The following is a 54,735-nucleotide window of genomic DNA, read 5'->3' as shown; positions in this document are numbered from 1 at the left end:
GCTAAGAGGCTCGCTGACCGCGCTCGTCACACCGTTCGAAAAGAGCGGCCGTTTCGACGAGAAAGCCTTTCGCGCGTTCATCGCCTGGCAGATCGCCGAAGGCACGACGGGCGTGGTCCCGGTCGGCACCACCGGCGAGTCGCCGACGCTGTCGCATGACGAGCACCGCCAAGTCGTCAAGGTTTGCATCGAGGTCGCCAAGGGCCGGGTTCCGGTCGTCGCCGGCGCCGGCTCCAACAACACCGACGAGGCGGTCGGCCTGGTCCAGTATGCCGAGAAGGCGGGCGCCGACGCGGCCCTTGTCGTCACGCCTTATTACAACAGACCGACGCAGCGCGGCCTCTATGCGCATTTCGCCGCCGTCGCCAAGGCGACCAGCCTGCCGATCATCATCTACAACATTCCACCGCGCTCGGTGGTCGACATGAGCCCGGAGACGATGGGGCAATTGGTGCACGACTTCAAGAACATCGTCGGCGTCAAGGATGCCACCGGCAAGGTCGAGCGGGTTTCGGAGCAGCGCGCCACCTGCGGCAAGGATTTCATCCAGCTCTCCGGCGAAGACGCCTCGGCGCTCGGCTTCAACGCGCATGGCGGCGTCGGCTGTATTTCGGTGACGGCAAATGTCGCACCCAGGCTTTGCGCTGAATTCCAGGAGGCAACGCTTTCCGGCGACTGCGCCAAGGCGCTCGACCTGCAGGACCGTCTGTTGCCGCTGCACAAGGCGATTTTCATGGAGCCCGGCGTTTCCGGCGCGAAATATGCGCTGTCGAAGCTGGGCAAGGTCGAGAACGTGCTGCGCTCGCCGCTAATGACGGTCGAGCCGTCGACCGCCGAGAAGATCGACGCGGCGATGAAGCACGCCGGCTTGATAAACTAGGGATGAGGCGCCACCTCTCCGCATCATGAATCAAGTCAGAAAAGCCGATCCCAACAACAAGACCGTTGCGGAAAACCGCAAGGCGCGGTTTTCCTATGAGGTGCTCGACACGATCGAGGCCGGCCTGGTGCTGACCGGTACGGAAGTGAAATCGCTGCGCCAGGGCCAGGCCAACATCCAGGACAGCTACGCCTCGGTCGAGGGCGGCGAGATCTGGCTGATCAACTCCTATTTGCCGGAGTATCTGCAGGCCAACCGCTTCAACCATGAGCCGCGCCGCCGCCGCAAACTGCTGCTCAACAAGCGCGAGATGGCCAAGCTGGCGCAAAGCGTCGACCGCGAAGGCATGACGCTGGTGCCGCTGAAGATCTACTTCAACGACCAAGGCCGTGCCAAGCTGCTGCTCGCCGTTGGCCGAGGCAAGAAGCTGCACGACAAGCGCGAGACCGAAAAGCAGCGCGACTGGTCGCGCGAGAAGGGCCGGCTGCTGAAGGAGCGAGGGTGAGGAGCGGTCCGCGAAGCGGAGGAAAAGCCAGCGATTTGGCTTTTCGAGCGACGAACGCCCGGAGCCATAGCGGCGGGCAGGGCGGACCAAAAGGGACAGGTCTCGTTTGAAAAACCGGATCGTCTTATGGGGCGCGGCCGGTCTGCTCGTGGCGGGCCTCGTTCTGGCCGGCGGCTATACCTACTTCCAGACGTTTTCTCCGGACCGCGGCAAATATCCGGTCAGGGGCATCGACGTCTCCCATCATCAGCGGCAGATCGACTGGCGGCGTGTTGCCGCCGACGATGTCGCCTTCGCCGTGATCAAGGCGACGGAAGGCGGCGATCATGTCGACGATGCCTTCGCCGCCAATTTGCGCGCGGCCCGCGCCGCCGGTCTTGCCGTCGGTGCCTATCATTTCTTCACCTTCTGCAGACCGGGTGTGGATCAGGCACGCAACTTCATCTCGGTGGTGCCGCAAGATCAGCCTCTGCTGCCGCCGGTGGTAGACATCGAGTTCGGCGGCAATTGCCCGCAGCGGCCAACTCCCGAACAGCTGAGCGCCGAACTCTCCGCCTTCCTCGGCCCGGTCGAGGCGGCGTTCCGCAAGACGGCGATCCTCTATGTGACCGACGAGGCGGCGCAAGCCTATGCCGGGCAGCTAGCCGGCCGCCCGCGCTGGCTGCGTTCGCTGGCGCTGCGGCCGGGCCATGACAACTGGATCTATTGGCAGTATCACAACCGGGGCCGCATCGACGGCATCAGCGGCGACGTCGACCTGAATGTTCTCCAGGGCGGACCTGCGACGCTGGCCGCATTGTTTGCCGCAGCGCCTGAAGCGACAGCGTCGGATTGATGCTATTCCTGTCCACCAAAACACCCTCGATGGCACGAAGACAGAGCGACGAAGCGTTTCCCAATGTGGCTATTCATATCGCAGGCGGCGCCGTGCTAGGTACATTTGATGCCGGAGCGCCCTTCATCAACCAATGACAGCAACGCCCCGCCTGCTGCGACGGACCGCGGCGACCCCCGCCTGGCATTTGTCTATGCGGAGGCGGTGCGTGGCCTCCAGCACCAGCAGGGCGTGGTTGAAAGTCTCAATACGCGCGCCGGCAATCTGATCTTCGCAACCGCGTTCGCGAGTTCTCTCCTCGGAGGCAGGGCGCTCCTGGATGGCGTGGGGCCTTGGGACTGGCTGGCGCTGACATTGCTTTTTCTTATCGGGCTGCTGGTCGCGATTATGGTGTGGCCATATTATAACTATACGTTCCGTTTCGATCCAGAGAAGCTGCTCCAGGACTTCGTCGATCAGCACCCTCCCGCAACCCTGGACGGGATGCACCGAGCGCTTGCGCTGCGCATCAAATCCGACATGGCCAGCAATTGGCGGATCATCCAACGCCTGCGCGTCGCGCTGCAGCTTGCACTGTTTCTGTGGTTGCTGGATCTCCTGGCCTGGTTGTTCGCGATCGCCCGAATCTAGGGCTCGTGCCCTGGCGGGCGTCGTCCGACTCTATGTCTTCAGAAAAGCTTCTATCTGACTGAAGACGTTGACGAACATCGCTTCCGTCAACACGCCGGTATTGGTGTTGTAGCGCGAGCAATGATAGCTGGAAAACAGCGTGATGCCATTGGCCTGCTGCTGCCCACCATGCCGGAACGGATAGGCGGCAACGCGTTGGCCGAGCGCCCGCACGGTCGACTGGTGCGCGATCGAGCCGAGCGCCAGCACCGCGCGCAGATTTGAAAACCGTGCGATCGTCGGCACCAGGAACGTCCGGCAAGTCGCTATCTCGGCGCCAACCGGCTTGTTCTCCGGCGGCACGCAGCGCACCGCATTGGTGATCGCCGTACCGACAAGCTCCAGCCCGTCATCTGGTCGCGCTTTGAATTCGCCGCGCGCAAAGCCGTGCGCGATCAGCGTGTTGTAGAGCAGGTCGCCGGCAAAATCGCCGGTGAAGGGACGCCCCGTCCGGTTTGCCCCGCGCAGGCCCGGCGCCAGCCCGACGATCAGCAGACGCACTGCATCCTCGCCTGCCGGCGGCAAAAAGGTCGGCACCGGCGCGTTGAACCAGGACGGCTCGCGCCGCCGCCACTCGGCGATGAAGTCGTGCAACCGCGGGCAGAGCGGGCAATCGCGATCGGGTTCGGGGGAGACGACCAGGGGCGCGGTCAAGGCAACGACCGTCAATAGTCTTCCTCGTCGACTTCGGCCGGTTCGGGCCGGCGCACCGGCCGCTCCGACGGATCGCGGCCGACTTCATTCTTGAGCGTCATCAAGTCGATGAAATGGTCGGCCTGGCGGCGCAGATCGTCGGAGATCATCGGCGGCTGCGAAGCCATGGTCGAGACGATCGACACCTTGCGCCCGCGCCGCTGCAGCGCCTCGACCAGCGTGCGGAAATCGCCGTCGCCCGAAAAGATGACATAATGGTCGACGACATCGGCAAGCTCGAGCGCATCGACGGTCAGCTCGATATCCATATTGCCCTTAATCTTGCGCCGGCCGGTCGAGTCGGTGAATTCCTTGGCCGGTTTGGTCACCACCTTGAAGCCGTTATAGTCGAGCCAGTCGATCAGCGGCCGTATCGAGGAGTATTCCTGATCCTCGACCAGCGCGGTGTAGTAATAAGCGCGCAGCAGATAGCCGCGTTTCTGGAAGCTCGCCAGAAGTTTGCGGTAATCGATGTCAAAGCCCAGCGCGCGCGAGGTGGCGTAGAGATTGGCACCGTCGATAAAGAGAGCGATTTTTTCACGAGGATCGAACATGGAAAATGTCCTTTTTCGAAATAAGCGGTCGTCTAAATGCGTGGCGACTATCGGCCGGTCTGATAATAGACCTGTTGGCCTTCATCGTTCGAGATAACGCCAGTTTTACGGCAATCCAAGGCACCATGCCGCACCGCAAGCAATTGTGATCGGCGCTGTGTCGTCGCAGGCGGCCCGCGTCAGAGCTGCGCACCGCCATAAAAGCTTGTATTTTGGCGGCGTTCGGGTTATGGACCGCGCCTGTTTTCCATCAAATCCAGGCATGAAAGGGGCAACTCATGGCCCGCGTAACCGTTGAAGATTGCATCGACAAGGTCGACAACCGCTTCGAGCTGGTGCTCTTGGCCGGCCACCGTGCCCGTCAGATCAGCCAGGGCGCGCAGATCACCGTACCGCGCGACAACGACAAGAACCCGGTCGTTGCGCTCCGCGAAATCGCCGAAGAGACGCTGTCGCCGGACGACCTCAAGGAAGATCTCATCCATTCGCTGCAGAAGCATGTCGAGGTCGATGAGCCGGAAGCCGATGGCGAAGCGATTGCCGACCAGACCGGCAGCGCCGTTGCAGCCACCGATGCCGACGACGCCGAGGACAACGTCACCTTCGATCGCATGACCGAAGAAGACCTGTTGGCCGGCATCGAAGGCCTGGTGCCGCCGGAAAAAAGCGACGATTATTGATCTTAGCGACAACTGCCGACACTTTCGCGTCGGCAGTTTCGTGGCTATCTATGACATGCGCCGTACGCCAGTGCGGCGCATGATTCATTTCAGCATTGCGAGATCCCGCCCATGATGCGTCAGTATGAGCTTGTCGAGCGCGTGCAGCGCTACAAGCCTGACGTCAACGAGGCGCTGCTCAACAAGGCCTATGTCTACGCCATGCAGAAGCATGGCCACCAGAAACGCGCCTCCGGCGACCCGTATTTCTCGCATCCGCTCGAAGTCGCCGCCATCCTCACCGAAATGCACATGGACGAGGCGACGATCGCCGTTGCCTTGCTGCACGACACGATCGAGGACACCACGGCGACCAGGGCCGAGATCGACGAATTGTTCGGCCCGGAAATGGGCAAGCTGGTCGAGGGCCTGACCAAGCTGAAGAAGCTCGACCTCGTCTCGAAGAAGGCCGAGCAGGCGGAGAACCTGCGCAAGCTGTTGCTGGCGATCTCGGAAGACGTGCGCGTGCTTCTGGTCAAGCTCGCCGACCGCCTGCACAATATGCGCACGCTCGACCATGTGCCGGAAGCCAAGCGCCTGCGCATCGCCGAAGAGACGATGGACATCTACGCGCCGCTGGCCGGCCGCATGGGTATGCAAGGCATGCGCGAGGAGCTGGAAGAGATTGCCTTCCGCTTCATCAATCCGGAAGCCTACCGCGCCGTCACCGCACGGCTCGCCGAAATCTTCGAGCGCAACAAGGGCGTGCTGTCGGAGATCGAGAAGGCGCTCTCTACGCTGTTCGACAAATATTCGATCAAGGCCGAGGTCAAGAGCCGGCAGAAGAAGCCGTGGTCGGTATTCCGCAAGATGGAGGCCAAGGCGCTGTCGTTCGAGCAGCTGTCCGACATTTTCGGCTTCCGCGTCGTTGTCGAGACGGTCGAGGACTGTTACCGCGCGCTCGGCGCCATCCACACCACCTGGTCGATGGTGCCCGGCCGCTTCAAGGATTACATCTCGACGCCGAAGCAGAACGACTACCGCTCGATCCACACCACCATCGTCGGCCCGTCGCGCCAGCGCGTCGAATTGCAGATCCGCACCTATCAAATGAACAAGATCGCCGAATACGGCGTCGCGGCTCATTCGATCTATAAGGATACCGGTGGCAAGATGAATGGTGCCGCCCATGCGATCTCGAAGGAAACCAATGCCTATGCCTGGCTGCGGCGCACCATCGAGCAGCTTGCCGAAGGCGACAATCCCGAGGACTTCCTCGAAAACACCAAGCTGGAACTGTTTCAGGACCAGGTATTCTGCTTCACGCCGAAGGGCATGCTGATCGCGCTGCCGCGCGGCGCCACGCCGATCGACTTTGCCTATGCCGTCCACACCGACGTCGGCGACACTTGCGTCGGCGCCAAGGTCAATGGCCGCATCATGCCGCTGATGACGGAGCTGAAGAACGGCGACGAGGTCGAGATCATCCGCTCGAAGGCGCAGGTCCCGCCGGCGGCGTGGGAATCGGTGGTCGTTACCGGCAAGGCACGCTCGGCCATCCGCCGCGCCACCAAGAACGCCATTCGCAAGCAATATTCGGGTCTCGGTATCCGCATTCTGGAGCGCGCCTTCGAACGCTCTGGCAAGACCTTCACCAAGGAAAGCCTGAAGCCGGTGCTGCACCGGCTGGCGCGCAAGGACATCGAGGATGTACTGGCCGCGGTCGGCCGAGGCGAACTTGCCTCCACCGATGTCATGAAGGCGGTGTTTCCCGACTACAAGGACGAGCGTGTCACGCTGGTCGCGCCCAAGCAGCGCGAGGAGGGCTGGTCGAAGATCCGCAACGCCGCCGGCATGCTGTTCCAGATTCCGGGCCGCGCCGCACGCAAGGACAAGAACCAGCCGCGCGACGACGCGGTGCCGATCCGCGGTGTGCGCGGCGATCTGCCGGTGCGCTTCGCGCCGGAGGGGGCAGTGCCAGGCGATCGCATCGTCGGCATCGTGCAGCCGGGAACCGGTATCACCATCTATCCGATCCAGTCGCCGGCGCTGCAGGCCTTTGACGACCAGCCCGAGCGCTGGATCGACGTGCGCTGGGATATTGACGAGCGCACCAAGGAGCGGTTCCCGGCGCGCGTCTCGGTCACCGCCATCAACGCGCCGGGTTCGCTGGCCGATATTGCACAGGTCGTTGCATCCAACGACGCCAACATCCACACTTTGTCGATGGTGCGCACCGCGCCCGATTTCACCGAAATGCTGATCGATCTCGAAGTGTGGGATCTCAAGCACTTGAACCGGCTGCTGTCGCAGCTAAAGGACAATTCGAGCGTCAGTGATGCAAGGCGCGTGAATGGGTGAATAGTGAATAGTGAATAGTGAATAGTGAATAGTGAATAGTGAATAGTGAAGAGGGTGCTCTCACTACCATTCACCATTCACCATTCACCATTCACCATGGACATGGAGTGAACGATGAACACCGATGAAGTGCTGGGCATTTTCCGCGAGGCCGGCGCCGTTCTCGAAGGGCATTTCATCCTGACGTCGGGCCTGCGCAGCCCGGTCTTCCTGCAGAAGGCGCGCGTTTTCATGCATGCCGACAAGACCGAGCGCTTGTGCAAGGCGCTCGCCGAAAAGATCCGCACTGGCGTGCCCGGCAGGATCGACTACGTCGTCGGCCCGGCGATCGGCGGGCTGATCCCGGCCTATGAGACCTCGCGCCATCTTGGTGCGCCGGCGATCTGGGTCGAGCGGGAAGGGGGTGAATTCAGGCTGCGCCGCTTCGAGATCGCCAAGGGATCGCGCGTCGTCATTGTCGAGGACATCGTCACCACCGGCCTGTCGATCCGCGAGACCATCGACTGCCTGCGCGGCCTTGGCGCCGAAGTCGTTGCCGCCGCATGCATCATCGACCGCTCGGCCGGCAAGACCGATGTCGGCGTGCCGCTGATCGCGCTCGCCGAATACGAGGTTCCGGCCTATCCAGCCGACATGCTGCCGCCCGAGCTCGCCGCCATACCGGCGATCAAGCCGGGCAGCCGCAATATCTAATGCATGTCGCCCAAAAGTGTGCGGCGGTTTTGGGACAACGACATGCATAAAAACAAGTCAAGAGACGCTGCCATGATTGCCGGCATCGATCATTTCGTGCTGACAGTTCGTTCGGTGGACGATACCTGCGCCTTTTATCAGCGGGTGCTTGGCTTCAAGCGCCTCGACGAGCCGGACCGACCAACGGCGCTGCTGTTTGGAACGCAGAAGATCAATGTGCATGAGGTCGGGCACACCTTCGAGCCGAAGGCCAAGGCGCCGACGCCGGGCTCCGGAGATTTCTGCTTGATTGCTGCCCGGCCGCTCGCCGAGATATGTGCCAACCTCGCCGCCAATGGTGTGGTGATAGAGGTCGGCCCGGTCGAGCGTGTCGGCGCCCGGGGCGCGATGATGTCGGTCTATTTCCGCGATCCGGACGGCAACCTCGTCGAGGTCAGCGAATATCGATCCTAAGTGACGCTCCTTAAATTCGCCGCGATCATGCCCTGTTCAGAACGGCGATACCCAAGGCTGGCGCGACCGGCCACCGAGCGGATGCCCTCGGCCTCGTTGTTCTTCGGCCAGCGCATCGCTATATCAAAGTCGTAGTTGCTTTTCGGCGACCGCAGAGCGCAGCATAGGCTGTCGCGCCTGGCTGGAAAGGCCGGCGTGAAGCCATCGATGGAACTAGGAACAGGAACAGAGTGCTTTTTCGACGGCGCAAGCCTGATGGTTTTTTCGAGCGGGTGCGTACTTATTTGTGGCCGCGCCGCTCGTTCTCGCGCTCGCTGCGGTATTTCTCCAAACGCATCCTGCGGCTTAGGGCCACGCCGCATGCCGTGGCCGCCGGTGTTGCGGCGGGCGTATTCGCGTCGTTTTTCCCGCTTGGCTTTCACTTCATCATTGCTGCCATCCTGTGCTGGCTGATCGCCGGCAATCTGGTCGCGGCAGCACTCGGCACGGTCTTCGGCAACCCCCTGACCTTTCCGCTGCTATGGGCCGCCTCCTGGGAGGTCGGCAAGCTGATCCTGCATGAACACCTGCCGGCGCATGGCCCGCCCGCGCATCTCGGCGACATGCTGCATAATCTTTCCTTTGCGCAATTGTGGGGACCGGTGCTGAAGCCGATGACGATCGGCGCAATACCGCTCGGCCTGGTTTTCGGCCTGCTGTTTTACGGCATCACCCGCTGGGGCATGGTCACCTTCCACGAGCAGCGCCGCAAGCGGCTGGCCGAGAGAGCGGCAAAGGCTGGAAAAACCGGGCCGGAAGTTCCTGCCGAATGATTATCGGTATCGGCAGCGACCTCATCGACATCAGACGCATCGAGAAGTCGCTGGAACGCCATGGCCAGCGCTTCATCCAGCGCATCTACACCGAGATCGAACAGGCGCGCTCCGAAAACCGCGCGGCGCGTGCGGCCTCCTACGCCAAGCGTTTCGCTGCCAAGGAAGCCTGCGCCAAGGCACTGGGTACCGGTCTGGCGCAGGGTGTGTTCTGGCGCGATATGGGGGTCGTCAACCTGGCCAGCGGCAAGCCGACCATGGCGCTGACCAATGGGGCGGCAGCGCGGCTGGACGAAATTCTGCCTGAACGGCACCGCGCGGTGATCCACCTCACCATCACCGATGATTTTCCGCTCGCTCAAGCCTTTGTGATCATTGAAGCGTTGCCGGTCGAAGAAGCGCCACATTGATTGCATCTGACCACCGGCATGACGTTGCCCAGCGCGCGCCGAGACTCTATACCATCCAACGCACAATCGAGGACGACATGAGCGTGGCTGAAAAAACCCAGAAGAAATCCGGCGGACTTGGCGAAACCGTCAGCGTCATAGTCCAGGCCCTGCTGCTTGCGCTGGTCATCCGAACGCTCCTGTTCCAGCCGTTCTCGATCCCGTCCGGGTCGATGCGGCCGACTTTGCTCGAAGGTGATTATCTCTTCGTCACCAAGTGGTCCTACGGCTTCTCCCGCTATTCGCTGCCGTTCGGGCCGAACATCTTTTCGGGTCGCATCTGGGGCTCCGAGCCGAAGCGCGGCGACGTAGTGGTGTTCAAGTTTCCGCCGGATCCTTCTGTCGATTATATCAAGCGCGTCGTCGGCCTGCCAGGCGACAAGATCCAGGTCAAGGATGGCCAGCTCTTCATCAACGACGTGGGCGTGCCGCGCGTCAAGGTCGGGCAGATCGACAACCGCGACATCACCGAGGAGAACGGGCCGGTCGATGTCTATCGCGAGACGCTGCCGAACGGCGTCAGCTACGACACGCTCGACCTGACGCAGGCTTCGATCGGGGACAATACCAAAGAGTTCAAGGTGCCGCCCGGTCACTATTTCATGATGGGCGACAATCGCGACAACTCGTCGGACAGCCGCTTCACCGTCGGCTTCGTGCCGGACGAGAATTTGGTCGGCCGCGCCAACCTCATTTTCTTCTCGATCGGCGGCAGCGCCAGCCCGCTCGAAATCTGGAAATGGCCGTCGCTGATGCGCGCCTCGCGCCTGTTCCATTTCGTCAATTAGGGCCATGGCGGCGACGAAACGGCTGACCGCCGATGCGCTCGCCGAGGCGCTCAGGGAGCGCACCGGCCACAGTTTTGGCGACCATCAGCGCCTGCAGCGGGCGCTGACCCATGCCAGCGCTCGCGGCAGTCACGCCGGCATCGACTACGAACGTTTCGAATTCCTGGGCGACCGCGTTCTCGGCCTTGTCGTTGCCGATATGCTGCTGGCGGCTTTTCCCGACGCCGCCGAGGGTGAGCTGTCGCTGAGATTGAACGCTCTGGTCAACGCTGAAGCCCTGGCGGAAATTGCCGAGGAGATCGGCCTGCCGGAACTTATTCGCGCCGGTTCGGACGTACGCGGCCTCGACGGGCGCAAGCGCGTGAATCTGCGCGCCGATGCATTGGAATCGCTGATCGCCGTGCTCTATCTCGACGGAGGGTTGGAAGCGGCCCGTGCCTTCATCCACAAATACTGGCAGCCGCGCTCGCAAGCCATTGACGCCGCCCGTCGCGATGCGAAAACCGAACTCCAGGAATGGGCGCATCAGGCGGCAGGCGCAGTGCCGGTTTACATAATCGACAGCCGCGAGGGACCGGACCACGATCCGCTGTTCACCGTCAGTGTCAAGGTCGGCGCCTATCCGCCGGCGACCGGCAGCGGGCGCTCCAAGCGCGAGGCGGAGCAGGCTGCAGCCGCGGCACTTCTGCAGCGGGAAGGCGTCTGGCTCGATCAAGGGAGTGCCGCATGACCGCCACCGAAGCTCCGGCAACAGAAGCTCCCGCTACCCGCTCCGGCTTCGTCGCGCTGATCGGCGCGCCCAATGCGGGGAAATCGACGCTGGTCAACCAATTGGTCGGCGCCAAGGTGTCGATCGTGACGCACAAGGTGCAGACCACGCGCGCTATCGTGCGCGGCATTGCCACCCACAACAACGCGCAGATCGTCTTCGTCGACACGCCGGGCATATTCAAGCCGAAGCGCCGGCTGGACACCGCGATGGTGACCACAGCGTGGGGCGGTGCCAAGGACGCCGATATCGTGCTGCTCTTGATCGATGCCGAGCGCGGCATCCGGGGCGATGCCGACGCCATCCTCGAGCGGCTGAAGGATGTCCGGCAGCCGATGGTGTTGATCCTCAACAAGGTCGATCGGGTCAAGCACGAGACGTTGCTGGCATTGTCGGCGGCAGCCAACGAAAGGGTGCCGTTCAAGCGCACCTTCATGGTTTCGGCGCTGACCGGGTCCGGCTGCAAGGACCTGCTCGACTATCTCGCCGAGACCTTGCCGGCCGGCCCCTGGTACTATCCGGAGGACCAGATCTCCGACCTGCCGATGCGCCAGCTCGCGGCCGAGATCACCCGCGAAAAGCTTTATCTCAGGCTGCATCAGGAACTGCCTTATTCCTCCCACATCGAGACCGAGAAATGGGAAGAGAAGAAGGACGGCTCGGTGCGCATCGACCAGACAATCTATGTCGAGCGTGACAGCCAGAAGAAGATCGTGCTCGGCCATAAGGGCGAGACGATCCGCGCCATCGGCCAGGCCGCGCGCATGGAAATCGCAGGCATACTCGAGCAGAAGGTGCACCTCTTCCTGTTCGTCAAGGTGCGCGAGAACTGGGGCGACGATCCCGAGCGCTACCGCGAAATGGGGCTCGAATTTCCGCACTGAGCCTGTTTGGGCGATCCGCCGAGCGGCCTGTTGGTCGCATCAGGATTCTGAGCGGTCGCCGGGGTGCCCGATCGGTCGACTTGCATCTTGAACAGCCGCCGAATCATTCCGGGAGGCTATGCGTCGACCACGTCGGTCGACCCGTTCCTTATTGGTACCGGCGCGACGGGAAATCCTGAGCGGGTTCAAAGAAATTTCCGATATTTCATGCAAAATCGGCCAGTAGATCGAATGGAACTCCTGCCGATACTGCGACCGTGCGTGGTTCCCGTTTGTCGTCTCTCCGTCATACACCCTGCCTATAGGCTGTGCGAAAGACCCGCTTCCGAGCAAACCGGAACCGGCAGGCAGACAGCCAGATCAGGACATGACCGGGACTTGGAATCGCATCGACCCCATCCGTCAGATCGAGTTTGCAAGCGCCGTCGCTGTTGAGATCGAGCGCGTGTTGGCGCGGCAAGGCAAGGTGACGAACAGCGATGCGGTCGTTGCAGCGGGCAGGGTCGCCGGGGCCGTTGCCGCCGCCGTCGCTTTGCTTGCGCCGACCGACATCAGTGCGATCGACACCATGCAGGAAAGATTACCCGGCATGGCGTCGCGTTTCGTGCGGATATTGGCAGCCGAAGCTGCGGAACGCCGTGCCCGGACGCATCTGTCGACGGCGCACGAAGGCCAAGGGGCAGACATCCAACGCCTGGCCGGAACGGGCGACCTCGACTCGATACGGGTCGAGGACTGGGCCGGTCGGGTCGCCGGGTCGACGTTCCTGCAGCAAAATCTCGGCATATCGCGCTCGACCCTGCATCGCTGGCAGCGGAGCGGCACGGTCGTTGCGTTGCGCACCGGTGGCCGCAAACATGTATTTCCCCTGGCCCAGTTCATCGACGGCAGGCCGGCGCCGGGTATCAAGGAAGTGTTATCCGCGATGCCCGATCCACGGCATGCCTGGTCGTGGCTGATCGGCCCCGCGCCCGGCCTCGCCGGACGTATTCCCATTGAAATGCTCAAACGGGATCTGGTGGCGGAAGTCTTTCTTGCCGCACAGAACGCAGCGATGGCGAAGTCGGCTTGATCTCGCTGCCAACGTTAGAAGTCTATTCCAAAAAAAGAACACGTAGAAAGGAATGTATGTCGGGTGCCGATCGGTTTGCCGGCTAATGGCATAAGTATATTTTTGTACAATTGTGACAGTGTCTCGTTTGTGCCGATGGCAAATGTGAAGCAAATATGAAGTGATATTTGTGCAACATGGATTTATTCTGTTATGCAAACATTGATTATTTTTGGAATCGTCATTGAGACTGGAATGCGGATGAGTATGTTCGCCGCCTGAAGAGGGGGTGCGGTGCGCGCCTTTTTCGACGTGGGTGAGGCGTTCAGCCGTTCAACCCATGAATCCAAAGCCATTTTTAACTTTGACTGGAGAGGTCAGAAAATGAATATCAAGAGCCTTCTTCTCGGCTCAGCCGCGGCATTCGTCGCGGTCTCCGGTGCGCGCGCCGCCGACGCTGTTGTGGTCGCCGAGCCGGAACCCGCCGAATACGTCAAGATTTGCGACGTCTACGGCGCCGGCTACTTCTACATTCCCGGCACCGAGACCTGCCTGCGCATCGGCGGCTATGTCCGCTATGACGCCAGCTTCGGCGACGCCGGCCGCGTTTTCGATGGCGCGACGACACACGACCTTTTGGACGGTGACGAGCAGCAGACCTGGAACAAGAATGCCCGCTTCAATTTGAAGACGTGGACCGGCCAGGAAACCGAGCTCGGCACGTTGAAGACCTATACCGAGACCCGTTTCAACTTCGGCAATACCAAACGCACCGTGAGCGGTGTTGATTTCAGCGTGCAGGACAACAAGGCGGTTACTCTGAACTTCGCCTGGATCCAGCTTGGAGGTTTCCGCGTCGGTAAGGATGAAACTGTCTATGATTCGTTCATCGGCTACGCCGGCAACGTCGTCCAGGACACTATCATTCCTTACGGCACCAAGGACACCAACCTGATCAGTTACTACTTCGACGGCGGTAATGGCTTTACGGCAGTCGCCTCGGTCGAAACGGGCTCCGGCGCTGACCAGTCGATCGACAGCTACGTTCCGTTTGTCGTCGGCGGCGTGAAATACAAGGGCGACTGGGGTGCGATCACCGCGGTCGGCGCCTATAACAGCACGTCGGAAGAATGGGCCGGCAAAGCTCGCCTCGACGTCAAGCCGATTACTGACCTGACCCTGTTCGTGATGGCGGGCTACGGCAGCGACGACAACCTCGCAAAGAACTTCTACAAGCCGTGGACTGGCAACTTTGCCGTCTGGGGCGGCGGCAGCTATGCCGTCAACAAGAAGACGTCTTTGAACGCCCAGGTCTCCTATACCGACGACCAAGACTTCGCCGTTGCGGCGAATGTCGCCTACACCATCGTTCCTGGTTACACGATCACCGCCGAAGTCGATTATTACGACAATTTCGATGCCGACGATGCCGACACAATCGGCGGCATCTTCCGCTTCCAGCGCTCGTTCTGATCAAACGACGATCTCGCAAAAAACGGCCCGTAGCGATACGCTACGGGCCGTTTTGGTTTGGCGGCGGATACGTCGCACATCTTGATTTCGCCATCCAACCGGTGACAAGCTCTCGTCATGGAATGGCGCGACGAGGGAATCATTCTCGGCACCCGCAAGCATGGCGAAACCAGCGCCATTCTCGAGGTGATGACGCGCGCGCATGGCCGCCATCTCGGTCTCGTGCGCGGCGGCCGTTCGCGCAAACAGCAGCCTGTCTTGCAGCCCGGCAATCACGTCGACCTGTTGTGGCGGGCGCGGCTTGACGAGCATCTCGGCACCTTCCAGGTCGAGGCTATCGAGATGAACGCCGCCCGGCTGATGGACAGCGCCGTTGCCGTCTACGGCCTGCAGACGATGGCCGCGCATTTGCGTCTTCTGCCTGAGCGTGACGCCCATGGCGGCCTTTACGAGACGCTTGCGGTGATGATCGCTCATCTCGACGATGCCGATGCCGCCGGCGAGCTGGTGGCCCGCTTCGAGCTGCTGGTACTCGACGACCTCGGTTTCGGCCTCGATCTCAGCCAGTGTGCGGCGACCGGCACCAGGCAGGACCTTGCCTATGTCTCGCCGAAATCCGGCCGCGCCGTGTCGCGGGCGGCGGGCGCGCCGTGGCGCGACAAGATGCTGGCGCTGCCTGCCTTCCTGCAGCGCGGCTCCGGGCTGCGCGCCGATCCGGCGGCGATCGAGGACGCCTTCCGGCTGACCGGCTTCTTTTTGACCCGCCATGTCTACGAACCGCGCGGCATCGAGCCTCCCGGCGCCCGCGCCGGGTTTCTCGCCGCCTTGCGCAGGCATCATTCACCCGGCCATGAATCCGGCAAGGCAAGCGCCGGGGAAGCCGCCACCGGGGAAACCACCAGATGAGCGAAGTTGAACCTGATCCCGAAAACGTTTCGCCGCTCGGCCTTGGCACCATTTCGCAAGTGGGCGAGGCCTATGCGACGGCCGAGTTCAAAGTGAATTTGAGGCGGTCGATCACGCCAAGGACGGGCGAGGTGGTGTGCGAGGGCAAAATGGTGCACAAGGGCCGCACGCCGACGGTTTCGGAAGCGGCGCTGAAGGACGCCAATGGCAAGCTGCTGGCTTTCGGCACCGAAACATGCTCGATCTTTCCGGCCAATCTGGCGGCACGTTGAATGGACCGGCCGTTTGGCCGCCGCATTTGAATGTCACTGAACATTGAATGTCAGTGACAACTGGCCTGGTTTGGGGGAACCGCCATGTTTGAAAGCCTGATTGGCCTCGTCGCCATCATCGTGCTGTTCGTCATCATTTCACGCCAGCAGAGCCGCATCGGCCTGATCGAGCGCGAGCTTGGCGCCTTGCGCAGCCTTGTGCTTTCGGGCACGCCTGCGCTGCCGCCGCAAGCCAAGGAACCGGCTGCAAACGACAGCAAACCGGCGGATGCCGCAATCCCGCTTGCGGCCGCAGCCGACATGGCCGTATCGCCACGGACCGCAGCGGTCGTGTCAGCTTCAGAGGCCGATGCCGATACAACGGCGCCGTCCGCGCCGGAGTCGGCGCAACCGGCGGCAGCGGCGAAGGCAGCTCGCCAGTCCGACGTCGAAACGGCGCTCGGTACCCGCTGGGCGGTCTGGGTCGGCGGCATCGCGCTGGCGCTGGGTGGCTTGTTTCTGATCCGCTACACCATCGAGGCCGGCATTTTCGGGCCACGCGTGCGGCTTGTCATGGCGGCGGCACTCGGGCTGGTGCTGGTCGCCGGCGGCGAGTTCATCCGGCGCACCGGCTTCAGGGTGCCGGTGCAAGGTGCCGCCGGTGCCTATATCCCGGCGATCCTGACGGCGGCCGGCGCTTTCATCCTGTTCGGTACCGTCTACGCCGCGTACAGCGTTTACGGCTTCATCGGCCCGACGCTCGCTTTCACGCTGCTCGGCGCCATCGGGGTGGCGACGATCGCGGCAAGCCTGGTCCACGGTCAGGCGCTGGCCGGCGTCGGCCTGCTCGGTGCCATGGTGACGCCGCTGCTGGTCGCCTCGCAGGCGCCCAATCCGTGGGCGCTGTTCGGCTATCTGGCGATCGTGCTCGCCGCCACCTGCGTCATTGCCCGCATCCGCGACTGGAGGCTTTTGATGGCCGCAGCCTTCGTCGCCACGGGCATCTGGACCATCTTCTACATGACTGACGCGCCGGGGGCGAACCTTGCCGTCATCCTCTTTATCGACGGGGTGACACTGGCCGTGCTCGCCTTCGTCTGGCTTGGCCGCCGCGACGAAGCGGTCGCCGGCAGCGGCTTCGACTGGCCGTCGATCGCGCCGGGCTTCTTCGTCGGCCTTTCGGCGCTGGCCCTGTTTGTCGATCCGGCCTTCGCCGCCATCCGCGGTGCATTGCCGGGGGCCGCCCTTGTCGCAGCCCTGGTGGCGGTGGCGCTCTACCGGCCGCGGGCGCTTGCACTGCTGCACGCCGCCGGGCTGGCGACGGTACTGGCCTATATCGGCATCATTCCGCCGACCACGATCGCTTCCGATTTTTCGGGTGGCACTCTTGGCGTCGACGGCATGCCGGTCGTGGCGTCCGATGCCTTGATGCTCAGGGTCGGCATCGCTCTCGGCCTGGTCTTCATCGGCGCCGGCTTTTGGGCGGCGCGCCGTTTTGCGGCCTCTGGCTGGCTGCGCGCCGCCACATGGGCGGCCTGGAGCGTTGTCGCGCCCCTGATCATTCTGTTGGCGCTCTGGTTCACCTTCGGCAATCTCGACCGCGATCTCGCTTATGCGGCCGCAGCAGCCATTTTGGTCGGAGTCTTCGTCGCCGGCGGCGAATGGATAGCGCGCGGCGAAGCGCCGCCGCTAACCGGCGGCGCTGCTGTCTCCTTCGCGCTCGGCGGGGCGGCGATTGCCGGCCTGCTGATGCTGCACATGGCCTTTGGTTCCGGCTGGACAACCATCCTGCTCGGAGCAGCCGCCGTCGTGCCGGCGCTGGCGACGCGCTGGCGCAGCTATCCGGTGCTTGGCTGGATTTCCGTTGGTGCGGTGATTGCAGTGCTCGGCCGCGCTGCCTTCGACCCGACCATCGTCGGTGCCGAGTTCCTGTCGAAAACGCCGGTGTTCAACTGGCTGCTGCTTGGATATGGCGTGCCGGCGCTCGCTTTCGGTTTTGCCGCCTGGCAGCTTGCCCGAACCACCAACGGCCGACCGCGCCTCGCAATGGAGGCCGGCGCCGCGCTGTTTGCCCTGCTCACCGTCGCCATGCTGGTGCGCCATGCCATGCATGGCGGCGTCATCGATACGGCTGCTGCGACGCTTGCCGAACAGTCGATCTACACGCTGATCGCCATCGGTGCCGGTGCCATCCTGGTCGCCATCGACATGCGCTCGCCAAGCTCGGTGCTGCGCTACGGCTCGATTGCAGCGGGCGTGGTCTCGGTCGCGTTCATCGTCCTCCAGCATTTTCTGGCGCTGAACCCGTTGCTGACGGATGAATCGACCGGCAGCATTCCGGTGTTCAACCTTCTGTTGCTCGCCTACCTCTTGCCGGCAGTCGCGACAGGCGCACTGGCGCTCTATACCCGCGACAAGCGGCCGAAATGGTATGCGGCCATGCTGGCGGTTATGGCGGCGGTGCTCGCCTTCGCCTATGCCACGCTGTCGGTCAGGAGGCTGTTCAAGGGTGAGTTCATCGGCCTGTGGAGCGGCCTCGGCCAGCTCGAGACCTATACCTATTCGGCGCTCTGGCTGGTCATCGGCGTGGTGCTGCTCACCGCCGGTGTCTGGCTGAAGTCGCAGGTGCTGCGCATAGCGTCGGCGGCGCTGATCTCGGTCGCCGTGCTCAAGGTCTTCGTCTTCGACATGTCGGAGCTGGAAGGTGTGTTGCGGGCGCTGTCCTTCATCGGCCTCGGCGCGGTGCTCATCGGCATCGGCTTATTTTATCAGCGGCTGCTGACAAGGGCCGCGAGGGAGGCCTAAGGGATCAGGGGAGATCGCTGGAGTCACGGCCTTCCTCAATTTTCCAAGGATGCAGAAAAGGCGCTGTCGCCGAAGCTGCCAATCTCCCCACTTGTGGGGGAGATGCCCGGCAGGGCAGAGGGGGGCGCGAAGGAACGCGGCCTCAAAGGCGAACAGGGCGAAGCGAATTCGCATTTTTTGCCGGTCGCAAAGTATTTTGTTCTTGCTTTGTGCCGGCAGCTATGGTACTAATTTGGGTATGGTGCCAATTGGCTCCAACGACCCGCCCGCCGAGGCGGGCTTTTTGTGTGTGCCGAGCATGATCGACAGCTCGGAGGTGCAAGTCCTCTACCCAGCCTGATGGCGGCGAAGGGTTATCGAAGCACAAGGGCGTCGTCGTGAGGCGGGGTCTGAAGGAAATGTGGAGCAAAACCGCGACCCGATGGACAAGAACCGGATATGAGGCCTACCCGGCCGGACGAGCGGGCAACTGACCGCGAAGTCCAAGGTCATCAAGGCCCGGGGTGGTAAATCTGGCGGGTGTGCGGGGAAGGCGGTCGATCTTACCTTGGGAGAGCTGTGCCGTGTCCGGGATTCCGGCCTGGGCCCGCCGTGAGGCGCGCCGATCGCGGTGCAGAAGTCAGCAGAGGGCATAATAGTCGCCGGGCTTGCCGCGGAGGCGAAGGCCCGAACGGTTTGGAAGGACGAGTAGGACGGAGTTCTCGCATTGGCCATGCGGCGGAAAATCCAGCTGGAGCTAGCCTTCCCTGAAGCCTGACGTGGGAGCGGGTGAAGCCCGCAACCGTCTCGGGGCAGGGACCGAAGCCGGTGCGGCGAACGCCGTTTCCGAAAGCCCGGCGGCCATGGCTCCTGCCAAAGCCGCATAACCAGCCGAACCGCCCTGTACGGACCCGTATGCTGGGTAGTGTGGGAGGGGAGGAACCGCAAGGTTCACCCCATCCCGATTCTGGCTCCTTTCGATCAAACATTGCGTATCTGCCGATGGCAATGTCGGCGGGACAGCGCCCTGGACAGCGCCCCCCTCTGTCCTGCCGGACATCTCCCCCACTTGCGGGGAGATCGCTGTTATTACTGCCTTCGCCAATTTTCCAGGGATGCAGAAAAGGCGCTGTCGCCGAAACCGCCAATCTCCCCCCTTGCGGCGGCAGGCCAGAGGGTGTGCGAAGGAACTCGACGGCTCGATTCTGGATCGCTGCGCCTTCCGGCACGTGCCAAGGCGGGATATCGGGTCTTTGTCGCGTCGCTCGCGATGGGAGGGATTCTGTTTGCCTCTCAATCCTGCCGGGAATAAACCTGCCGCTGGCAGCGTTATTCAGATGCTTGGGTGACCGGGGCGGCGGACCGCTTCGCGCTGGCCGCTTGCGCCGCGCCGCGAAGGCGCGTTCAATCACCACGGACAGGGCGCCAGAACCAGCGGTCATGGACGAAAAGAAGGCAGCAATCCTTGGCGAAATACCGCGTCTGCGCCGCTATGCACGCTCGCTGTTGCGCGACCGCGATTCCGCCGACGATCTCGTCCAGGATTGTCTCGAGCGGGCGCTTGTGCGGCTCGACAACTGGCAGACAGGAGAAAGCCCCAGGAGGTGGCTGTTTACGATCATGCACCATTTGTTCATCGACCAGATGCGCAAGGTGAACCGGCGCGGCGAGGCGGCGATGCTGCCGCTCGAGGCAAGCGAGGCGCAGGCAGCACCCGCCGAGCAGGTCGAGAGCATCGCCTCGCGCGAGATCGTCGAGGCTCTGCAGGCGATCAGCCCAGACCGGCGCGCGGCCCTTGTGATGGTCGCCATCGAAGGGTTTTCCTATGCCGAAGCCGCCAACATCCTTGGGGTTCCCGCCGGCACCTTGATGTCGCGCATCGCGCGCGGGCGTGAGGAGTTGCGCGGGCTTTTGGACGACACCGCGCGCCGCCGATCGATAAGGATCGTCGAGAAATGAGCCGGCGCGATTTCTCCGAACGCGACATCCACATGGCCCTCGATGGCGAGTTGCCGGGCGACGAGCGGACGGCCTATGAGGCATGGCTCGAGGCCAATGCCGAGATGAAGGCCAAGAGCGCACGCTACGCCGCTGACCGGGCAGCGTTGCGCGCGGCCTTTAACGGCGTGCTGGACGAACCCGTCCCGGTGCGGCTGAATAAGGTGGTGCTCGGCGAGGCGCCGGTGGTCAGGGCGACGGCGTCGCGCTCGCGTTGGTGGCTTGCGGCCGCCGCTGCCGCCATGCTGGTGATTGGCGGTGCTGGCGGCTATCTTGCCGGCATCGGCGGCCTCGGCCTGGAAAATACGGCCGAGGACCAGCTTGCCGAAGAGGCGATTGCCGCCCACGTCATCTATGCCGCTGAAAAGCGGCATGCTGTGGAAGTGCCGGCAAGCGACAAGGATCATTTGCAGAACTGGCTGTCTAACCAGGTGGGCTTGAAGCTGGTGGCGCCAGATCTGGCGGCGCAGGGATTCCAACTGGTCGGTGGCCGGCTGCTGCCTGCCGGCCAGGGCAAGGCCGCGATGCTGCTTTACGAGGACGACAAGGGCGAGCGCATATCGCTCTTCGTAATCGCCGAATCGGCGGCCAAGGCCAAGGGCACTTATGGGTCGGAGGAAAATGGTCCTGAGGCCGTCTACTGGCTGGACAAGGGTTATGGCTGCGCCGTCGTCGGATCGCTGCCGCGCGAGCAACTGGCCGCGGTGGCCAAGAGCGCCTATGGCCAGCTTCTGGCGGGCTTGAAAAGCTGAGCAGGATCTCGTTTTTCCGGGGCCGCGCCGATGCCGAAACACGAAGGTCGTTTCAAAGCCTTTGCGCGACCTGCCTGCCTTGAAAACTGTCACAATTCGGCCCTAATCGAGGTGCGATAGCGCTTGCTGAATGCTGGCGCTTCGGCTGGTGTGACCGATGTTTAGACTAGGGCCGTTTCCACAACCCAATCGAGGTTTTCTGAGCCCGCATGCCTGCCGAGATTCGCAAGGCCCGCGCGTCCGACGTCGATGACCTCGCCGCCATCGAAAAAGCCGTTTTCTCGAGCGATCGCATTTCTCGCCGCTCCTTTCGCCAACTGATCGAACGCGACACCGCCGAACTGCTGGTTGGCGTGAACGATGGTCACGTCGCCGGCTATGCGGTCGTGCTGTTTCGCAAGGGCAGCGGCGTCGCGCGACTCTATTCGATCGCCGTCGGTCCATTTTTCGGCGGCCGTGGCGTTGGCCGCCTGCTGCTGGAAGAGGCCGAGGCCGCCGCTTTCGAGCACGGCCGCATGATGCTTCGTTTGGAGGTCCGCGAGGACAACCCGCGCGCGATCCAGATCTACGAGCAGAGCGGCTACCGCAAGATCGGCCGCGAACCGGACTATTACGAGGATGGCGCCACGGCGCTGCGCTATGAAAAAACCTTGCGCGGCGACATTCCGGTCGCCACCGAAGTGCCGTTTTATCAGCAGACTTGCGAATTCACCTGCGGACCATGCTGCCTGATGATGGCGATGGCTTACTTCGGCCCCGGATTCGTGCCGGACCCAGTGATGGAAATCCGGCTGTGGCGTGAGGCGACGACCGTTTTCATGATGTCGGGGCCGGGCGGCTGCGAACCGTTCGGGCTGGCCGTCGCCGGTTATGAGAGCGGGCTTGCTGCTGAGATCTATGTCTCCTTCTACGGCGCGCTGTTCCTGCAGTCGGTGCGCAGCGAGGACAAGCGCCGGGTGATGGAGCTGGCGCAGGTCGACTTTCGCCGCCGCGCGGAACTTTACGGCATCCCGGTGAATTACCGTTCATTCGGGCTTGACGACATTCGCACCGCGATCGCAGAGGGAAAACTGGTGCTGGTCCTGATCAGCGGCTTCCTGATGTTCGGCAAGAAGGTTCCGCACTGGGTATTGGCCATCGGTGACGACGGCGATCATATTCTGATCCACGACCCCTGGGTCGAGGACGAGCGGCAGGAGACGATCCTCGATGCTGCCAACATTCCCGTGCCTTACGGCATCTTCATGAACATGGCGCAATTCGGCCGCGACGGATTGCGCGCCGCCATCACTCTCGGAAAGCGCGACAGCCAATGACCTGGGTCATCCTTACCGGCCGGCAGAACGATCTCGACCAGGTGGCGACGCCGCACAAGATCATCACCAATCGCGACTACCTTGCCCATCCGGTACTGTTTCGCGGTCAGCGGCCGAAGGTCATCAACCTGTCGAACAATTATGGCTACCAGAGCCGCGGCTATTACGCGTCGCTGCTTGCCGGTTCGCGCGGCCATAAGGTCATCCCGACGGTCGAAACGATGATCGACCTGTCGGAGCGCAAGCTCTATGAGCACGCGTTGCCGGAACTCGAACTCGCACTCAACAAGTGCCGCAAGGACCTGGGTGGCGCTTTTCCGCAGAAGGTCTGCATCTTCTTCGGCATCGGACCATCCAGGATCTGGGACCGCTTCGCAAAACTTCTGTTCGACTGGTTCCGTGCCCCGGCGCTCGAGCTCCACATCAGGGACAGCGCCGAATGGGCCTCGATCCGCAAGATTGGCTTCCATCCCCTGGCCAGGATGACCGAGGACGAGGAAACGCACTTTCTCCAGTGCCTGGAGACCTACACCAACCGCGAGTGGCGCGACACCAAGGGCCGCACTCCGGCGCGCTACACTTTCGCAACGCTGGTCGATCCGCATGAGGAACTGCCGCCGTCGGAGATTTCGTCGCTGCGCCACTGGGCCAAGATCGCTGAAAAGATGGGCGTCGAAATCGAGCCGATCACCAAGCGGGATCTGGCCAAGCTCGCCAACTACGACGCGCTGTTCATCCGCGAGACCACTTCGATCTCCAACCACACCTACCGCTTTGCCCGCCGCGCCCAGCAGGAAGGCATGCCGGTCATCGACGATCCGCTGTCGATGATCCGCTGCACCAACAAGGTCTATCTCAACGAGCTGATGACCTACAACAAGGTACCGGTGCCGCCGACGGTGATGATAGCCGGTATCTCGGACCTGGAACTTGCGGCGCAGACGCTGGGCTTCCCCCTGGTGTTGAAGATCCCGGACTCCTCGTTTTCGCGCGGCGTCAAGAAATGCGGCACCTTCGAAGAGTTGAAGACGCTCGCAACCGAATGGCTGGAGGATTCCGACCTCCTGATCGCGCAAAAATTCATTCCGACGGAATATGACTGGCGCGTCGGTGTCCTCGGCGGCCAGCCCTTGTTCGCCGTCCATTATCTGATGGCCAAGAAACATTGGCAGATCGTCAATCATAAGGCCAACGGCAAGCCCGACCAGGGCGGCATCAAGACCTTCACCCTGAAGGAAGCACCGGCCCATGTCGTCGAGACGGCGGTGAGCGCGGCGCGCTGCATTGGCGACGGCCTCTACGGCGTCGACCTCAAGGAAACCAGGGACGGCGTCTTCGTCATCGAGGTCAACGACAACCCCAACCTCGACCACGGCTGGGAAGACTCCGGCGAGAAAGACGAGGTCTGGGTGCGGCTGACGCAGTGGTTCCTGGAGCGGCTCGACCGGCCGGGGCGATAATATCCGAACTGAGGGGAAAAAGATGCTGTTCTTCGTAACCGAGGCTTTTCGCGGCTGCGACCGCAAGGAGATCTACCGCCGTTTCCGCGACCATGGCCGCCTGAAGCCGGACGCGCTTCTCGTGCACCACAGCTGGATCGCAGCGGATATGAGCCGCTGCTTCCTGCTGGTGGAGGCCGATGACGTCACGCTCCTGCAGCGGTGGGTCATCGAATGGGCGGATCTGGTCGAATTCGAGATCGTTCCCGTGGCGACGAACAAGGATATGGTGGGGGCATTGAGCGGACATCTCTGACCCGTTGGGAACCTCCTGGTTCGCCACACCTGAATGCCGCCTTCTCCTATCAAGGAATTAACACGCGGATCGAGCGTCATCTCAAGGAGATCTAAGCCGGTTGCCCGCGCTTCCGCGAGACTGTCGCACTTAGCCGGATTGCCGGATCGTCGCGCTCGACTTCAGCAGCCGATTAATGTCCGACGCCTTTGACGGCACCCCGATCAAATAGCCCTGGGCCTCGACACAACCCTCCTTTTGCAGGAATTCAAGCTGCGCTTCGGTCTCGACACCTTCGGCGGTGACGGTGATGCCCAGCTGTGCGCCAAGCCCGATGATGGTGCGCACGATCGCCGCGGTATCGCGACTGTCGATGTCACGGGTGAAAGAGCGATCGATCTTGATCTTGTCGACGGGAAAGCGCCTGAGGTAGCCCAGCGACGAATAGCCGGTGCCGAAATCGTCCAGCGCGATGCGGACGCCCAGATCGCGTAGCTGCCTGAGTGTCTTGAGCACCAGATCGCTCTCGTCCATCAGCACCGTTTCGGTGATTTCCAGTTCAAGCCGGTTGGCCGGCACGCCCGAGAACGCCAGTGCCGAGATAACGCTGCGGGCAAAGGTACCGCTTTTGATCTGCACGGCGGAGACATTGACGGCGATGCGCCAAGCCGCCCAGCCTGCCGCAGTCGTGCAGGCTTTTCGCAGCGCCCATTCTCCAAGCGGCACGATCAGCCCGGTCTCCTCGGCGGCCGGAATGAAGTCGTCCGGCCGTACCAGGCCGCGCACCGGCGAACGCCAGCGCATCAAGGCTTCGGCACCGACGATTTCGCCGGAGGCGATGTTCATGATCGGCTGGAAATCCAGCTCGAATTCCCGGCGCGACAGCGCTGCCCTGAGATCGATTTCGAGCGCCCGGCGTGCCCGCACCATCGCGTCCATGGCTGGTTCGAAGAAGCGGTACAGGTTGCGCCCTTCGCTCTTTGCCCGATAGAGCGCCATATCGGCATTTTTCAGCAAAGTGTCGGCGTCCTTGCCGTCATTCGGAAACAGCGCAATGCCGAGACTGATGCCGACACGCATGTCGTGTCTTTTGTCGCGAAACGGCTTTCCGATGATCTCGACGATGCGTTTGGCCAGCTTTTCCGCGTCGCCCGGGCTTTTGAGATTGAACTGGATGATGACGAATTCGTCACCGCCGAAGCGGGCGACAACGTCCGTTTCATTGCGCAGGCACCGTTGCAGCCGTTCGGCCACGCATTTCAGCAGCCAGTCGCCGGCGGGGTGGCCCCAGCTATCGTTGACAGCCTTGAAGTGATCGAGGTCGAGCGAGAATATCGCCAGCGATCCGTCTCTCGTCTCACTCAGGGCTTGGTCGAGCCGTTCGCGAAGCATCGAGCGATTGGGCAGGTTGGTCAGTGTGTCGTGGTGCGCAAGATGGGTCATGCGCTCTTCCACGCGCCTGCGCTCGGTGACGTCGTCGAACGTCGCGACCCAGCCGCCGCCGCTCATCGGCCGGCGCGCAACCAGCAGCGTCCTGCCGTCAGCGAGATGGCGATGCGTTACGTGTGTTTTCCCCGCCCGCAGGCAGGCTTCGATTTGCGAGATTTCGCTGTCGGGGTCGAGCTTTGTATAAATGCCCAGTTCCAACAGCCGCTTGAACGCATCATGGTGACTCATGCCAAGCGGGAAGTCGGCCGGCCTGACATGATAAAGTTCCAGGAAACGTTCGTTGCGCACGATCAGCTTGCCATCCGCATCGTACATCAAAAGGCCTTGCGACATGTTGGCAAGTGCCGCGTCGAAACGGCGGTGCTGCTCCTTCAACTCCTGCTCGGCGCGCCGTTGCTCGGTGATGTCCTCGTAGATCGATACCCAACCGCCTGACGCCAGCGGCCGGTGCGAAATGTTGACGATACGCCCGTCTGCAAGCGTTTCCTCATAGGTGGAAGGTTTTGCCTGGTCGATATAGGGCTTGCGGATGGCATAGAGTTGCTCAGCGCTTTGCGAGGCGATGCCGATATCCACGCTGTGCTGGAGGATGTCGAAAAACCGGATGCCGGGCCGCACCACTTCGGCGTCGAGGCGAAAGATACTGATGTAGTTCCTGTTGCAGATGATCATCCGTTCATCGGCATCGAACATGCACAGGCCATGCGACATGTTCTCGACCGCTGCCGAAAAACGCTCGTTCTGTTCGCGTAGCTCGTCTTCAATAGGTTGCGGCTGACCAACGCCTTTTGCCCTCCGTCGGCGGACGGACGAACCAGCCTTGATACCGGCGACGGGCATGAGGCAAGCCTATGGACCATGGTTAACCATGGCACTGTTGTCCCTGCCGGTTAATTTACCGTTTTCAGCCGGCTGGAACGGCAGTCTGGCGTCGCGACTTTTCGATCGTCGCAAAGCGTTTAAGAAAGGCATTCTGCGCCCAAGTCACCGAGCGCGGCGTGACGTCGAAGCGCTCGGCGTTGAAGCCGCGCGGCCGCCCGAAGAACTCCGTCGCCTCTGCCGTCGAAAAACCCGCAAGCAGCGTTGCTTCGAAATAAGCGGCGATCTGATCCGCTCGCTTGATCTCCTTGCGCAGTCCCGCGTCGAGTTCGGCCGGCAGTGAAAAGCGCAGATGGATGGCGCGCTGCAGCCTGATCTCGCAATCCCTGTAGCTGCCGCCCATCACGGATTTGAACGGCGAGATCATGTCGCCGATGACATATTCCGGCGCGTCGTGCAGCAGCGCCGCCAACCGCGCGTCGGCGTCGGCATCCGGCATCAGCTCGCCGACAAGCGTTTCGACCAGCAGCGAATGCTGGGCGACAGAAAAGGCGTGCTCGCCTCTGGTCTGGCCGTTCCAGCGTGCGACGCGGGCAAGGCCATGGGCAATATCGGAGATCTCGATGTCGAGCGGCGAGGGATCGAGCAGATCGAGCCGTCGGCCGGACAGCATGCGTTGCCAGGCGCGTGGCGGCGCCCCGGCGCGATCGGCCGCCATCAGGCGTCCTCCGCGCCGACGGCTTCCTGCGGAAAGCTGAATTTCGCCCAGGACGGGATAGCGAGCGACACGGCGACGTCGTCAGCCAGGATCGGCAGGCCGGCGTCGAGCGCTGCCTTGACCCGGTCGATGCGGGCAACGGCAAGGCCTGTCCTGCCGGCGGTAGAGCCAAGCGTGCCGACCGGTCGCCCCTCCACGGTCAACTCTGCGCGCGAAGTGGGCAGGGTGCGTTCGGCCGAGACAATCAACACCCGACGCCTGGCAGTGCCGCGATGCTGCATGCGCGAGACGACCTCCTGGCCGACGTAGCAGCCTTTCTTGAAGCCGACACCGCCGATCTCGTCGAGCAGCACGTCATGCGGAAAAGCGTCGCCGAGCTGGTAGTCCGCACCGCTTTCGGCAATGCCATGGGCGATGCGAAAGGCTTGCCATGCGGCAAGGTCGCCGCCATCTGCGGTGTCATCGTAGAAGCGCTTGACGGCAGTATCGACAAACCGCGCATCGGCAAACGGTGCTGATTCAAATTGCGAAGTGGTTGAATCGCTTCCCCATGCGACGGCCACAACCGGCTGATCCAGCTTGGCAATTTCGACTTTGGCGCGCAATTTGTAGAGCGTCAGCCGTCGCATGAAATCATCGGCGGTCTCGGTACGGCATTCAAGTCGGAAAGCATTTTCGCCGGCGCGCGAGATCAGGAAGTCGAAAAGGATCTTGCCTTGCGGCGTTAGCAGCGCGCCGGGCTTTGCTTCGCTGCTGCCGAGCACGTCGAGGTCGGTGGTCAGGATGTTCTGTAAAAAGTGCTCGGCATCCGGCCCGGACACGGAAACGAGTGCGCGATCTCTGAGCGGGGCAAAGGGCATGATGGGAAAACGAGCCTGATCTTGCAAAACTATCGGCCATTACGTAAGCCGCTGGCACTTCCCCCGCAAGAGACCGGATCCGTATGGCCCCCATCTACGATCTCATCCTGACAGGCGGCACCGTGGTCAATCACGACGGCCAGGGTTTTCGCGACGTCGGCATCAATGGTGGGCGCATCGCTGCCATCGGCGACCTCCGCGAGGCGTCGGCCGGTGAGACGATCGACTGCCGTGGGCTGCACATCCTGCCGGGCGTCGTCGACAGCCAGGTGCATTTCCGCGAGCCGGGCCTGGAGCACAAGGAAGATCTGGAGACGGGCTCGCGGGCAGCGGTGCTCGGCGGCGTCACCGCCGTCTTTGAGATGCCGAACACCAATCCGCTGACCACCAGTGAGGCAACCCTTGCCGACAAGGTGCGGCGTGCCACCGGCCGCATGCATTGCGACTTTGCCTTCTGGGTCGGCGGGACCCGCGGCAATGCAAAAGACGCTGGCGATCTCGAGCGGCTGCCTGGTGCGGCCGGCATAAAAGTTTTCATGGGCTCGTCCACCGGCGACCTGCTGGTCGAGGACGACGAAGGCGTTGCCTCGATCCTGAGGAACACACGCCGCCGCGCCGCCTTTCACTCCGAGGACGAGTTCCGGCTGCGAGAGCGGCTTGGCGAGCGCATCGCGGGCGATCCGTCCTCACATCCGGTGTGGCGCGACGAGATCGCTGCGTTGCGCTGCACGGAGCGCCTTGTGCGAATCGCGCGCCAGGTCCGCGCCCGGATCCATGTGCTGCACATCTCGACCGCCGAGGAGATAGGCTTCCTCGAACAGCACAAGGATGTCGCGACCTGCGAGGCGACGCCGCATCATCTGACGCTGAGCGCCGATGATTATGCGCAGTTGGGCACCCTGATCCAGATGAACCCGCCGGTGCGCGCCACGCGCCATCGCGACGGGGTCTGGTACGGCGTTGCGCAAGGCATCGTTGATGTACTCGGCTCCGACCATGCGCCGCACACGCTGGCCGAGAAGGCAAAGCCTTATCCGGCGTCGCCGTCCGGCATGACCGGGGTGCAGACTTTGGTGCCGATCATGTTGGATCATGTCAACGCCGGCCGGCTGACGTTGCAGCGCTTTGTCGACCTGACCAGCCACGGCCCGCAGCGTATTTTCGGCATCGCCAGGAAAGGCCGTATTGCCGCCGGCTACGATGCCGATCTGACCATCGTCGATCTGAAGCGCCGCGAGACCATCGCCAATGCCCAGCAAGGCTCCAAGGTCGGCTGGACGCCTTATGACGGCAGGCAGGTGACCGGCTGGCCGGTCGGCACCATCGTTCGCGGCCGGCGCGTGATGTGGGAAGGCGAGATCGTCGCGCCGGGCCAGGGTAGGGCGGTGGAGTTTTCCGAGGCGTTGGCGGGCTAAGCTCCCTGCCTCCATAGGGGCCAGGCTAAATCACTCAATCCCCAGCGACGAAGAACGTCCATTGTCCGGTCGGCGTGATGCCGACTCGGTAGAAGATGTACGCACCGAACTGCTTCATATCGTCATAGTCGCTGGCGGTGACGATCTTGAACAGCTCGACCCGCTGCCTGGCATCGAGCTTGTCCAGCGGCAGGGCGAAGAAATAGGGCCAGACATAGAGATCCTGCGGCGTGCCGGCATCGACATGGACAAAACCGGCATTGAGCACCTCTTCCAGGATGGCGAGGATCTCCTGGCCTTCCGTGTCGCCGGAAAGGCCTTTCAGGAAGGCGATCGGGTCGCCCTCCATGTCGCCCAGCGACAATTGGGTCATCATGTCTCCCGTGCCGATCAGCGGCCGAAGCTTTTCGATGTCGCCGCTTTTGCACGCCTCGACGATCAGATCGTGCATGCGCCTGACCGGTTCCGGCAACTTGGCGAGGTCGTAGACGACTTCGGGCACAGGCGCGTCGGGATCGACATGCGGATTGGCCACGCCGCCATCATTGGCCGGCCCTTTCGGTTCGGTTTGTTCCGGCTCGTCGGATGGCGTCGGCTGGCTGGCCGGTGGTGGCGTCGTTCCGAGCGGGCCGGGCATCGGCACGGCACTTCCGGGCGGCGACATGTCACCGTCGGGTGGCGGCGTGACCGGTGAGGGAAGGTCTTCGCGCTTGATCTCGCTGAGGGCTTGAGAGGGACTGCTCGCAAGAAAAAGTGCAAGGGGAATCGTGGCGCAGGAAGCGGTGAACCAAATGCTGAGGACCAGGCCGCGCGGCTTGCCTGATATCGAAAAATTCACCGCCTGCTACTCCCTGGTTCCAGCCCATCCATGTGCCCGGACATGATGTCCGGCGGCGCGCCGTCGTCAAAGAACCGGGGTCAGTGCCGCAGTCTTTCGGGCTCGAAGGCCCCGGCAATCACCTTTTCACGCATACGATCGAGCAGGGCAAGCGCCGAGGTCTCGCCATTGGTGCGCAGCATTTCGCCGAATGCCGTTTCGAGGGCTGCCTCGGCGATGATTTCCGGCTCGATCCCGGCCGACAATCCTTCTGCCCAGGCTTCGCTGTGGCTTTCCACGGCAGTCAGGCGCTTTTCTTCCCTGACCAGCGCGTCGATGTCGTTGACGCCATGTTCCATTGCGATTTCCACCCTTTCAAGCGGTGATCCGTTGGACAGGGATCAAGCTTGAGTTGTCCCTTTTACACGCAGGCGCAGTAAGTATTTGTAAATACGACATTTTTTTGGTCGTCTTCTACAAATTCCGTCGCGTCCAGCAAACCTGCGTCCGATCCGTTTCAAACTTAGCCGATTAGGCCGGCCAAGGGGACGGAAACCTTCAGTTTGAGTTAATTTCACATTCGCGCGCTAACGTTTCGTTAACATAGTTGCAAAAGTGCAACATCAGGTTTGCACCAAGACCTCACCCGAGGCAAGCGGAGAAGTGTCGAACACGTCCGCCGCAACGGCGCCGACCCTTGATGCGGCTTTTCCGGAAAGCAGGCTGCCGTCGTCAGTTTCCGTAGCGCGAAGCGATGTCGCGAGACAGCGTCTCGCCTTCCTTCATGTAGCGGCTGATGGCTTCCGTCGCCGAGGCGGTGCATTGCGTATAAGTACCGCCGAACGACCGGTAGCCGCGGTTGAAGCTGGCGATGAAGCGGGCGCGCCGCTCCGGGTTCGGATTTTCCGATGCGATCAGTTTTTCCATCTCGGCTCGCCACCGATCGCCCTTCTCGCCACACAGATTACGCAGGAAATGCAGCGAGCCGAGCACTTCCGCCAGCCGCATCAGCCCGGGCTCGAACGGTGCTTCGGCGGCAATCGCCGCGCGCGCACCGACAACCACACTGACGGCGAGGCATGCGGCGAGAAACGAAGACGTGCGGCTCATGAGTCCTTGTGCTGAAACAATTTGTCGCCTGCAAGGCGATTCTCTGGCTCAGGTCTCGCCGTCTTTGTTGGGACCGAGTAGATCGTCGGCAATTTCAAACACCGCATCGGCGAGCGGCATCGCTGTCATTTCGGCCAGCGTATAGAAAGCCGCGGTTTCGGCGTCGTCGCTGGCCACCGCCTCGCCGCCAGCATAATCGGCCCCAAACACCGTCAGCCAGTAGTCGACCGGATGCCCGTCGCCGCTGCCGTCGATGTGGATTTCCCGCAGCGGCCGGTAGCTGCGCGCCTGCAATCCGGTCTCTTCCAGCAATTCGCGCCGTGCTGCCTGTTCCAGCGTCTCGCCGGCTTCGACCTTGCCGCCGGGAAAGGCATGGAGGCCTTGCGAGGGCGGCCTGGCCCGCTTGACCAGCAGCACCGTGTTCTCGCGCACGACGCAGACCGAGACTGCCGGAATGATCTTGCGTGCTTCCATGGGCTTCGGATCGCTCGATTGGCATAGCCCGTTGTGGACCGGCCGTCGGCGAACAGCTTTAGCGGTTGCGAAAGGCGGGTTCCATGGCCACTTTCACATGCCACCAATTCGAGAGCTGAATTCATGTGCGGACGCTTTGCCTTGACCGCCACTCCGGACCAGACCGCCGCCTTTTTCAGCCTGGCGGAACTTGAGGAGTTTCCGGCCCGCTACAACATCGCGCCGACGCAGCCGGTGCTGATGGCGCTCGCCGGATTGCCGCAGGCGCCGGGCTCGAACCTGCCCGACCGCCGCTCGATGCTGGTGCGCTGGGGCCTGATCCCGGCCTGGGTCAAGGATACGCGTAACTTCCCGCTGCTGTTCAACGCGCGTTCTGAGGGGGCGTCGGAAAAGGCGTCGTTTCGCGCTGCCATGCGCCATCGCCGCGCTCTGGTACCGGCTTCGGGATTCTACGAATGGCACCAAACCGGTGGCAGAAGAGGGCAGCCCTATTGGGTGCGGCCAAGGCGTGGCGGGCTTGTCGCCTTCGCCGGGCTGATTGAGACCTATGCCGAGCCGGGCGGCTCGGAAATGGACACCGGCGCCATTCTGACCGCCCACGCCAATGCCGATACTGCCCATATCCACGACCGCATGCCGGTGGTGATCCATCCCGAAGATTTCGCGCTCTGGCTGGATTGCCGCACGCTCGAGCCGCGCGATGTGGCCCATCTGCTGAGACCCGCCCAGCCCGATTTCTTCGAAGCGATCCCGGTTTCCGACCTCGTCAACAAGGTCGCCAATACCGGGCCGGAGATTCAGGAGAAGGGCGTCGTCGAGCCTGAGCCTGAGAAGGTCAGGCGCCAGAAGTCCAGCGCGAACGACAGTCAGATGAATTTATTTTAGCAGAAGCTACTATTGCTGGTGCGCCGTGAGCGCCTCAATCTTCCCGTCGGCATTCTCAGGCAGCGCGCGGCGAAACGATCTTCTGCGCCGGCTTCTTCTTCTTCGCAGTGTGCAGAAGAGCTGCGACGATTGCTGCCGGGCCGATCGCCCGGTAGTGGCTGGCGAGCGCCGGTTGCTTGGCGCGGTTGGATTCTTGCTTAGGCATTGTTCTCTTCCCTGGTAACGTCTTCGTGTCTGCGTTTGCTGGCCGAATCCGACCAAATCGTGACGCTTGCTGATCTAGCCGGCGAATGTTTCATCACAGTGCCGACCTGTTTAATAAAATGTTTCAGTGGCTCAATTCCTGTGAGCCAACGATATTTTTGGCGAAGGTAGCGACTTGACGGCAACACCGGGCAAGGCGATAAAGCCGGCCATGAAAACGTCTTTCGCCATTTGTGGCATTTGCATTATCGGCTAGCCTCGCGCTGGTCCTGGACGTTTTCGCCTCATCTCCTCCCAGATTGGACAAACGCCCCGGCCAGCAGGCTGGACCCCGATTTGCGCCTCGGCGTAACCGACTCCATCCAGAGCACGATCCCGAAAGATCATGCCCAAAGTAACGCACCGGGAACGCACGTATGTCTGACGCATCGAAGAGCCTGCGCCTCTACAACACGCTAACGCGGAGCAAGGAGGATTTCTTCCCGATCGATCCGCGCAACGTACGCATGTATGTCTGCGGCCCGACGGTCTACGACTTCGCCCATATCGGCAATGCGCGGCCGGTGATCGTCTTCGACGTGCTGTTCCGCTTGCTGCGCCATCTCTACGGGCAAGCGCACGTCACTTACGTCCGCAACATTACGGACGTCGACGACAAGATCAACGCTCGCGCGCTGCGCGATTTCGGCGGCGAAATTGCATCGGGCAAGCTGTCGCTGAACGAAGCGATCAGGCGGGTCACCGAAAAGACCGCCGGTCAGTTCCACAAGGACGTTGCGGCGCTCGGTTGCCTGGAACCGACGGTCGAGCCGCGCGCCACCGAGTTCGTCGAGCCCAGGCCCGACGGCAAGGTCGACATGATCTTCTTGATTCAACGCTTGATCGAACGCGGCCATGCCTATGTCGCGGCTGGAGAAGTCTTGTTCGACACCGCTTCCATGCCGGATTATGGGCAGTTGTCGAAGCGCAATCTCGATGAGCAGCAGGCCGGCGCCCGCGTCGCCGTCGATGAGCACAAGAAGAACCCGCAGGATTTCGTGCTGTGGAAATTGTCTTCGCCCGAGGAGCCGGGCTGGGACAGCCCGTGGGGCAGGGGTCGGCCGGGCTGGCACATCGAGTGCTCGGCGATGTCGGCCGCCTATCTCGGCGAGGTGTTCGATATCCATGGCGGTGGTCTCGACCTGATCTTTCCGCACCACGAGAACGAGATCGCGCAATCGCGTTGCGCCCACGGCACCGAAACGATGGCCAAGATTTGGATGCACAACGGTTTCCTGCAGGTCGAGGGCCAGAAGATGTCCAAGAGCCTGGGCAATTTCTATTCGATCACCGAATTGCTGGAGACGGATACCTTTGGCGGCCGCAAATGGCCGGGCGAGGTGCTCAGGCTGGCGATGCTGATGACGCACTATCGCGAGCCGATCGACTTTTCCGTGCGCAAGCTGGAAGAGGCGGAGAATACGCTGCGCAAATGGAAGCGGGCGGCCGATCTGGCGCCGCCGACGGCAAAGCCGGTGCCGGCGGATGTGATCGAAGCGCTGTCGGATGACCTTGCCACCTACGCCGCATTCCAGTTGCTGACGCAGTTGGCTGGTGATGCTGTTGATTTCAACGCAGGTAGCGGCAACGCAGCCGCCGAAGACAACGATGCTGCCGCTTCACTGAAGGCATCGCTTCTGTTCCTCGGCTTCGACATCGCAACAGCCAAGGTGGATGAAGACGCCATTGCCAAGGCGATCGCCAAACGCCTCGCGCTGATCGCCGCCAAGAACTGGGCCGAGGCCGACCGCATCCGCGACGAGTTGCTGACGCAAGGCATCCAGTTGAAGGACGGCAAGGACCCCGTCACCGGCGAACGCATCACCACCTGGGAGGTAAAAAGATGATCGATCATCTCGGCATCACCGTTTCGGATTTCGACGCGTCGAAGGCTTTTTACGACAGGGCGATGGCGCCGCTCGGCGCCTCGCTGCTCTACATGGTGCCGCAGGAATATACCGGCGGCGCCAAGGTCGGCGGCTACGGCCGCGACCGGCCGGTGTTTTGGCTGCATGCCGGCAAGGACAAGCCGAAGGATCATCAGCATGTCGCCTTCACCGCTCGCAGCCGCGCCGAGGTCGATGCCTTTCACGCCGCGGCGATTGCCGCCGGCGGCAAGGACAATGGCGGGCCGGGCCTGCGCGCGCACTACCATCCGAACTATTATGGCGCTTTTGTTTTCGATCCCGACGGCAACAATGTCGAGGCGGTTTGCCATGCCCCGGAGTAGTTCGCGATGAGCCTCGACAACAGACCGGTCTATACAGGCGGCTGCCAGTGCGGCGCGGTGCGCTTCCGCGTCGAAGGAGCGCTCGGCGATGCTTCCGTCTGCCATTGCCGCATGTGCCAGAAGGCGAGCGGCAATTTCTACCTGCCGCTGGTCTCGGTGCGCGGCGCAAGGCTGGACTGGACGCGCGGTGAGCCCAAACGCTTCCGCTCGTCCAACGCGGCTTTGCGCGGTTTCTGCGCCGAATGCGGCACGCCGCTGACCTTCGAAGCGCCCGACGGGGTGGGCCTCGCCATCGCCACATTCGACCACCCCGAGGAGATCGCGCCGACCATCCAATGGGGTGTCGAAGCCAAGCTCCCGTACGTGGATCACGTCCACGAATTGCCAGGTGAGGAAACGATGGCCGACGTCTCGTCGGCCTCCTATCTCGCCGATCTCGTCTCCTACCAACATCCCGACCACGACACCGAACAATGGCCGCCAGAGGAAAAATCATGACCGAAACCGTTCGTACCGGCGGCTGCCAGTGCGGCGCCGTGCGCTTTCGCATCCACGGGGCGCTCGGCCGCCCGTCCATTTGTCATTGCCGCATGTGCCAGAAACAGTTCGGGTCGTTTTTCGGCGCGCTGGTGACAGTGCCGAGCGACGGCGTCGAATGGGTGCGCGAGGAGCCGAGTTACTTTCAGTCGTCGGTCAACATCGATCGTGGCTTCTGCGCCCGCTGCGGCACACCGCTGACCTACCGCCAGCCCGGCGCGCTGGAGATCGCCATCGGCGCCTTCGACGACCGTTCCGATCTGGCGCCGCAGATCCAGGTTAACTACGCCGCCAGGCTGCCTTGGGTCGAGACGATCTTCGACGCGCCGATCCATGACGACCCGGATTTCTACGCGCGACAGGAATCCATCATCTCCTTCCAGCATCCCGATCACGAGACGGCCAACTGGCCGCAGCAGGGCCTGAAATTATGAGCAGCGAATTCCGTACCCTCTATCCCGAGATCGAGGCTTTCGAGTCCGGCATGCTCGACGTTGGCGATGGCCATCAGGTCTATTGGGAGCGCTCCGGCACCAGAGGGGCCAAGCCGGCTGTCTTCCTGCATGGCGGGCCGGGCGGCACCATTTCGCCAAAGCACCGGCGGCTGTTCGATCCGAAGCTGTACGATGTCATCCTGTTCGACCAGCGCGGCTGCGGAAAATCGACGCCCAATGCGTCGCTTGAATGCAACACCACCTGGCACCTGGTCGCCGACATCGAGCGCCTGCGAAAAATGTGCGGCTTCGACAAATGGCTGGTGTTCGGCGGTTCGTGGGGTTCGACGCTGGCGCTGGCCTATGCCGAGACCCACCCCGAGCGGGTCAGCGAACTGGTCGTGCGCGGCATCTACACGCTGACCCGCGCCGAACTCGAATGGTACTACCAGTTCGGCGTGTCGGAGATGTTCCCCGACAAGTGGGAGCGGTTTCTGGCGCCGATCCCGGAGGCCGAGCGCGGCGACATGATGGCCGCCTACCGCAAACGGCTGGTCGGCAGCGATCCTGTGGCGCAGGTCGAGGCCGCCCGCGCCTGGAGCCTGTGGGAGGGCGAGACGATCACGCTGCTGCCGGAACCGGAAACCAGCGGTCCCTTCGGCCAGGATGATTATGCCCTGGCTTTCGCCCGCATCGAGAACCACTATTTCGTCCATGCCGGCTGGCTGGAAGAGGGACAGCTGCTGCGCGATGCATGGAAGCTTAAGGATATCCTGGGTACCATCGTTCACGGCCGCTACGACATGCCGTGCCCGGCGCGTTACGCCTGGGCGCTGCACAAGGCGTGGCCGAAAGCGGATTTCCATCTGATCGAAGGCGCCGGCCACGCCTATTCGGAGCCGGGCATCCTCGACAGGCTGATCCGCGCAACGGACATGTTTGCCGGGAAATGACCATGGCTCGCGAGCGCCTTTATCTGTTCGACACCACGCTGCGCGATGGTCAGCAGACGCCGGGTGTCGACTTCTCCGTCGAGGACAAGATCGCCATCGCCAAGCTGCTCGACGAGTTCGGCATCGACTACGTCGAGGGTGGCTACCCCGGCGCCAATCCAACCGACACCGCCTTCTTTGCCGAGCGTCGCACGGCCGATGCCAAGTTCGTTGCCTTTGGCATGACCAAACGGGCAGGAGTGTCGATCTCGAACGATCCTGGGCTTGCCGCGCTGGTCCAGTCGAAGTCGGACGCCATCTGTTTCGTCGCCAAGAGTTGGGACTACCATGTCCGCGTCGCGCTCGGCTGCACCAATGAGGAGAACCTCGAGGCGATCAAGGCCTCGGTCGAGGCGGTGCTCACTGCCGGCAAGGAGGCGATGGTCGACTGCGAGCATTTCTTCGACGGCTTCAAGGCCAATCCAGATTATGCGCTGGCCTGCGCCAGGACGGCCTACGATGCCGGCGCGCGCTGGGTGGTGCTGTGCGACACCAATGGCGGCACGCAGCCCTCCGAGGTGCGCGTCATCGTCGAAAAGGTGATCGCGGCCGGCATACCGGGCGACCATCTCGGCATCCACGCCCATGACGACACCGGCCAGGCGGTGGCGAATTCGCTTGCCGCCGTGGAGGCCGGCGTGCGCCAGATCCAGGGCACGCTGAATGGCATCGGCGAGCGCTGCGGCAACGCCAACCTGATCTCGATCGTGCCGACATTGGCGTTGAAGCCGGCCTTTTCGGGCCGCTTTGCTACAGGCATTTCGGCAGAGGCGTTGACCGGTATATCGCGCCTGTCCCGCGCCTTCGACGAGTTGCTGAACCGCGCGCCCGAAGCGCAGGCGCCCTATGTCGGGGCCTCCGCTTTCGCCACCAAGGCCGGCATCCATGCCTCGGCGCTGGCCAAGGAGCCGGCGACCTACGAGCATGTGCCGCCAGAGACTGTCGGCAACCGCCGCCGCGTCATGGTTTCGGACCAGGGTGGCAAGGCCAATTTCCTCGCCGAGCTGAAGCGGCGCGGCATCGACATGCCGAAGGACGATCACCGGCTGGACGCGCTGATCGCCGTCGTCAAGGAACGTGAGGCGGAGGGCTACGCCTACGAGGGCGCCGACGCCAGCTTCGAGCTTCTGGCGCGCAAGATGCTGCATGGCCTGCCGGAATTCTTCCGCGTCACTTCGTTCCGCTGCATGGTCGAGCGCCGCTTCGACGCCAACGGCCAGCTGAAGACGGTCTCGGAGGCGATCGTGAAAGTGCTGGTGGAGGGCGAGGAGAAAATGTCGGTGGCCGAAGGCCACGGCCCGGTCAACGCGCTCGACATTGCGCTGCGCAAGGATCTCGGCAAATTCCAGAGCGAGATCGCCGATCTCGAACTGGCCGACTTCAAGGTGCGTATCCTCAACGGCGGCACCGAGGCGATCACCCGCGTGCTGATTGAATCGCATGACGGCACCGGTGCGCGCTGGTGGACGGTAGGCGTCTCCGAAAACATCATCGATGCTTCCTTCCAGGCGCTGATGGATTCGATCGTCTATAAGCTGATGAAGAACCGCGACATGGCGGGATTGGCGGCGGCGGAGTAGCGTTGAACCATCAGCGAGACTCGATTGATCCATCAGCAATTTGCGATGGTTTTGGGCAAGCCGCTGGCGCATAGCCTTGGGCCATGACTACCCAAGCACTTCACATCGAGGCCGACACCAAAGCTCGTCGCGGCTTCCTGCTGGCGCTCGGCGCCTACCTGCTTTGGGGGCTGCTGCCCTTCTACATGAAGGCTGTCGCGCATCTGCCGCTGGCCGAAGTCATTGCCCACCGCATCGTCTGGTCGGTGCCGATCGCGGCCGCCGTCCTGGTCTGGGCCGGCCGCACTGCCGATTTCAAAGCGGCAGTTCGTTCGCCGCGCATCATTTCGATGGCGGTGCTGACGGCGGCGCTGATCTCGGTCAACTGGGGCATCTATGTTTGGGCGATCGCGGTCGACCGCACCATCGAGACCGCGCTCGGCTATTACATCAACCCGCTGGTCAGCGTCGTTGTCGGCGCGCTGCTCCTCGGCGAGCGGCTCGACCGCCTGCAGATCGCGGCGGTGGTGCTGGCGACAATCGCGGTCGCGGTGCTGACCATCGACGCCGGCAAGCTACCCTGGGTGTCGCTGGTGCTGGCCTTTTCCTTTGCCGCCTATGGCTTCTTCCGCAAGACGCTGCCAATCGGCCCGAGCCAGGGCTTCCTGCTTGAAGTGCTGCTGCTGTCGGTGCCGGCACTCGGCTACATCATCTTCCTGATCGCCACAGGACAGGATCATTTCGTCTCCAGATCGCTGAACGACACCGCGTTGCTGATCGGCTGCGGTCCGGTCACCGCCGTGCCTCTGCTGTTGTTTGCGTTCGGCGCCAGGCTGCTGCGCCTCTCCACCATCGGCATCATGCAATATATCGCGCCGACGATCGTCTTTTTGATCGCGGTGCTGATTTTCGGCGAACCCTTCGGCAGTGTTCAGGCCATAGCCTTCGGGCTGATCTGGGCGGCACTGGCGATGTACTCCTGGTCGATGTTTTCTTCGGCGCGCAAGACCGTTTCCGCATCAGCTCGAGCCGCGTAACGAAGAAAGGCGGCTGGCCGGTCTTAATGCCGGCAGCCGCGTCTTTCACGAGCGCTCAGCGCTTCGGCCCGAAGCCGGGATATGGCTGCAGCGGCACGACGGCGGCAATATCCATCATGCCGGCCTTGACCAGCGGTAAAGTTGCAAGATGGTGGCGCACATCGGCATCGCTGCCGGCTTCGAACATCATGCCGCTGCCGGGAATGTCGCCCCGATTCCACACCTGACGCACGGCGCCTTCGGCATAGAGCGTGCGGCGCTGCTCGGCCTCGCCAGGCAGCAGCGGCGCGAAATCGGCGTCGGTGAACTTTTCGGTGTTGCGCGCAAGAAGGGCAAAGAACTGCATCGGAATCTCCTGATGTTGGCCGTTGGAATGGCGGAAATATTCGCTTCTGCTGGCCAGACAGTCCAAGACTGATTAGGCTAAATTTGAGACCTCACGGGACTTGAGCATCGAAGCAACAATGTTCGACCTGCGCCAGCTCCGCTATTTCATCACGGTGGCCGAAACCGGCAACGTCGGGCGTGCCGCCGAATTGCTGCACATCTCGCAGTCGCCGCTCAGCCGTCAGATCATTCAGCTGGAGGAGCAGCTGGGCGTCGCACTGTTCGAGAGGGCGAGGCAGCGTGTTCATCTCAATGCCGAGGGCCGCGCTTTTCTTGCCGAGGCGCGTGCGCTGCTGGCCCATGCAAGACGGCTGGAGGAGCTCGGCCGCAATCTCGCCAGCGGTACGGTCGGCCGTCTCGCCATCGGTTATGTGGAAGGTGCGGTCCATGCCGGGCTTGTCGCTCGGATGCTGCGCCAGTTTCACCGCGACCGGCCCGAATTTCATCTTCAACTGAAGGGTCAGCGTTCCGCCGCCCAGATCGAAGCGCTGCGCGAACGATCGCTCGATCTGGGCCTTGTCTACACGCCTCCTTCTGCCGATGATCCCGACATCGTCGCCATGCTCATCATGCGCGAGCCGCTGGTTCTGGCGATGCCGGAAGGCGATCCATTGGCAGAAATCGCGGAGATACTGCCGCAGCAACTGGACGGCCGTACCTGGATCACGGTGGTGCGCCAGCCTGACGACACCAACCGCAGCCAATTTCTCGCCGCCTGTGCGAAGGCCGGTTTCCTGCCCGACATAGCCTATGAGACGACCGATCCGTTGACGTCGTTGGGCTTGGTCAGCGCCGGGCTTGGGCTGGCGACGGTGCAGGCCAGCCTGCGGAGTGCCGCGCCGCCTCAGATCGTGTTTCGCGATCTGCCGTGGTTCGAACGCACCGTCGCGATCCATCTCGCCTGGCGGCGTCAGGACAAGCGTGCGGTCATCGGAGACTTGAGGAAGGCAGTAGGGAAGGAGTGAATAGTGAATAGTGAATAGACAGGCGCCGGTTTGGAAAGTCTTCTACTTCACCATTCACCATTCACCATTCACCATTCACCATTCACTCTACATCTTATCAATCACCGACTGCACGCCCTCCGTCGGTGCATCGACGGAGGATCCCGCCACCATGATAGCGGCGACGATTGCTTCCGGATCCCCGACCACCAGCGGCTTGACCCGTTGCGCCGTGTGGATGAAGCCCTCCGTTGCCATGTGGTCGAGCAACGCCAGCATCGGATCCCAGAACCCGCCGACGTTGCCGAAGACGATCGGCTTGCGGTGATGGCCGAGCTGTGCCCAAGTCATGATCTCGACGATCTCCTCGACGGTGCCGATGCCGCCGGGCAACGCCACAAAGGCGTCGGATTTCTCAAACATCCTGTGCTTGCGCTGGTGCATGTTGTCGGTGATGACGAGCTCGTCGAGCCGGTTAAGCGCGGTTTCGGTCGCCTCCCGGTTGATCAGAAAACGTGGAATTATGCCGGTTACCTTGCCACCGGCCTTTAATGCCCCTTCAGCGACGGCACCCATGATCCCTTTAGTGCCGCCGCCATAAATCAGACGCAGGCCGGACTTGGCGATCGAGCGGCCAAGCAGGTGTCCGGCCTTGATATAGGTCTCATCTCGGCCGGGGGACGAGCCGCAATAGACGCAGACAGATCGAATCGTGTTCATGTTATGATTGGTGATAGGGACTATTGGCATGGTCAAGCCCTGGGGCGGGCTTTTTCTTGTCGGCTTTGGTAAAACAGGCTAGACCGAAATTAGGTGGCTAAGGGGCAGGGAAACATGGCAATTAATCCATTGAAGGCGTTTTTGTTCGCGGCTGGCGGCTCTGTCGCCGCGGCGGGAACCGCCTATGTATCGGGCGCGCTCGACCCGTATCTCAATTCTACCCGGCCTGCGGAGGTCGCGGCGCTGACGCCGCCGGCTTCGAAACCGGCTGCTCCGGCGACCGAGGGCCGGCTGCCGCCTGCGCCCGCCGCGTCCACCGATGCGGCAGCGCCCGCCGCGCCGGCCGCAGCAGGTGCAATCGTGCCGACCTTCGACATCGTGCGCGTCGAAAGCAACGGCTCGATCGTCGTCGCCGGCAATGCGGCGCCCAACGCCAAGGTCGAGATTCTCAACGGTTCGGCTGTGCTCGGCTCGACGGTCGCCGGTCCCGACGGCGCCTTTGCCATTGTTCTCGACGATCCGCTGAAGCCCGGCGACTACACGATCACACTGCGCTCGACGGCTGGCAATGTCGTGACCGCCTCGGCGCAGACCGCCGTCGTTTCGATCCCCCAGAATTCCACCGGTCAGGTGCTGGCAATGGTCGAGGAGCCGGGCAAGCCGTCCGAACTGCTCACTGTTCCGGCCCCTCAGGCGAAATCTGACGCCCCGCCGCCTGTCGGCGAACAGGCGGCCGTTCAGCCACCCGCCACCGGCACCGAATTGCCGGCTGCCGCAGCGCCGGCGCCAGCCGCCCCGGCGGCTGATGTTCCAGCAGCGCCTGCTCCTGCCGCGCCGGCCGCTGTTGAAGCCGCGCCGGCTGCGGCAGCGCCCGCCACACCGGCAGCGCCCGCTACTTCCGCGGCGGAGCCGAAGATCGTCGTCGAAGCTGTCGAAATCGACGGCAACAAGATTTTCGTTGCCGGCGTCGCCGATCCCGGCCGCAAGGTGCGTGCGTATGCCAACGATATCCTGCTCGGTGACGCGAAGACCTCGCCCGACCGCCACTTCCTGGTCGAAGCGACACGCGACATCCCGGTCGGCACCTACACCATCCACGTCGATGCGCTCGATGCCGACGGCGTGACGGTGGTGGCCCGTGCGGCTGTGCCGTTCGAGCGCGAGCCTGGTGAGGCGGTTGCGGCCGTGGCGCCGGCCGAGCAGAAGCCTGCCGGGGTAAAACAAGCCGAGCCGAATGCTCCGGCGACCGAAGCCGCACCGGCAACGGCCGCCGAAACGCCCGCAACTGCCCCCACTCCTACAACCGAGGCCCCGGCCGAAATGGCTGTCGCAGCGCCTCCGGGCGAAACTCCCGAGACCGTGGCGCCAAAGCTCGAACATGCCGATGGCGCAGTCATCATCCGCCGCCATGACACGCTGTGGCGGATTTCGCGGCGGGTCTATGGCCAAGGCATGCGCTACTCGACCATCTATCTCGCCAACCAGGACCAGATCAGCAATCCGAACCGCATCTGGCCGGGGCAGGTGTTCAAGGTGCCGGAGAAATCGAAGGAAGGCGAGCCCGCCGATCTCAAGGCAATGGGCGACCAGATGACGACGGCGCCAGTCAAGTCCGAGTAGCCGTTCTGCCCATCAGGATAGCTTGCGGCAGGGCCAGTCATCGTTTATCGCCGATGGACGATGACCGAATCCCCCCTCGTAACGGACCGAAGCCGCGCGGCAGATGAACGCGCGCCGGCCAACTGCACGCCGGCCAACTGCACGCCGGATAGCCGCGCTGTCGCTGTCCGGCTCGCGGCCCTTTCGCATCCAGCGCGGATCGAAATTCTCAAACACCTTTCCGCAAGCCGTTCCTGCTGCTGTCGCGAGGTCGTCGAGCATCTCGACCTGGCGCAGTCCACCGTTTCCCAGCATTTGAAGATCCTGGTCGAGGCCGGGCTGATCCGCTTCGAGCCTGACCGCCAGCGCTCGCGCTATGAACTCGACCGCGCCGCGCTCGCCGATGTTTCGGCATCGCTGGCCGCGCTGGTCGATTCCTGCTGCTCCGGCCGCTAAAATCATAAAGGTAAACAAGAATGGCCGAGAAAACCGTTTCCGCAGATTCCGGCTCGACCTTCAGAACGTTGCGCAATCTCTGGCCCTATATGTGGCCGGCCGACCGCGCCGACCTGAGGGCGCGCGTGGTGTGGGCAACCGTACTGCTGGTTGTCGCCAAGCTGACCCTGGTGGCCGGACCCTATTTCTTCAAATGGGCGACCGACGCACTGGCCGGCGATAGCAAATCGCCGCCGCCGCTGCCGGCCCTGCTGCTGGCGCCGGTCATGCTGGTCGTCGCCTACAATGCCGTGCGGCTGGTGCAGCTCGGCTTCAACCAGTTACGCGACGCCCTGTTTGCACGGGTCGGCCAGCATGCGGTGCGCCGGCTCGCCTTCCGCACCTTCGTGCACATGCACGAACTGTCGCTGCGCTTCCACCTCGAACGGCGCACCGGCGGACTGTCGCGCGTCATCGAGCGCGGCACCAAGGGCATCGAGACGATCGTCCGCTTCACCATGCTGGCGACGGCGCCGACAATCGTCGAATTCGCGCTCACCGCCGGCATCTTCGCCGTCACCTATGGCTGGCTATACGTCTTGGTGATCGCGGTCACGGTCTGGCTCTATGTCTGGTTCACCGTCAGGGCGAGCGATTGGCGTATTTCGATCCGCCGTGAGATGAACGAAAGCGACAATGAAGCCAGCACGAAGGCGATCGACTCGCTGCTCAACTACGAAACAGTCAAATATTTCAATAACGAAGCCATGGAGGCCGAGCGGTTCGACCGGTCCACGGCGCGCTATGAGTTGGCGGCGACCAGGACCTGGACCTCGCTTGGCTGGCTGAACTTCGGCCAAGGTGTGATCTTCGGTATCGGCATGACCGTCGTCATGGTGATGTCGGCGCTCGAGGTGAAGGCGGGCACACACAGCGTCGGCGATTTCGTCTTCGTCAACGCCATGCTCATGCAGCTTTCGGTGCCGCTGAATTTCATCGGCATGATCTACCGCGAAATTCGCCAGGGCCTGACCGACATCGAAAACATGTTCGATCTGCTCGATGTCAAGCGTGAGATCGTCGATCGGCCGGGCGCCAAGCCGCTGGTCGTCGATGCCGGCAGGGTCGAGTTCCGCGACGTACATTTTTCCTACGACCCCAACCGCAAGATCCTGAAGGGCATCAGCTTCGAGGTGCCAGCCGGCAAGACGGTGGCCATCGTCGGCCCCTCCGGAGCCGGCAAGTCGACCATTTCGCGGCTTTTGTTTCGCTTCTACGACATCCAGCGCGGCAAGATTTTGATCGACGGCCAGGACATTCGCGACGTGACGCAGGAGAGCTTGCGCGCTGCCATCGGCATGGTGCCGCAGGACACGGTGCTGTTTAACGACACCATCGCCTACAACATCCGCTACGGCCGCGTCGGCGCCAGCGAGGAGGATGTGCGCAAGGCGGCAGAACTGGCCCAGATCGGACCGTTCATCGAGCGGCTGCCCGACGGCTATCGCTCAATGGTCGGCGAGCGCGGATTAAAACTGTCCGGCGGCGAGAAGCAGCGGGTGGCGATTGCCCGCACCATTTTGAAGGCACCGCCGATCCTGATGCTCGACGAGGCGACCTCGGCACTGGACAGCCACACCGAGCAGGAGATCCAGGCGGCACTCGACCTGGTCAGCCAGGGCCGCACCACCCTCGTCATCGCCCATCGGCTGTCCACAGTGATTTCGGCCGACGAGATCATCGTCCTGCAGGATGGCCAGATCGCCGAGCGCGGCACCCATGTCGCCTTGATAGCCAAGCGCGGCCTTTATGCATCGATGTGGGACCGCCAGCGCGAGGCAAGCGAGGCCGAGGAGCGGCTGCGCATTGCCCGCGAAAGCGACGAGTTCGGCGTCGTCGTCCGCCGCCGCACCTCGGAGGTGAGCTGAAAATTCGTGCTTGACCTCAACTTAAGTTGAGATCGTAGGCCGTTTTGGATCGCAGCAAGATGCGTCGTTCAAAAACGGAGACAATCGATATGAATGGGATAAATCAGGCAGTTAGTGGCGGCAGTGTATTCCGGGTGGACAAGTTTGTCGTTCCGGCCAACGCCCGCGAGGAGATTCTTGCCAAGGTCCGGATGACGCATGATTTGCTGCGCCAGCAGCAAGGGTTCGTCCAGGATTTCCTGCTTGAGCAATTCTCGGGGCCGGGCGAGTTCAACCTCGTGACCATTGTCGAATGGGAAGGGCAGGCCGCCGTCGACAAGGTCGTGCCGATCATCAAGGCTGCGCATGAGCGCATCGGCTTCAATCCTCAGGAGACCATTGCGCGACTTGGCGTCAAGGCCGATATCGCCAACTATCAGCGGATTCCCGGGGTGTAAGCTCTTCTACGGCCAGCCGGCGCCCGGCGCGGTAGCCTCGATGCTGAGCACCTGGCCGGTACGGGCATCGCTAATCATATGTTCGAAGCCGTGCCATTCGGCGGCGACGATGAACAGCGTTTTTGCCTCGCTGCCGCCGAGCATGCAGGCAAAACAGCCGCGATCGACGTCGACGCTTTCGAGCATCGCGCCGCCCTCGCGCACCCGCACGCAATGCCGGTTCGGAACGTCGGCGTACCAGGCCGCACCTTCGGCATCGAGGCAGATGCCGTCGGGAAAACCGTTGCCGAGATTGGCCCAGATCCTGCGGTTGGAAAGGCCACCATCGGCAGCGATGTCGAAGGCGGTCAGCCGGTTGGCGTGGGACTCGGCAACGATAAGCGTCTTGTTGTCAGGCGTCACCGCCATGCCATTGGCGAAGGCGAGGTTCTCAGCCACCTGCTGAACCGAGCCGTCAGGCGCGACCAGCACGATGGCGCCGGGGCCGAAATGCTGGCCGGGATCCGGAGCGGGCCCACCGCCATTGACATAGATGTTGCCGCGTCCATCGACGACGATCTCGTTCCACGGGCCCTTTGATAGTTGTCTCAGATCGGCATGGGTGACCAATGTCCCGTCTGCCTCCTGCCTGAGGATCAGCCCTTCGCGGCCGGACACGACAAGCAGGCGCCCGTCCGGAAGCCAGTCAATGGAATAGGGCAGGGTGGCCGGCACGGTGAGCACGATCTCGCTGTTGCCCAGAGCGTCAACGGCGATGATCTGGCCTGTGCCCCAGTTGCAGAGCCACAGCCGGCCGTCATGCCAGCGCGGTGACTCGCCGAAGGCCAAGCCGTTCATCACCACTTGCACTTGCCTAGCTGCTGATTTCTGCATGGGCCGAGAACCTCCGGGTTTGCGCAAATCGTCATGGCCGAAAGGCCGATGAGAGGCGCTGTCTTGCCAAGGACGGGCGAGAGTGCTGCGTTCCGACAATCGCAATGAACATTTCCGGTTGATCACTTCGGCAGTCCGGATGCTGCTAACGGCATCCTGAAACGGCGGCAACCGCCACCCCCGAGCGCTCTCATTGTCGCGTTGCGACCGCGGGGTGTTTCCGCTATTGAGGCCGGACTTGGAACCAAGGTTGCCCTCATCCATGAGCCTCGTTGACACGATCAAGAATGCATTCGTTCCGATCCATCGCGAGGGTTATCCCTTTATCGCTGCGTTCGGCGCGGCGACGCTCTTTCTTGGCTACTTCTCCTCGACCCTGTTCTGGATCGGTCTCATCCTGACGGCCTGGTGCGCCTATTTCTTCCGCGATCCCGAGCGTGTCACGCCGATCGATGACCGGCTGGTTGTCAGCCCGGCCGACGGCATCGTCTCGGCGGTTGGCCCGGCCGTGCCGCCGCGCGAGCTTGGCCTCGGCGGCGGCGAAATGACCCGCATCTCGGTGTTCATGAACGTCTTTTCCTGCCACGTGAACCGCTCCCCGGTGCGCGGCCGCATTTCCAGGATCGAGCATCGGCCAGGAAAATTCCTCAATGCCGAACTCGACAAGGCAAGCACCGAGAACGAGCGCAACGGGCTGGTCATCGAAAGCCCCAATGGAACGGTCGCCGCGGTACAGATTGCCGGCCTGGTGGCGCGGCGCATCGTCTGCTGGGCCGAGCCCGGCGGCGCCATCGGCACCGGCGAGCGCTTCGGGCTGATCCGCTTTGGCTCGCGCGTCGATGTATTCCTGCCCTCGACCGCGACGCCGCGTGTCGCCGTCGGCCAGACCGCGGTTGGCGGTGAGACGGTGCTGGCGGAATTCGGCGGCGTTGCCGCAACGCCGCTCGTGCGGATCTCCTGACCGGTGGCCCCGCCGTTCAAAAAATTCGAGGCGCATGGCGGCGGTGGCCCGCGCATTCGCGAAATCCCGATGCGCATGGTGCTGCCCAATCTGGTCACGGTGCTCGCCATCTGCGCCGGCCTGTCCGGTATTCGCTTCGGCTTCGAGGGCCGCTTCGAGCCAGCGGTGGTGATGGTGCTGCTCGCGGCCTTCCTCGATGGTATCGACGGCCGTCTGGCGCGAATGCTGAAGGCGACTTCCAAATTCGGCGCCCAGATGGATTCGCTGGCCGATATCGTCAATTTCGGCGTGGCACCGGCACTGGTGCTCTATGCCTTTCTGCTCGACAGGGCAGGTTCGCCGGGCTGGATCGCCGCGCTGCTGTTCACCATCGCCTGTGGGATGAGGCTTGCCCGTTTCAACGTGCTCGACGAAGAACTCGACCGTCCGCAGTGGCAGACCGAATATTTCGTCGGCGTGCCGGCGCCGGCGGGTGCGGTGCTGGTGATGCTGCCGCTGTATCTGTTCTTCCTCAGGCTTGGGCTTGAACCCAGCCGCCTGGCAGCCTTCATTGCCACCGGCTTTACAATATTGGTGGCGTTCCTGCTGGTCAGCAGACTGCCCGTCTATTCCGGCAAGAGCGTCAGGATACCGGGCGACAGGGTGCTGCCGATCATCCTCGCAGTCGTCCTCTACGTCCTGCTTTTGATGACCTATCCCTGGTATACGCTGACGGCCTCGGTTGCCGGCTATCTGGTCTTCTTGCCGTTCAGCGTGCGCGCCTATTCGAGACGCGCCAAGCGCGAAGGCGAGAAGGTGCCGTCCTCGGATATTGGCTGACAGATTTGGTGCCAGTTCGCGTTGCGCCTGGCAGTGCATGATTCCGAAAAGGGTCGTCCGTTTAGACTCAGGACCGGCTCACACAGCGCGCGGCGCTGTGGAATGCACCTCAAAAGCCCCGTTTTCGGAACTTGCTGGGCGGCTAGACCGTTTGTGTTTGGTAGGTCCGTCTGAGCGGCTGCTCTACGTCGCGCAAGCTGCCGCATCGGGCGCAGAACCATCGGAAACGAGGAGAAATGGCTGTCATCCTCATCGGCGTGTTACTGACTGTCGCCGGCCTCGTCTATATGGCGGTAGCAGCCATCATGCGCGGGCGGCTTAGTGAACCGGCCGCTGTCTCCACCGCGCCGGACAGTCCGACGCCTAATCTCGCAACACCAGGTCCGACCCTGGAGCCGCGGCGGCGCGGGCTCCGTTTTCTCGGCCTGTCGCAGAACTGGCCGGGCCTGCTGATGATGGCCGTCGGGGCCATTCTGCTGTTGTCGGTCGTGGTCTTCTAATGCATTCGCGCAAAAGTGTGCAGCGGTTTTGCGATAACGGCATGCATAAAAGCAAGAGTCCAAAGCGCGTCGCACAAGGCCGGTCGAACGCGACGCGCTTTAGAGTTTTCGACAGCAAACCTCAGGCGGCTGCGCTCAGTCCCAGCCTCTCGAGCGCCAGCTTTCTAGTCGAGACATAGTCGGTCTTGCCGGAGCCCAGTACCGGGATCTCCTCGACCTTGACGATGTCGTTCGGCACCATCAGTTCGGCCGCGCCGGCTTTTTTGCCGAATTCGCGCAATTCGTGGGGATCGGCATTGTCGGCGGTGGTGACCAGAACGAGGCGCTCGCCGCGCCGCTTGTCCGGCACCGCTACCACGGCGTGATGCTCTTCCGGCCACAGCGACTGCACCAGCATCTCGACCGCACCAAGCGATACCATCTCGCCGGCTATCTTGGCGAAGCGCTTGGCGCGGCCGCGAATGGTGATGAAGCCTTCGCGATCGACCGAAACGATATCGCCGGTGTCGTGCCAGCCTTCGAGCGGCTGCAGCTCGCCAGGCCGGTCGCTGGTCATGTAGCCCATCATCAGGTTCGGCCCGTCGAGCCACAGCCGGCCGGCGTCGCTGATGCCTTCAACCGGTTCGAGTTTCATGCGCATGGCCGGTAGCAGCCGCCCGACCGTTCCGTCGCGGCCGTGGATGGCGGTGTTGACGGCAACCACTGGTGCGGCCTCGGTCAAGCCAAAACCTTCGATGATCTCGGCCTGGAAGCGCTCGCGGTAAACCCGGCGCGTCTCCGGCTTCACCGCCTCGGCACCGGCCACGACGAAGCGCAGGCTGGAAAAATCGCCGTCCTTGGCGGTGCGGGCATAGTTGGCGAGGAACGTGTCAGTGCCGAACATCACCGTCGGCCGGACCTTGCGCGCCACCTCCGGAATAAGTTTGTAGTGGAGCGGTGACGGGTAGAGGAACAGCTTTACTCCGGTGACCAGCGGCAGGATGGTGCCGCCGGTCAGCCCGAACGAGTGGAACACCGGCAGCACGTTGAGCAGGATATCGGCCGGCGAGATGGTGATGCGGGCTTCCGCCTGCATCGCATTGGCAAGAAGGTTCCGGTGCGACAGCACCACGGCCTTGGGCGTGCCTTCCGAGCCGGAGGTGAACAGGATCACTGCCGGCTTGGCCGCATCCTGGCGCTGCAACGGCCAGCGCCACAGCAAGCCGGCTGCGGCCTTGTCCAGCACGGTCACGCTTGCGCGGACATCCTCCAGCCACAGCAGTTTCGCCCCGCCCTTTTCCACCGCCTCGACGATGTCGGCGAGGTTGGCCTTTTCGACAAAGGCGCGTGAGGAGACCACGGTGCGGATCATCGCCGTGCGGATGGCGGCGGTGACGCTGGCCGGGCCGGCGGTATAGTTGATCATTGCTGCCACCCGCGCAGCCGACAGAAGTCCGACGAACGACAGCACGACGCCATTGGCGTTGGGCAGGAGCAGCCCAACCGCTTCGCCCGGCGCTGTTATTGCCTCGAACCGTCGGCCCAAAACCCTGGCGCCGATGAACACTTTCCGGTAGCTCAGGGCACCGCCAATGACGTCCTCGATTATTGGGTGCGAAGCGCCAACACGGTCGGCCGCATCGCGCATGGCGAGGAACAGCCCTCGGTCGAGATCACTGCCGAAAAGCCTGGCCTCGGCGAAGCGATCAAACAGCGCATTGGTGTTGGAGGCCTGATCTGGGTTCCGCGCCACCAGCTCGGCGATGGTCATCGGCTCCAGCGCGCTGATCGACAGCTGCGGAAACCAATGGCGCGGCGCCTTGTCCGCCGGCGTCAGCGAGGCCGGCAGACTGCGTGCGCCGGCAACGAAGACCGGCACGATACGGGCGTCGGCCTGCATGGCGATACGAGTGATGGCGCGAAACAACCGAAACGACTTGAGGTCTGGCTCGACCGCATCCGGCAGGTAAACGGCGAGCCGGCCCTTGCCCTTCAGCACCCGCACCAATCTGCGGCTGACGAAGACATGCTCGGCGTTGAAGGCGATGGTGCGGCCGAGCTCGCGCCACGGCTCCAGCCACGGCGATCTGGCCGAAGCCTGGTCGAGGATGTGCAGCGTGTCCTCCGGCAGCAGCGACAGCATCAGCGCCGGCTCGATGCGTGACTGATGCCAGATGACATAGATGACCGGGGCCACCGACCTGCGCGCAATCTTGATGCGCTCGTCGCTGATCCGGTAGGCGAGCTTGAACGGCACGTAGAGCAGCGCTTGGCTCAAACGCAGGCCGAGACGGAACTTCTCCACCACGCCGATCAGCAGCCAGGCCGCGACAAGACCCGCAAGCAGCGCCAGTGTCAGGATCATCGCCGCATCTCCCAACGATCTCACGTCACGGCTCTTCAGTGGCCGCTTCGGGTGAGAACCTAGCCGAAGTTGGATCAACGTCAATGCGGCTCCATTTTTCCTTCTCTCCTATGTTTGATTCGGCTCGGCTGCCTATCGCAGCTACGCCGCTTTCATCCTTCCGCTGATGAAGCGGAATTCCTGCGTCTTGCCGCCAAAGCCATAGGCGGCTGCAGGCACTTCATGCACGAGGGCGTAGCTTTCCTCATGCACCTTACCCAGCAGCCGGCCGAATGCCGCGAAAATTGCCTGCAGATACGCCTCCAGTTCGAGCTTGGTGTTGGTGCCGTCGACAACCTTGATGTCGAGCCAGGCTGTGTTGGTGCCATGCTCGGCCAGCGACTTGCCGCCGGCGAACCAGTGCTCGGGGTCGTGATAGGAAATGGCAACAGCTGTGATCGTCGCGTCCTTGCGCAGATGCGTGGCCGTCAGTTCGGTCACTTCCTTGGCAATGGCGGCGGACAAAGCGGCATCGGGCTTGCCGGTAACGCTGACATTGATGATCGGCATATTTCTTCTCCTCGGTTTCAAGCGGCGCCTCTTCGCCGTCGAGAAAATCATGCCATCGTCCTTTGATCAAAAAAATCGAATTGTTTTTGATAAATACTTTGATAGTATCGAATTATTATGATGCAGTTGTTCGATCCCGACCTCCTCAAGACTTTCCTCGCTTTCGTCGACGGCGGTTCCCTAGCGCGGGCCGCGTCGATCGTCGGTCGCTCGCCGTCCGCAGTGACCGCGCAGATGCAGCGGCTGGAGGATGTTGTCGGCGAACCGCTGCTGGTGCCGCAGGGGAGAGGGCGCGGCCTGACGCCGGCAGGCGAGGATCTGATCGTTCACGCGCGTCGCATCCTTGCCGCGCACCGCGAGGCGTGGCTGGCCCTCAAAGGCGCGCACGCCGACGGGCGCGTCGCCATCGGCACCACGCAGGATTTCGCCGACAGCGTCTTGCCGCAGCTTCTCAGGGCTTTTGCTGTCAGCCATCCGCGCGTCAGGATCGAACTGCGCGTCGGCCGTTCCGCCGAACTGGCGCAGGCTTTGCAGGCCGGCACCCTTGATCTGGCCATTGCCATGCGGCAGGTGCCGACACGGGACGAAGTCGGTGTGCTCAAGGAGCCAATGATCTGGCTTTGCTCACAGAACGGGCTGGCCACCCGCCACGACGAACTGCCCTTGGCGCTGCTCGATCCCCATTGCGGGTTTCGCGAAGCGGCGACCAGTGCACTCGATGCGGCCAGCCGTCGCTACCGCATTGCTGCCGGCAGTGCCAGCCTCGCCGGCCTGCGCACGGCGGTGCACGCCGGCATCGCCTTGACGTTGAGGACGGCGCGCTTCGCTCATTCCGGCATCGTCGAGGCGCCGCGCGATCTTGATCTGCCGCCGGTGCCGGTCGCCGAATTCGCCGTCCGCTTGCGTGAGGATGCCGACCGGCCGGCGCAGGATCTGGCAGCGTTGTTCAGCGGCAACCTGGCCTTGGCCAATTGAGCCAGCAAAGAAAAAGCCGACCTTGCGGTCGGCTTCTAAGTAGGACGGGCCGAGGGGTTTGGGGGGACTTGGGGTGGCCCGTCGCAGCCATAATGCCTGAGCCCTATGATGGTTCCATGACTTTTCAAATTAATTTTCAGGACCGGATTTCTCGTGATCGGACCACCAACTCGCGCTCGGACGCGGCGAGGATTGGTCATGCATCCGCTGCGCGCTGCCTGGCCATCAGCCAGTCGCGGCCGGCGTGAGCGAACACCGCGCAAAGCACGATGGCGCCACCGACCATGCTGGCTGCCGGCGGGATCTCCGCCAGGAACAGGAAGGCAAACAGGATCGCGAATGGCACTTCAGCTGAACCCAGCAATCCGGACTCGGCCGCCGGAATAAGCCGGGTGCCCTCCGTCCACAGGATCGAAGCCAGCGCGAATGAGGCGCCGAAGGTGGCTAGAAGCACAGCGTCCCTGGCCGGGACAGCCAGCGGATCGGCGACGAACCAGCCGAGCACGAACAGAAGGAATGCCGACACCGCACCCGCCCACACCACCGGCGTGTCGCGGAAGGCGCGCACCATGATCATGTAGAGCGCGCTGCCGATCGTCATCAGCAGCGCCAGCCCGTCGCCGAACAAATGGCCGGTGCCGAAGCCGGACCAGACCATGATTGCCACACCGCATAGTGACACAGCAGCGGCGGCAAGCGTCTGCAGCCGGAACGGCTCGCGGACCAACAGGAGGGCCAGCAGCGCGGTGACGAACGGGGCCGTGGCATAGATGATCGCGACATTGGCGACAAAGGTGAACTTGAACGCCGAGATAAAGGCGATGCTCGCGAGCGCGCCCTCGATCGCCAGCAGCCAGCCTCGCCAGCCGAGCCGCAAGCTGTCGCGACCGCCGGAGCGCTGGCGGCGCCATAGGACATAGAGGCTGATCAGGATCGAGCCGACGAAGCCGCGCCAGCAGGTAATGGTCAGCGGGTCGGCATGGATCGATTTGGTCAGCACGCCGGTGAGGCCGAAGACGGCCGCCGATGCCGAGACCAGGATGATACCGAGGGTACGCTCGCGGGCGCTTTCCACTGTGCATGGCATGTCCAGCGATCCCGTCATCTCACCAGCCTACGCTGCCCCTTCCTGACACCATAGTGTCAGCTTGAGGCGTCCTGCATCGAAAACAGCAGGTAGGCAGCTCCGGTGAACAGGATTCCGGCAAGAACCCGTTCGCGGGTTTCCACGATGGCGATATCGGCCATATGTCCGGCGGCCTTACGAATGTGTTGCGAGAGACGGTGTGAAGGCGTTGGATACTCCCCGTATCGATAGTGTGCTGAAGGTTCTGCAAAAAGTTTTGGAGAGAGAACGGCGCCTGCTCTGAGGGGCGAGCGGCCATGGCACGGTGGTGACGTTGCGATCACCGATTC

Annotated in this window: 57 protein-coding genes and 1 pseudogene (1 of these 58 only partly in view); 41 read left to right on the top strand and 17 right to left on the bottom strand. The window is 62.7% G+C overall.

The features are described from left to right. The 4 genes from dapA to NKI18_RS27635 form a co-directional block, all read left to right on the top strand. Positions 1 to 880, top strand: the 3' portion of a protein-coding gene (dapA, locus tag NKI18_RS27650) for a 4-hydroxy-tetrahydrodipicolinate synthase (RefSeq protein WP_352449009.1). 2 nt of this gene lie to the left of the window's left edge; the window shows 880 of its 882 coding nt (coding positions 3-882); only part of the start codon is in view: it crosses the left edge, with 1 base visible at position 1; it ends in the stop codon at positions 878 to 880. A gap of 25 nt (positions 881 to 905) precedes the next feature. Further along, positions 906 to 1,385 (top strand): SsrA-binding protein SmpB, encoded by a 480-nt coding sequence (gene smpB / locus NKI18_RS27645; protein WP_023768487.1) that lies wholly within the window; start codon positions 906 to 908, stop codon positions 1,383 to 1,385. 106 nt (positions 1,386 to 1,491) lie between these two features. After that, on the top strand, positions 1,492 to 2,220 hold the full coding sequence (locus NKI18_RS27640; protein WP_352620424.1) for a GH25 family lysozyme: 729 nt from the start codon (positions 1,492 to 1,494) through the stop codon (positions 2,218 to 2,220). A 108-nt stretch (positions 2,221 to 2,328) separates the two neighbouring features. Beyond that, a complete protein-coding gene (locus tag NKI18_RS27635) occupies positions 2,329 to 2,850 on the top strand; it encodes a hypothetical protein (RefSeq protein ID WP_352620427.1) in 522 nt (173 codons plus the stop codon). Between the two features lie 30 nt (positions 2,851 to 2,880). Here NKI18_RS27635 and NKI18_RS27630 read toward each other — a convergent pair whose 3' ends face one another. Next, complete coding sequence (locus NKI18_RS27630) at positions 2,881 to 3,558, bottom strand: uracil-DNA glycosylase (RefSeq protein WP_352620428.1); 678 nt, start codon at positions 3,556 to 3,558, stop codon at positions 2,881 to 2,883. Beyond that, on the bottom strand, positions 3,555 to 4,136 hold the full coding sequence (locus NKI18_RS27625; RefSeq protein ID WP_023677774.1) for a LabA-like NYN domain-containing protein: 582 nt from the start codon (positions 4,134 to 4,136) through the stop codon (positions 3,555 to 3,557). Before NKI18_RS27625 ends, NKI18_RS27630 begins: the two co-directional genes overlap by 4 nt. Positions 4,137 to 4,414: 278 nt before the next feature. Between NKI18_RS27625 and rpoZ the strand changes: the two genes are divergently transcribed. From rpoZ to NKI18_RS27530, 19 genes are all read left to right on the top strand, one after another. Beyond that, positions 4,415 to 4,816, top strand: coding sequence for a DNA-directed RNA polymerase subunit omega (gene rpoZ / locus NKI18_RS27620; protein ID WP_023677773.1), 402 nt, complete (start codon positions 4,415 to 4,417; stop codon positions 4,814 to 4,816). A 111-nt stretch (positions 4,817 to 4,927) separates the two neighbouring features. After that, a complete protein-coding gene (locus NKI18_RS27615) occupies positions 4,928 to 7,156 on the top strand; it encodes a RelA/SpoT family protein (RefSeq protein ID WP_023677772.1) in 2,229 nt (742 codons plus the stop codon). A 114-nt stretch (positions 7,157 to 7,270) separates the two neighbouring features. Continuing rightward, positions 7,271 to 7,849, top strand: a complete 579-nt coding sequence (gene pyrE, locus NKI18_RS27610; protein WP_352449004.1) for an orotate phosphoribosyltransferase — start codon at positions 7,271 to 7,273, stop codon at positions 7,847 to 7,849. Positions 7,850 to 7,921: 72 nt separating this feature from the next. Beyond that, complete coding sequence (locus NKI18_RS27605) at positions 7,922 to 8,302, top strand: VOC family protein (RefSeq protein WP_352620431.1); 381 nt, start codon at positions 7,922 to 7,924, stop codon at positions 8,300 to 8,302. A gap of 230 nt (positions 8,303 to 8,532) precedes the next feature. Next, complete coding sequence (locus tag NKI18_RS27600) at positions 8,533 to 9,114, top strand: DUF2062 domain-containing protein (protein ID WP_023677769.1); 582 nt, start codon at positions 8,533 to 8,535, stop codon at positions 9,112 to 9,114. Beyond that, a complete protein-coding gene (gene acpS, locus NKI18_RS27595) occupies positions 9,111 to 9,524 on the top strand; it encodes a holo-ACP synthase (RefSeq protein WP_254820193.1) in 414 nt (137 codons plus the stop codon). The genes NKI18_RS27600 and acpS overlap by 4 nt, the downstream gene beginning before the upstream one ends. Before the next feature lie 77 nt (positions 9,525 to 9,601). Continuing rightward, positions 9,602 to 10,351, top strand: a complete 750-nt coding sequence (lepB, locus tag NKI18_RS27590) for a signal peptidase I (protein ID WP_352471047.1) — start codon at positions 9,602 to 9,604, stop codon at positions 10,349 to 10,351. Between the two features lie 4 nt (positions 10,352 to 10,355). Continuing rightward, positions 10,356 to 11,081 carry a ribonuclease III gene (gene rnc / locus NKI18_RS27585; RefSeq protein ID WP_352501816.1) on the top strand — a complete coding sequence of 242 codons (726 nt, stop codon included), beginning with the start codon at positions 10,356 to 10,358 and terminating at the stop codon, positions 11,079 to 11,081. Beyond that, entirely contained in the window at positions 11,078 to 12,004 is a 927-nt protein-coding gene (era, locus tag NKI18_RS27580; protein WP_023677765.1) for a GTPase Era, read from the top strand. Before rnc ends, era begins: the two co-directional genes overlap by 4 nt. A 367-nt stretch (positions 12,005 to 12,371) precedes the next feature. After that, positions 12,372 to 13,076, top strand: coding sequence for an antitoxin Xre/MbcA/ParS-like domain-containing protein (locus NKI18_RS27575; RefSeq protein ID WP_502900772.1), 705 nt, complete (start codon positions 12,372 to 12,374; stop codon positions 13,074 to 13,076). A gap of 363 nt (positions 13,077 to 13,439) precedes the next feature. Beyond that, the gene (locus NKI18_RS27570; RefSeq protein WP_352620436.1) at positions 13,440 to 14,528 is read left to right on the top strand and encodes a porin; all 1,089 of its coding nucleotides are present in this window, start codon (positions 13,440 to 13,442) and stop codon (positions 14,526 to 14,528) included. Between the two features lie 117 nt (positions 14,529 to 14,645). After that, the gene (gene recO, locus NKI18_RS27565) at positions 14,646 to 15,434 is read left to right on the top strand and encodes a DNA repair protein RecO (RefSeq protein ID WP_352620438.1); all 789 of its coding nucleotides are present in this window, start codon (positions 14,646 to 14,648) and stop codon (positions 15,432 to 15,434) included. Beyond that, the gene (locus NKI18_RS27560) at positions 15,431 to 15,706 is read left to right on the top strand and encodes a PaaI family thioesterase (protein ID WP_352620440.1); all 276 of its coding nucleotides are present in this window, start codon (positions 15,431 to 15,433) and stop codon (positions 15,704 to 15,706) included. Before recO ends, NKI18_RS27560 begins: the two co-directional genes overlap by 4 nt. 84 nt (positions 15,707 to 15,790) lie before the next feature. Next, a complete protein-coding gene (locus NKI18_RS27555; protein WP_352620442.1) occupies positions 15,791 to 18,490 on the top strand; it encodes a DUF2339 domain-containing protein in 2,700 nt (899 codons plus the stop codon). A gap of 1,419 nt (positions 18,491 to 19,909) precedes the next feature. Continuing rightward, the gene (locus NKI18_RS27550) at positions 19,910 to 20,428 is read left to right on the top strand and encodes an RNA polymerase sigma factor (protein ID WP_023677758.1); all 519 of its coding nucleotides are present in this window, start codon (positions 19,910 to 19,912) and stop codon (positions 20,426 to 20,428) included. Next, complete coding sequence (locus NKI18_RS27545) at positions 20,425 to 21,219, top strand: anti-sigma factor family protein (RefSeq protein WP_352620444.1); 795 nt, start codon at positions 20,425 to 20,427, stop codon at positions 21,217 to 21,219. The genes NKI18_RS27550 and NKI18_RS27545 overlap by 4 nt, the downstream gene beginning before the upstream one ends. Positions 21,220 to 21,428: 209 nt before the next feature. Next, on the top strand, positions 21,429 to 22,535 hold the full coding sequence (locus NKI18_RS27540) for a peptidase C39 family protein (RefSeq protein WP_352620446.1): 1,107 nt from the start codon (positions 21,429 to 21,431) through the stop codon (positions 22,533 to 22,535). Continuing rightward, complete coding sequence (locus NKI18_RS27535; RefSeq protein WP_352620448.1) at positions 22,532 to 23,995, top strand: RimK family ATP-grasp domain-containing protein; 1,464 nt, start codon at positions 22,532 to 22,534, stop codon at positions 23,993 to 23,995. The genes NKI18_RS27540 and NKI18_RS27535 overlap by 4 nt, the downstream gene beginning before the upstream one ends. A gap of 22 nt (positions 23,996 to 24,017) precedes the next feature. Then, positions 24,018 to 24,290 carry a DUF3303 domain-containing protein gene (locus NKI18_RS27530; RefSeq protein ID WP_352620450.1) on the top strand — a complete coding sequence of 91 codons (273 nt, stop codon included), beginning with the start codon at positions 24,018 to 24,020 and terminating at the stop codon, positions 24,288 to 24,290. A 129-nt stretch (positions 24,291 to 24,419) separates the two neighbouring features. Here NKI18_RS27530 and NKI18_RS27525 read toward each other — a convergent pair whose 3' ends face one another. From NKI18_RS27525 to ygfZ, 3 genes are all read right to left on the bottom strand, one after another. Further along, complete coding sequence (locus NKI18_RS27525; RefSeq protein ID WP_352620451.1) at positions 24,420 to 26,558, bottom strand: putative bifunctional diguanylate cyclase/phosphodiesterase; 2,139 nt, start codon at positions 26,556 to 26,558, stop codon at positions 24,420 to 24,422. Positions 26,559 to 26,622: 64 nt separating this feature from the next. After that, the gene (locus NKI18_RS27520; RefSeq protein ID WP_352448990.1) at positions 26,623 to 27,255 is read right to left on the bottom strand and encodes a YfbR-like 5'-deoxynucleotidase; all 633 of its coding nucleotides are present in this window, start codon (positions 27,253 to 27,255) and stop codon (positions 26,623 to 26,625) included. Continuing rightward, positions 27,255 to 28,115 (bottom strand): CAF17-like 4Fe-4S cluster assembly/insertion protein YgfZ, encoded by an 861-nt coding sequence (ygfZ, locus tag NKI18_RS27515; RefSeq protein WP_352620453.1) that lies wholly within the window; start codon positions 28,113 to 28,115, stop codon positions 27,255 to 27,257. Before ygfZ ends, NKI18_RS27520 begins: the two co-directional genes overlap by 1 nt. 83 nt (positions 28,116 to 28,198) lie before the next feature. Between ygfZ and NKI18_RS27510 the strand changes: the two genes are divergently transcribed. Then, positions 28,199 to 29,530 carry a dihydroorotase gene (locus tag NKI18_RS27510; RefSeq protein ID WP_352620455.1) on the top strand — a complete coding sequence of 444 codons (1,332 nt, stop codon included), beginning with the start codon at positions 28,199 to 28,201 and terminating at the stop codon, positions 29,528 to 29,530. Between the two features lie 34 nt (positions 29,531 to 29,564). Here the strand turns inward: NKI18_RS27510 and NKI18_RS27505 are convergent, their stop codons facing one another. From NKI18_RS27505 to NKI18_RS27490, 4 genes are all read right to left on the bottom strand, one after another. Next, on the bottom strand, positions 29,565 to 30,368 hold the full coding sequence (locus NKI18_RS27505) for a hypothetical protein (protein WP_352620457.1): 804 nt from the start codon (positions 30,366 to 30,368) through the stop codon (positions 29,565 to 29,567). 80 nt (positions 30,369 to 30,448) lie between these two features. Beyond that, positions 30,449 to 30,706, bottom strand: coding sequence for a hypothetical protein (locus NKI18_RS27500; protein ID WP_023677749.1), 258 nt, complete (start codon positions 30,704 to 30,706; stop codon positions 30,449 to 30,451). 373 nt (positions 30,707 to 31,079) lie between these two features. Beyond that, positions 31,080 to 31,457: a TIGR02301 family protein gene (locus NKI18_RS27495; RefSeq protein WP_352620459.1), complete on the bottom strand. Its 378-nt coding sequence runs from the start codon at positions 31,455 to 31,457 to the stop codon at positions 31,080 to 31,082. 48 nt (positions 31,458 to 31,505) lie between these two features. Continuing rightward, positions 31,506 to 31,931: an NUDIX hydrolase gene (locus NKI18_RS27490; RefSeq protein WP_352448986.1), complete on the bottom strand. Its 426-nt coding sequence runs from the start codon at positions 31,929 to 31,931 to the stop codon at positions 31,506 to 31,508. Between the two features lie 123 nt (positions 31,932 to 32,054). Between NKI18_RS27490 and NKI18_RS27485 the strand changes: the two genes are divergently transcribed. Further along, the gene (locus tag NKI18_RS27485) at positions 32,055 to 32,816 is read left to right on the top strand and encodes an SOS response-associated peptidase (RefSeq protein WP_352620461.1); all 762 of its coding nucleotides are present in this window, start codon (positions 32,055 to 32,057) and stop codon (positions 32,814 to 32,816) included. 55 nt (positions 32,817 to 32,871) lie between these two features. On the opposite strand, the gene NKI18_RS27480 is transcribed toward NKI18_RS27485, so the two are convergent. After that, positions 32,872 to 33,021 (bottom strand): hypothetical protein, encoded by a 150-nt coding sequence (locus NKI18_RS27480; RefSeq protein ID WP_023677745.1) that lies wholly within the window; start codon positions 33,019 to 33,021, stop codon positions 32,872 to 32,874. Between the two features lie 415 nt (positions 33,022 to 33,436). Here NKI18_RS27480 and cysS point away from each other — a divergent pair, with 415 nt between their 5' ends. From cysS to rarD, 7 genes are all read left to right on the top strand, one after another. Then, on the top strand, positions 33,437 to 34,906 hold the full coding sequence (gene cysS, locus NKI18_RS27475) for a cysteine--tRNA ligase (RefSeq protein ID WP_352615885.1): 1,470 nt from the start codon (positions 33,437 to 33,439) through the stop codon (positions 34,904 to 34,906). Beyond that, positions 34,903 to 35,289 (top strand): VOC family protein, encoded by a 387-nt coding sequence (locus tag NKI18_RS27470; RefSeq protein WP_352620462.1) that lies wholly within the window; start codon positions 34,903 to 34,905, stop codon positions 35,287 to 35,289. Before cysS ends, NKI18_RS27470 begins: the two co-directional genes overlap by 4 nt. Before the next feature lie 6 nt (positions 35,290 to 35,295). After that, positions 35,296 to 35,787: a GFA family protein gene (locus NKI18_RS27465; RefSeq protein ID WP_352620463.1), complete on the top strand. Its 492-nt coding sequence runs from the start codon at positions 35,296 to 35,298 to the stop codon at positions 35,785 to 35,787. Beyond that, positions 35,784 to 36,260, top strand: a complete 477-nt coding sequence (locus tag NKI18_RS27460; protein WP_352448982.1) for a GFA family protein — start codon at positions 35,784 to 35,786, stop codon at positions 36,258 to 36,260. Before NKI18_RS27465 ends, NKI18_RS27460 begins: the two co-directional genes overlap by 4 nt. Next, the gene (gene pip, locus NKI18_RS27455; RefSeq protein ID WP_352620464.1) at positions 36,257 to 37,213 is read left to right on the top strand and encodes a prolyl aminopeptidase; all 957 of its coding nucleotides are present in this window, start codon (positions 36,257 to 36,259) and stop codon (positions 37,211 to 37,213) included. Before NKI18_RS27460 ends, pip begins: the two co-directional genes overlap by 4 nt. After that, entirely contained in the window at positions 37,210 to 38,832 is a 1,623-nt protein-coding gene (gene cimA, locus NKI18_RS27450) for a citramalate synthase (protein ID WP_353021228.1), read from the top strand. Before pip ends, cimA begins: the two co-directional genes overlap by 4 nt. An 83-nt stretch (positions 38,833 to 38,915) precedes the next feature. Continuing rightward, complete coding sequence (gene rarD, locus NKI18_RS27445) at positions 38,916 to 39,848, top strand: EamA family transporter RarD (RefSeq protein ID WP_352620466.1); 933 nt, start codon at positions 38,916 to 38,918, stop codon at positions 39,846 to 39,848. 55 nt (positions 39,849 to 39,903) lie between these two features. On the opposite strand, the gene NKI18_RS27440 is transcribed toward rarD, so the two are convergent. After that, positions 39,904 to 40,194, bottom strand: coding sequence for a muconolactone Delta-isomerase family protein (locus NKI18_RS27440; RefSeq protein ID WP_352448978.1), 291 nt, complete (start codon positions 40,192 to 40,194; stop codon positions 39,904 to 39,906). A 118-nt stretch (positions 40,195 to 40,312) separates the two neighbouring features. On the opposite strand from NKI18_RS27440, the gene NKI18_RS27435 reads away from it, so the two are divergent. After that, positions 40,313 to 41,200: a LysR family transcriptional regulator gene (locus tag NKI18_RS27435; protein WP_353021225.1), complete on the top strand. Its 888-nt coding sequence runs from the start codon at positions 40,313 to 40,315 to the stop codon at positions 41,198 to 41,200. A gap of 87 nt (positions 41,201 to 41,287) precedes the next feature. Here NKI18_RS27435 and NKI18_RS27430 read toward each other — a convergent pair whose 3' ends face one another. Then, positions 41,288 to 41,899, bottom strand: coding sequence for an LOG family protein (locus tag NKI18_RS27430; RefSeq protein WP_352620468.1), 612 nt, complete (start codon positions 41,897 to 41,899; stop codon positions 41,288 to 41,290). A gap of 114 nt (positions 41,900 to 42,013) precedes the next feature. On the opposite strand from NKI18_RS27430, the gene NKI18_RS27425 reads away from it, so the two are divergent. The 4 genes from NKI18_RS27425 (at position 42,014) to NKI18_RS27410 (ending at position 46,298) form a co-directional block, all read left to right on the top strand. Beyond that, positions 42,014 to 43,519, top strand: coding sequence for a LysM peptidoglycan-binding domain-containing protein (locus tag NKI18_RS27425; protein WP_352620469.1), 1,506 nt, complete (start codon positions 42,014 to 42,016; stop codon positions 43,517 to 43,519). A gap of 60 nt (positions 43,520 to 43,579) precedes the next feature. Further along, entirely contained in the window at positions 43,580 to 43,954 is a 375-nt protein-coding gene (locus tag NKI18_RS27420; protein ID WP_023677733.1) for an ArsR/SmtB family transcription factor, read from the top strand. A 20-nt stretch (positions 43,955 to 43,974) separates the two neighbouring features. Next, the gene (locus tag NKI18_RS27415; RefSeq protein WP_352620471.1) at positions 43,975 to 45,861 is read left to right on the top strand and encodes an ABCB family ABC transporter ATP-binding protein/permease; all 1,887 of its coding nucleotides are present in this window, start codon (positions 43,975 to 43,977) and stop codon (positions 45,859 to 45,861) included. Between the two features lie 89 nt (positions 45,862 to 45,950). After that, positions 45,951 to 46,298, top strand: a complete 348-nt coding sequence (locus NKI18_RS27410) for an antibiotic biosynthesis monooxygenase (protein WP_352620473.1) — start codon at positions 45,951 to 45,953, stop codon at positions 46,296 to 46,298. A gap of 6 nt (positions 46,299 to 46,304) precedes the next feature. Here the strand turns inward: NKI18_RS27410 and NKI18_RS27405 are convergent, their stop codons facing one another. After that, positions 46,305 to 47,171: an SMP-30/gluconolactonase/LRE family protein gene (locus NKI18_RS27405; RefSeq protein ID WP_352620475.1), complete on the bottom strand. Its 867-nt coding sequence runs from the start codon at positions 47,169 to 47,171 to the stop codon at positions 46,305 to 46,307. A gap of 262 nt (positions 47,172 to 47,433) precedes the next feature. Between NKI18_RS27405 and NKI18_RS27400 the strand changes: the two genes are divergently transcribed. From NKI18_RS27400 to NKI18_RS27390, 3 genes are all read left to right on the top strand, one after another. Continuing rightward, a complete protein-coding gene (locus NKI18_RS27400; RefSeq protein ID WP_023677729.1) occupies positions 47,434 to 48,132 on the top strand; it encodes a phosphatidylserine decarboxylase in 699 nt (232 codons plus the stop codon). A 3-nt stretch (positions 48,133 to 48,135) separates the two neighbouring features. Beyond that, positions 48,136 to 48,951 (top strand): CDP-alcohol phosphatidyltransferase family protein, encoded by an 816-nt coding sequence (locus NKI18_RS27395; RefSeq protein WP_023677728.1) that lies wholly within the window; start codon positions 48,136 to 48,138, stop codon positions 48,949 to 48,951. Positions 48,952 to 49,187: 236 nt separating this feature from the next. Continuing rightward, on the top strand, positions 49,188 to 49,451 hold the full coding sequence (locus NKI18_RS27390; RefSeq protein ID WP_352578953.1) for a hypothetical protein: 264 nt from the start codon (positions 49,188 to 49,190) through the stop codon (positions 49,449 to 49,451). Positions 49,452 to 49,572: 121 nt separating this feature from the next. Here the strand turns inward: NKI18_RS27390 and NKI18_RS27385 are convergent, their stop codons facing one another. Together NKI18_RS27385 and NKI18_RS27380 are read right to left on the bottom strand one after the other, a co-directional pair. After that, the gene (locus NKI18_RS27385; RefSeq protein ID WP_352620479.1) at positions 49,573 to 51,795 is read right to left on the bottom strand and encodes an AMP-binding protein; all 2,223 of its coding nucleotides are present in this window, start codon (positions 51,793 to 51,795) and stop codon (positions 49,573 to 49,575) included. A 141-nt stretch (positions 51,796 to 51,936) separates the two neighbouring features. Continuing rightward, a complete protein-coding gene (locus tag NKI18_RS27380) occupies positions 51,937 to 52,344 on the bottom strand; it encodes a tautomerase family protein (RefSeq protein ID WP_023677725.1) in 408 nt (135 codons plus the stop codon). A 120-nt stretch (positions 52,345 to 52,464) separates the two neighbouring features. Between NKI18_RS27380 and NKI18_RS27375 the strand changes: the two genes are divergently transcribed. Beyond that, positions 52,465 to 53,319 carry a LysR substrate-binding domain-containing protein gene (locus tag NKI18_RS27375; protein ID WP_352620483.1) on the top strand — a complete coding sequence of 285 codons (855 nt, stop codon included), beginning with the start codon at positions 52,465 to 52,467 and terminating at the stop codon, positions 53,317 to 53,319. A 196-nt stretch (positions 53,320 to 53,515) separates the two neighbouring features. Here the strand turns inward: NKI18_RS27375 and NKI18_RS27370 are convergent, their stop codons facing one another. Together NKI18_RS27370 and NKI18_RS27365 are read right to left on the bottom strand one after the other, a co-directional pair. After that, positions 53,516 to 54,424: a DMT family transporter gene (locus tag NKI18_RS27370; RefSeq protein ID WP_502900771.1), complete on the bottom strand. Its 909-nt coding sequence runs from the start codon at positions 54,422 to 54,424 to the stop codon at positions 53,516 to 53,518. 38 nt (positions 54,425 to 54,462) lie between these two features. Next, positions 54,463 to 54,735: pseudogene (locus tag NKI18_RS27365) on the bottom strand (hypothetical protein); the annotation flags it as partial.

Origin of the sequence: Mesorhizobium sp. M0800 (assembly GCF_040320095.1) — a bacterium.
Classification (GTDB): domain Bacteria; phylum Pseudomonadota; class Alphaproteobacteria; order Rhizobiales; family Rhizobiaceae; genus Mesorhizobium.
Note: the sequence above shows the minus strand (reverse complement) of the source record. Positions and strands in the feature narration are given on the sequence as shown.

Excerpts from the sequence above, each read along its gene's own strand:
- smpB (WP_023768487.1), top strand. The coding sequence starts at position 906 with ATGAATCAAGTCAGAAAAGCCGATCCCAACAACAAGACCGTTGCGGAA.
- NKI18_RS27635 (WP_352620427.1), top strand. The coding sequence starts at position 2,329 with ATGCCGGAGCGCCCTTCATCAACCAATGACAGCAACGCCCCGCCTGCT.
- NKI18_RS27625 (WP_023677774.1), bottom strand. The coding sequence starts at position 4,136 with ATGTTCGATCCTCGTGAAAAAATCGCTCTCTTTATCGACGGTGCCAAT.
- rpoZ (WP_023677773.1), top strand. The coding sequence starts at position 4,415 with ATGGCCCGCGTAACCGTTGAAGATTGCATCGACAAGGTCGACAACCGC.
- NKI18_RS27615 (WP_023677772.1), top strand. The coding sequence starts at position 4,928 with ATGATGCGTCAGTATGAGCTTGTCGAGCGCGTGCAGCGCTACAAGCCT.
- pyrE (WP_352449004.1), top strand. The coding sequence starts at position 7,271 with ATGAACACCGATGAAGTGCTGGGCATTTTCCGCGAGGCCGGCGCCGTT.
- NKI18_RS27605 (WP_352620431.1), top strand. The coding sequence starts at position 7,922 with ATGATTGCCGGCATCGATCATTTCGTGCTGACAGTTCGTTCGGTGGAC.
- acpS (WP_254820193.1), top strand. The coding sequence starts at position 9,111 with ATGATTATCGGTATCGGCAGCGACCTCATCGACATCAGACGCATCGAG.
- lepB (WP_352471047.1), top strand. The coding sequence starts at position 9,602 with ATGAGCGTGGCTGAAAAAACCCAGAAGAAATCCGGCGGACTTGGCGAA.
- rnc (WP_352501816.1), top strand. The coding sequence starts at position 10,356 with ATGGCGGCGACGAAACGGCTGACCGCCGATGCGCTCGCCGAGGCGCTC.
- era (WP_023677765.1), top strand. The coding sequence starts at position 11,078 with ATGACCGCCACCGAAGCTCCGGCAACAGAAGCTCCCGCTACCCGCTCC.
- NKI18_RS27575 (WP_502900772.1), top strand. The coding sequence starts at position 12,372 with ATGACCGGGACTTGGAATCGCATCGACCCCATCCGTCAGATCGAGTTT.
- NKI18_RS27570 (WP_352620436.1), top strand. The coding sequence starts at position 13,440 with ATGAATATCAAGAGCCTTCTTCTCGGCTCAGCCGCGGCATTCGTCGCG.
- recO (WP_352620438.1), top strand. The coding sequence starts at position 14,646 with ATGGAATGGCGCGACGAGGGAATCATTCTCGGCACCCGCAAGCATGGC.
- NKI18_RS27560 (WP_352620440.1), top strand. The coding sequence starts at position 15,431 with ATGAGCGAAGTTGAACCTGATCCCGAAAACGTTTCGCCGCTCGGCCTT.
- NKI18_RS27555 (WP_352620442.1), top strand. The coding sequence starts at position 15,791 with ATGTTTGAAAGCCTGATTGGCCTCGTCGCCATCATCGTGCTGTTCGTC.
- NKI18_RS27550 (WP_023677758.1), top strand. The coding sequence starts at position 19,910 with ATGGACGAAAAGAAGGCAGCAATCCTTGGCGAAATACCGCGTCTGCGC.
- NKI18_RS27545 (WP_352620444.1), top strand. The coding sequence starts at position 20,425 with ATGAGCCGGCGCGATTTCTCCGAACGCGACATCCACATGGCCCTCGAT.
- NKI18_RS27540 (WP_352620446.1), top strand. The coding sequence starts at position 21,429 with ATGCCTGCCGAGATTCGCAAGGCCCGCGCGTCCGACGTCGATGACCTC.
- NKI18_RS27535 (WP_352620448.1), top strand. The coding sequence starts at position 22,532 with ATGACCTGGGTCATCCTTACCGGCCGGCAGAACGATCTCGACCAGGTG.
- NKI18_RS27530 (WP_352620450.1), top strand. The coding sequence starts at position 24,018 with ATGCTGTTCTTCGTAACCGAGGCTTTTCGCGGCTGCGACCGCAAGGAG.
- NKI18_RS27525 (WP_352620451.1), bottom strand. The coding sequence starts at position 26,558 with ATGCCCGTCGCCGGTATCAAGGCTGGTTCGTCCGTCCGCCGACGGAGG.
- NKI18_RS27520 (WP_352448990.1), bottom strand. The coding sequence starts at position 27,255 with ATGGCGGCCGATCGCGCCGGGGCGCCGCCACGCGCCTGGCAACGCATG.
- ygfZ (WP_352620453.1), bottom strand. The coding sequence starts at position 28,115 with ATGCCCTTTGCCCCGCTCAGAGATCGCGCACTCGTTTCCGTGTCCGGG.
- NKI18_RS27510 (WP_352620455.1), top strand. The coding sequence starts at position 28,199 with ATGGCCCCCATCTACGATCTCATCCTGACAGGCGGCACCGTGGTCAAT.
- NKI18_RS27500 (WP_023677749.1), bottom strand. The coding sequence starts at position 30,706 with ATGGAACATGGCGTCAACGACATCGACGCGCTGGTCAGGGAAGAAAAG.
- NKI18_RS27495 (WP_352620459.1), bottom strand. The coding sequence starts at position 31,457 with ATGAGCCGCACGTCTTCGTTTCTCGCCGCATGCCTCGCCGTCAGTGTG.
- NKI18_RS27490 (WP_352448986.1), bottom strand. The coding sequence starts at position 31,931 with ATGGAAGCACGCAAGATCATTCCGGCAGTCTCGGTCTGCGTCGTGCGC.
- NKI18_RS27485 (WP_352620461.1), top strand. The coding sequence starts at position 32,055 with ATGTGCGGACGCTTTGCCTTGACCGCCACTCCGGACCAGACCGCCGCC.
- NKI18_RS27480 (WP_023677745.1), bottom strand. The coding sequence starts at position 33,021 with ATGCCTAAGCAAGAATCCAACCGCGCCAAGCAACCGGCGCTCGCCAGC.
- cysS (WP_352615885.1), top strand. The coding sequence starts at position 33,437 with ATGTCTGACGCATCGAAGAGCCTGCGCCTCTACAACACGCTAACGCGG.
- NKI18_RS27470 (WP_352620462.1), top strand. The coding sequence starts at position 34,903 with ATGATCGATCATCTCGGCATCACCGTTTCGGATTTCGACGCGTCGAAG.
- NKI18_RS27465 (WP_352620463.1), top strand. The coding sequence starts at position 35,296 with ATGAGCCTCGACAACAGACCGGTCTATACAGGCGGCTGCCAGTGCGGC.
- NKI18_RS27460 (WP_352448982.1), top strand. The coding sequence starts at position 35,784 with ATGACCGAAACCGTTCGTACCGGCGGCTGCCAGTGCGGCGCCGTGCGC.
- pip (WP_352620464.1), top strand. The coding sequence starts at position 36,257 with ATGAGCAGCGAATTCCGTACCCTCTATCCCGAGATCGAGGCTTTCGAG.
- cimA (WP_353021228.1), top strand. The coding sequence starts at position 37,210 with ATGACCATGGCTCGCGAGCGCCTTTATCTGTTCGACACCACGCTGCGC.
- rarD (WP_352620466.1), top strand. The coding sequence starts at position 38,916 with ATGACTACCCAAGCACTTCACATCGAGGCCGACACCAAAGCTCGTCGC.
- NKI18_RS27440 (WP_352448978.1), bottom strand. The coding sequence starts at position 40,194 with ATGCAGTTCTTTGCCCTTCTTGCGCGCAACACCGAAAAGTTCACCGAC.
- NKI18_RS27435 (WP_353021225.1), top strand. The coding sequence starts at position 40,313 with ATGTTCGACCTGCGCCAGCTCCGCTATTTCATCACGGTGGCCGAAACC.
- NKI18_RS27430 (WP_352620468.1), bottom strand. The coding sequence starts at position 41,899 with ATGAACACGATTCGATCTGTCTGCGTCTATTGCGGCTCGTCCCCCGGC.
- NKI18_RS27425 (WP_352620469.1), top strand. The coding sequence starts at position 42,014 with ATGGCAATTAATCCATTGAAGGCGTTTTTGTTCGCGGCTGGCGGCTCT.
- NKI18_RS27420 (WP_023677733.1), top strand. The coding sequence starts at position 43,580 with ATGACCGAATCCCCCCTCGTAACGGACCGAAGCCGCGCGGCAGATGAA.
- NKI18_RS27415 (WP_352620471.1), top strand. The coding sequence starts at position 43,975 with ATGGCCGAGAAAACCGTTTCCGCAGATTCCGGCTCGACCTTCAGAACG.
- NKI18_RS27410 (WP_352620473.1), top strand. The coding sequence starts at position 45,951 with ATGAATGGGATAAATCAGGCAGTTAGTGGCGGCAGTGTATTCCGGGTG.
- NKI18_RS27405 (WP_352620475.1), bottom strand. The coding sequence starts at position 47,171 with ATGCAGAAATCAGCAGCTAGGCAAGTGCAAGTGGTGATGAACGGCTTG.
- NKI18_RS27400 (WP_023677729.1), top strand. The coding sequence starts at position 47,434 with ATGAGCCTCGTTGACACGATCAAGAATGCATTCGTTCCGATCCATCGC.
- NKI18_RS27390 (WP_352578953.1), top strand. The coding sequence starts at position 49,188 with ATGGCTGTCATCCTCATCGGCGTGTTACTGACTGTCGCCGGCCTCGTC.
- NKI18_RS27385 (WP_352620479.1), bottom strand. The coding sequence starts at position 51,795 with ATGATCCTGACACTGGCGCTGCTTGCGGGTCTTGTCGCGGCCTGGCTG.
- NKI18_RS27380 (WP_023677725.1), bottom strand. The coding sequence starts at position 52,344 with ATGCCGATCATCAATGTCAGCGTTACCGGCAAGCCCGATGCCGCTTTG.
- NKI18_RS27375 (WP_352620483.1), top strand. The coding sequence starts at position 52,465 with ATGCAGTTGTTCGATCCCGACCTCCTCAAGACTTTCCTCGCTTTCGTC.
- NKI18_RS27370 (WP_502900771.1), bottom strand. The coding sequence starts at position 54,424 with ATGACGGGATCGCTGGACATGCCATGCACAGTGGAAAGCGCCCGCGAG.